At 69.1% G+C, this 44,545-nt stretch carries 38 protein-coding genes and 1 pseudogene; 13 read left to right on the forward strand and 26 right to left on the reverse strand.

Annotated features, from left to right (window positions below; translation table 11 throughout):
- From D7X32_RS19020 to D7X32_RS19040, 5 genes are all read right to left on the reverse strand, one after another.
- Positions 1-1,235: hypothetical protein (locus D7X32_RS19020; RefSeq protein WP_120603982.1), on the reverse strand; the 1,235-nt coding region annotated here is incomplete at its 3' end.
- A 4-nt stretch (positions 1,236-1,239) separates the two neighbouring features.
- The gene (locus tag D7X32_RS19025; RefSeq protein ID WP_120603983.1) at positions 1,240-2,043 is read right to left on the reverse strand and encodes a protein phosphatase 2C domain-containing protein; all 804 of its coding nucleotides are present in this window, start codon (positions 2,041-2,043) and stop codon (positions 1,240-1,242) included.
- A gap of 181 nt (positions 2,044-2,224) precedes the next feature.
- The gene (locus D7X32_RS19030; RefSeq protein ID WP_120603984.1) at positions 2,225-2,914 is read right to left on the reverse strand and encodes an NUDIX hydrolase; all 690 of its coding nucleotides are present in this window, start codon (positions 2,912-2,914) and stop codon (positions 2,225-2,227) included.
- Positions 2,915-2,972: 58 nt separating this feature from the next.
- A complete protein-coding gene (locus tag D7X32_RS19035; protein WP_120603985.1) occupies positions 2,973-3,623 on the reverse strand; it encodes an NADPH-dependent F420 reductase in 651 nt (216 codons plus the stop codon).
- 20 nt (positions 3,624-3,643) lie between these two features.
- Entirely contained in the window at positions 3,644-4,387 is a 744-nt protein-coding gene (locus D7X32_RS19040; protein WP_120603986.1) for a type 1 glutamine amidotransferase domain-containing protein, read from the reverse strand.
- Positions 4,388-4,507: 120 nt separating this feature from the next.
- Here D7X32_RS19040 and D7X32_RS19045 point away from each other — a divergent pair, with 120 nt between their 5' ends.
- Positions 4,508-5,416 carry a LysR family transcriptional regulator gene (locus D7X32_RS19045; protein WP_158625712.1) on the forward strand — a complete coding sequence of 303 codons (909 nt, stop codon included), beginning with the start codon at positions 4,508-4,510 and terminating at the stop codon, positions 5,414-5,416.
- Between the two features lie 37 nt (positions 5,417-5,453).
- Here D7X32_RS19045 and D7X32_RS19050 read toward each other — a convergent pair whose 3' ends face one another.
- Both D7X32_RS19050 and D7X32_RS19055 read right to left on the reverse strand, forming a co-directional pair.
- A complete protein-coding gene (locus tag D7X32_RS19050; protein ID WP_120603988.1) occupies positions 5,454-6,455 on the reverse strand; it encodes a diacylglycerol/lipid kinase family protein in 1,002 nt (333 codons plus the stop codon).
- Positions 6,456-6,541: 86 nt separating this feature from the next.
- Positions 6,542-7,546 carry an SDR family NAD(P)-dependent oxidoreductase gene (locus D7X32_RS19055; RefSeq protein ID WP_120603989.1) on the reverse strand — a complete coding sequence of 335 codons (1,005 nt, stop codon included), beginning with the start codon at positions 7,544-7,546 and terminating at the stop codon, positions 6,542-6,544.
- A gap of 312 nt (positions 7,547-7,858) precedes the next feature.
- Between D7X32_RS19055 and D7X32_RS19060 the strand changes: the two genes are divergently transcribed.
- From D7X32_RS19060 to D7X32_RS19075, 4 genes are all read left to right on the forward strand, one after another.
- Positions 7,859-9,400, forward strand: a complete 1,542-nt coding sequence (locus D7X32_RS19060) for a PEGA domain-containing protein (RefSeq protein WP_120604014.1) — start codon at positions 7,859-7,861, stop codon at positions 9,398-9,400.
- A 61-nt stretch (positions 9,401-9,461) separates the two neighbouring features.
- The gene (locus tag D7X32_RS19065) at positions 9,462-10,883 is read left to right on the forward strand and encodes an IgA Peptidase M64 (protein WP_120603990.1); all 1,422 of its coding nucleotides are present in this window, start codon (positions 9,462-9,464) and stop codon (positions 10,881-10,883) included.
- A gap of 140 nt (positions 10,884-11,023) precedes the next feature.
- Positions 11,024-13,021: a lamin tail domain-containing protein gene (locus tag D7X32_RS19070; protein ID WP_244239073.1), complete on the forward strand. Its 1,998-nt coding sequence runs from the start codon at positions 11,024-11,026 to the stop codon at positions 13,019-13,021.
- A 100-nt stretch (positions 13,022-13,121) separates the two neighbouring features.
- Positions 13,122-15,440, forward strand: coding sequence for a lamin tail domain-containing protein (locus D7X32_RS19075; protein ID WP_244239074.1), 2,319 nt, complete (start codon positions 13,122-13,124; stop codon positions 15,438-15,440).
- Here the strand turns inward: D7X32_RS19075 and D7X32_RS19080 are convergent, their stop codons facing one another.
- Positions 15,441-15,974 carry a hypothetical protein gene (locus D7X32_RS19080; RefSeq protein WP_147450189.1) on the reverse strand — a complete coding sequence of 178 codons (534 nt, stop codon included), beginning with the start codon at positions 15,972-15,974 and terminating at the stop codon, positions 15,441-15,443.
- A gap of 222 nt (positions 15,975-16,196) precedes the next feature.
- The gene (locus tag D7X32_RS19085) at positions 16,197-17,102 is read right to left on the reverse strand and encodes a LysR family transcriptional regulator (protein ID WP_120603993.1); all 906 of its coding nucleotides are present in this window, start codon (positions 17,100-17,102) and stop codon (positions 16,197-16,199) included.
- Positions 17,103-17,202: 100 nt separating this feature from the next.
- On the opposite strand from D7X32_RS19085, the gene D7X32_RS19090 reads away from it, so the two are divergent.
- On the forward strand, positions 17,203-17,916 hold the full coding sequence (locus D7X32_RS19090; RefSeq protein ID WP_120603994.1) for a type 1 glutamine amidotransferase domain-containing protein: 714 nt from the start codon (positions 17,203-17,205) through the stop codon (positions 17,914-17,916).
- A gap of 12 nt (positions 17,917-17,928) precedes the next feature.
- Here D7X32_RS19090 and D7X32_RS19095 read toward each other — a convergent pair whose 3' ends face one another.
- A complete protein-coding gene (locus D7X32_RS19095) occupies positions 17,929-18,666 on the reverse strand; it encodes a DODA-type extradiol aromatic ring-opening family dioxygenase (RefSeq protein WP_244239075.1) in 738 nt (245 codons plus the stop codon).
- Positions 18,667-18,894: 228 nt separating this feature from the next.
- Between D7X32_RS19095 and D7X32_RS19100 the strand changes: the two genes are divergently transcribed.
- On the forward strand, positions 18,895-19,350 hold the full coding sequence (locus tag D7X32_RS19100) for a hypothetical protein (protein ID WP_120603996.1): 456 nt from the start codon (positions 18,895-18,897) through the stop codon (positions 19,348-19,350).
- Between the two features lie 16 nt (positions 19,351-19,366).
- Here D7X32_RS19100 and D7X32_RS19105 read toward each other — a convergent pair whose 3' ends face one another.
- Positions 19,367-19,795 (reverse strand): FixH family protein, encoded by a 429-nt coding sequence (locus tag D7X32_RS19105; protein WP_120603997.1) that lies wholly within the window; start codon positions 19,793-19,795, stop codon positions 19,367-19,369.
- A 154-nt stretch (positions 19,796-19,949) separates the two neighbouring features.
- On the opposite strand from D7X32_RS19105, the gene D7X32_RS19110 reads away from it, so the two are divergent.
- The 4 genes from D7X32_RS19110 to D7X32_RS19125 all read left to right on the forward strand — a co-directional run bounded on the left by D7X32_RS19110 (position 19,950) and on the right by D7X32_RS19125 (position 23,970).
- Positions 19,950-20,447: a hypothetical protein gene (locus D7X32_RS19110; protein WP_147450190.1), complete on the forward strand. Its 498-nt coding sequence runs from the start codon at positions 19,950-19,952 to the stop codon at positions 20,445-20,447.
- Between the two features lie 41 nt (positions 20,448-20,488).
- Entirely contained in the window at positions 20,489-21,127 is a 639-nt protein-coding gene (locus tag D7X32_RS19115) for an SCO family protein (protein WP_244239076.1), read from the forward strand.
- A gap of 202 nt (positions 21,128-21,329) precedes the next feature.
- A complete protein-coding gene (locus tag D7X32_RS19120; protein WP_147450191.1) occupies positions 21,330-23,198 on the forward strand; it encodes a hybrid sensor histidine kinase/response regulator in 1,869 nt (622 codons plus the stop codon).
- Positions 23,199-23,358: 160 nt separating this feature from the next.
- Positions 23,359-23,970 carry a cysteine hydrolase family protein gene (locus D7X32_RS19125; RefSeq protein WP_120604001.1) on the forward strand — a complete coding sequence of 204 codons (612 nt, stop codon included), beginning with the start codon at positions 23,359-23,361 and terminating at the stop codon, positions 23,968-23,970.
- Positions 23,971-24,377: 407 nt separating this feature from the next.
- On the opposite strand, the gene D7X32_RS45990 is transcribed toward D7X32_RS19125, so the two are convergent.
- From D7X32_RS45990 to D7X32_RS19160, 6 genes are all read right to left on the reverse strand, one after another.
- Entirely contained in the window at positions 24,378-25,136 is a 759-nt protein-coding gene (locus D7X32_RS45990) for an immunity 52 family protein (RefSeq protein WP_167506490.1), read from the reverse strand.
- 12 nt (positions 25,137-25,148) lie between these two features.
- Complete coding sequence (locus D7X32_RS47555; protein ID WP_120604002.1) at positions 25,149-26,762, reverse strand: Tox-REase-5 domain-containing protein; 1,614 nt, start codon at positions 26,760-26,762, stop codon at positions 25,149-25,151.
- 537 nt (positions 26,763-27,299) lie between these two features.
- A complete protein-coding gene (locus tag D7X32_RS19145) occupies positions 27,300-27,767 on the reverse strand; it encodes an NUDIX hydrolase (protein WP_120604003.1) in 468 nt (155 codons plus the stop codon).
- A gap of 54 nt (positions 27,768-27,821) precedes the next feature.
- Positions 27,822-28,292, reverse strand: a complete 471-nt coding sequence (locus D7X32_RS19150) for an NUDIX hydrolase (RefSeq protein WP_120604004.1) — start codon at positions 28,290-28,292, stop codon at positions 27,822-27,824.
- Positions 28,289-29,809 (reverse strand): DUF2380 domain-containing protein, encoded by a 1,521-nt coding sequence (locus D7X32_RS19155; RefSeq protein ID WP_120604005.1) that lies wholly within the window; start codon positions 29,807-29,809, stop codon positions 28,289-28,291. Before D7X32_RS19155 ends, D7X32_RS19150 begins: the two co-directional genes overlap by 4 nt.
- On the reverse strand, positions 29,799-31,139 hold the full coding sequence (locus D7X32_RS19160; RefSeq protein WP_120604006.1) for a hypothetical protein: 1,341 nt from the start codon (positions 31,137-31,139) through the stop codon (positions 29,799-29,801). Before D7X32_RS19160 ends, D7X32_RS19155 begins: the two co-directional genes overlap by 11 nt.
- A gap of 262 nt (positions 31,140-31,401) precedes the next feature.
- Here D7X32_RS19160 and D7X32_RS19165 point away from each other — a divergent pair.
- Positions 31,402-32,292 (forward strand): annotated as a pseudogene (locus tag D7X32_RS19165) (tyrosine-type recombinase/integrase); the annotation flags it as partial.
- Positions 32,293-32,987: 695 nt separating this feature from the next.
- On the opposite strand, the gene D7X32_RS19170 reads toward D7X32_RS19165, so the two are convergent.
- The 7 genes from D7X32_RS19170 to D7X32_RS19200 form a co-directional block, all read right to left on the reverse strand.
- Positions 32,988-33,341, reverse strand: coding sequence for a DUF2019 domain-containing protein (locus D7X32_RS19170; RefSeq protein WP_120604008.1), 354 nt, complete (start codon positions 33,339-33,341; stop codon positions 32,988-32,990).
- Positions 33,342-33,351: 10 nt separating this feature from the next.
- Positions 33,352-34,110: an immunity 52 family protein gene (locus D7X32_RS19175; RefSeq protein ID WP_120604017.1), complete on the reverse strand. Its 759-nt coding sequence runs from the start codon at positions 34,108-34,110 to the stop codon at positions 33,352-33,354.
- A gap of 12 nt (positions 34,111-34,122) precedes the next feature.
- Positions 34,123-35,736, reverse strand: a complete 1,614-nt coding sequence (locus tag D7X32_RS19180) for a restriction endonuclease fold toxin 5 domain-containing protein (RefSeq protein ID WP_120604009.1) — start codon at positions 35,734-35,736, stop codon at positions 34,123-34,125.
- The gene (locus D7X32_RS19185) at positions 35,726-37,066 is read right to left on the reverse strand and encodes a hypothetical protein (RefSeq protein WP_120604010.1); all 1,341 of its coding nucleotides are present in this window, start codon (positions 37,064-37,066) and stop codon (positions 35,726-35,728) included. The genes D7X32_RS19180 and D7X32_RS19185 overlap by 11 nt, the downstream gene beginning before the upstream one ends.
- Before the next feature lie 126 nt (positions 37,067-37,192).
- Positions 37,193-38,449, reverse strand: a complete 1,257-nt coding sequence (locus tag D7X32_RS19190; RefSeq protein ID WP_120604011.1) for a serine/threonine protein kinase — start codon at positions 38,447-38,449, stop codon at positions 37,193-37,195.
- A 173-nt stretch (positions 38,450-38,622) separates the two neighbouring features.
- The gene (locus D7X32_RS19195) at positions 38,623-40,449 is read right to left on the reverse strand and encodes a serine/threonine protein kinase (protein ID WP_244239077.1); all 1,827 of its coding nucleotides are present in this window, start codon (positions 40,447-40,449) and stop codon (positions 38,623-38,625) included.
- Between the two features lie 9 nt (positions 40,450-40,458).
- Complete coding sequence (locus tag D7X32_RS19200; RefSeq protein ID WP_244239078.1) at positions 40,459-41,379, reverse strand: DUF2381 family protein; 921 nt, start codon at positions 41,377-41,379, stop codon at positions 40,459-40,461.
- Between the two features lie 239 nt (positions 41,380-41,618).
- Between D7X32_RS19200 and D7X32_RS19205 the strand changes: the two genes are divergently transcribed.
- Entirely contained in the window at positions 41,619-42,791 is a 1,173-nt protein-coding gene (locus D7X32_RS19205) for a tyrosine-type recombinase/integrase (protein ID WP_244239079.1), read from the forward strand.
- A 96-nt stretch (positions 42,792-42,887) separates the two neighbouring features.
- On the opposite strand, the gene D7X32_RS19210 is transcribed toward D7X32_RS19205, so the two are convergent.
- Together D7X32_RS19210 and D7X32_RS19215 are read right to left on the reverse strand one after the other, a co-directional pair.
- Entirely contained in the window at positions 42,888-43,640 is a 753-nt protein-coding gene (locus D7X32_RS19210; RefSeq protein ID WP_120604012.1) for an SIMPL domain-containing protein, read from the reverse strand.
- Between the two features lie 124 nt (positions 43,641-43,764).
- Complete coding sequence (locus tag D7X32_RS19215) at positions 43,765-44,397, reverse strand: hemerythrin domain-containing protein (protein WP_244239080.1); 633 nt, start codon at positions 44,395-44,397, stop codon at positions 43,765-43,767.
- Positions 44,398-44,545: the final 148 nt, after the last annotated feature.

The following is a 44,545-nucleotide window of genomic DNA, read 5'->3' on the forward strand; positions in this document are numbered from 1 at the left end:
CCCAGGAACTCCGGCCCCCGTCCCGGCGTGAACACCGCCACGCGCCCACCCTGCCCCAGCAGCGTCACGTCCCCCTGCACCGCCCAGCGCAGCGACGGATCCAACGCGCCTTGCATCACCGTGCGCCCGTCCTCGCGCCGGTACGCACCGTCCGCGTGGTAGACGAAACGCACCGTCCCGTCCTCCGCGCTCGCGTGCACCAGCACGCCACGGGTCGTGAACTTCCGCTTCGCCGTCACCTGCCCACGCACCGCCGACACCGGCGTGGCCGCCACCGTCGCGTGCGGCTGACACGTGGGACATGCGGCTCGCGCATGTTCCAGGCCGCACGACGCGCACACCGTGAAGCGAAGTCCCTCCAGCACCGGCAGCGGGAACGCGCCGCGCTGGTCCTCCACGAACACCTGGTGGAACAGGTGCAGCAGCTCATCCGGCAGCGTGGCCCGCGACAGCGCGGGCTTCGGGTACTGCACGTCCGGGTGGAACACGGTGACGCGCTGGAGCATCCGGCCCACCGCGTTCAGCCGCGCCGCCTGCGCCTTCGGCTTGTGGATGCCCCCCTGCGGCCCCACGCACAGCAGCGACTGCATCACGGTGACGGCGAAGGCATACCAATCACTCTCCACCGTCGCCGGCCGCACGGGCGTCAGCGCCTGCGCGCCCTTGTCCAGCCGCAGCGGGTCCAGGAACTTCTCCGTGAACACCGGGCAGACGTAGGGACCGAACTGGAAGCTGTCCGCGTCGATGAAGTACGCGTCCGTGCCCATCGTCAGCACGTTCAGGTCGTTGAAGTCCCCCACCACCACGCCGCCCGCGTGCACCGCCCCCAGCACGCGGTGCAGCCCCGCCAGCACCGTCACCGCGTCCGCGGCCTTGCCTCCCGCGCGACGGAACGCCGGTTCACTCCACCGGCGCAGCGGCTCCACGCCGTCCAGCTTGCGCATCGCATAGCCCAGCACCTCCACGCCCTTCTTGTCCGTGGCCAGGGCCTGCGGCGTCACCACGCGCGCCGGAAGGCCCGTGGGGAACGCGCGCAGCTTGCGCTGATGCTCCGCGAGCCGCGCCTTCGCCGCGGCCTGCTCGGGCACGAGGCCCAGGTAGTCGGGGTGCTCGGGCCGCTTGAAGACCTTGAGCGCGCGCCCATCGCCCAGGTCATACACATCCGCCTCGCCGCCCTTGCCCAGCGCGCGCTGCGGATCCAACCGGACCTTCTTTCCCTCCAGCCAGACGTCCATGGCCTCACGCCCTCCCCATCCGGCGGCGCAGCACCACCAGCGTGGTGTCGTCCGTCAGCAGCCCTGGCGTGCGCAGCAGCCGCCGCTCCGCGAAGTCCGCGCGCACCGACTCGCGGTTGAGCTGCGCCAGCCGCCGTCGCACCGCGTCCGGGTTGGTGAAGTACCGGTCGTCCGTCCAGAACCGGGACAGCGGCCCCACCGGCTCGTCGCGCTCCGGCAGCCGGGCCTGCGCGAGGCCCAGCAGGTCCCCCACCCCATCCGTCCCCACCAGCAGCGCGTGCACGTCGTCCGTGGGTAGCAGCGCCCGGCGCTCCAGCGGCACGTCCTCTCCGCGCAGCAGCGCATAGGCGAGGTACGGCGGCGCGTTGCCGGGAAACGGCCCCAGCGCGTGCACCTCGCCGTTGAGCATCCACACCCCGTCCCCCGACGAGAAGACGAGCGTGTGCGCCGGCGTCATCACCGCCCCCACCAGCGTGAAGAGCAGGTCCCCCAGCACGTCGCGCCCCAGCGCGGACGCGAGGCCGTCCATCAACCCCAGCAGGTCCTCGCGCAGCCCGGGCAGGAAGTCCGGGCCGTCCACCGCCTCGCCCCGCGCCAGCCTCGCGTGCGCCGCCTGCGCCAGCCGCCGCGCTCCCAGCTGCGCTCCCAGCTCACTGCACGGCTGGCTTCCACACCCGTCCGCCACCACCACCACCAGCCCGTGCTCGCTCTCCCGGACGCAGGCGGCGTCCTGGTTGTTGCGTCCCGAACGCGCGTGCTCCCGGCCCTGCACCGAACCCACCGCGACATCGAAGGGCAGCGTGGACATGGCTCTCCCGTGGCCCTCGAAGGGCACGCACGACACGGAAACCTGCTGGCGAGTGGACGGCCCCGCGCCGCCCGACTTCGTGTATCTACGACACCAACATAGTGTCCATATGACACGAAGTCAAGGCGACGTGGGACAACCAGTCAGCGGGGGGCTCGGGAGATGGCGGGAGGTCTGGGGCCTACAGCTCGAAGTTGAAGCCGGCCTTTTCGAGCTGTTTGTACTTCTTGTGGTCGAACCGGTAGAGGCGCGCGGCGCGGTGGGAGACGTCCTGCTCCACCTCGTCCAGCTCCTCCAGCAGGTCCATGGCGAGGATCTTCTTGCGGAAGTTGCGCTTGTCGAGCTCGCGCTCCAGCACCGTCTCGTACAGCCGCTGGAGCTGCGACAGCGTGAACTTGGGCGGCAGCAGCTCGAACCCGATGGGCTGGTAGCGCACCTTGCCCTTGAGCCGTTGCAGCGCGGTGGCCAGCACGTCCGCGTGGTCGAACGCGAGCTTCGGCGTGTCCCAGACGGAGAACCACGCCGCTTCGCGCGCGTCGGTGGACGCCTGGAGGTGGTGCGCGGACAGCTTCACCAGCGCGAAGTACGCCACGGTGATGACGCGGCCCCGGGGGTCGCGGTCCGGAGAACCGAACGTGTAGAGCTGCTCCAGGTGGCTGGTGCGCAGGCCGGCCTCCTCCTCCAGCTCGCGGCGCGCGGCGTCCTCCAGCGACTCCTCCATGCGCACGAAGCCGCCGGGCAGCGCCCACCGGCCTTGATACGGCTCCACCCCGCGCTGGATGAGCAGCACCTTGAGGTCCTCCTCGTCCAACCCGAAGACGACGCAGTCCACCGTCACCGCCGGGCGCGGGTACTCATAGGTGTGGCTCATGGGGAAACCCTCCGGCCGGCATCGTGTCCAGAGGACACGGTGCCGGCAAGGGGTGTGTTCAGGACGCCGCGCGCGGCAGCAGCTTGAAGGCCACCTGCCGCCCCTGGCCGCCCTTCACGGCCAGGTGGATCCACAGCACGGCCAGGTGCTCCAGCAGGCTCGCGTTGCGCAGCGGGCCGCAGTCCACGGGCTGGAAGCCCGCCTGCTTCGCGATGGCCGCCACGGTGTCCTTCGCCGCCGCGTCGTCACCGGCCAGTTGCACGTCCACCGCCATGCCCGACAGCGACGGGTCGCCGTGGAACTCCGCGCCAAAGGTGTTGAACGCCTTCACCCAGCGCGCGCCCGGGGCCGCCTTGGCCAGCGCCGCGGTGAGGGAGCCCTCGGGGACGGGGAGCACGGTGGGGCCGCTCGCGTCGAAGGCCACCGGGTTGTTGCAGTCCACGCCCACCTTGCCCGTCAGGTCCCCCGCCTCCCGCGCGACGGCGACGGCGGCGTTGGCGGGCACCGCCAAGAACACCACGTCCGCCCAGGCCGACACCTCCCGCACGCTGCCCGCCTGGGCCTGGCCGCCGCACCGCTCCAGCAGGGCCTTCACGTCCGCGCCGGGCCGGACCCCGAAGCGCACCGGGAACCCGCTCCGCGCCAGCAGCACGCCCAGGTTGCCGCCCACGTTGCCCACGCCAATGATTGCAATCTTCACGTCCGCCATGGCTTGCCTCCGCGTATCCGTCAGTGTCCCAGGCCCTGGATGACGAGCCGCGCCGTCTCCCGCCCCGAATTCTGCTGCTGCCCGGTGATGAGCTGGCCGTCGCGCACGGCGAACGGCTTCCAGGCCCCCGCGCGCACGAAGTTGGCGCCCCGCTCGCGAGCGACCTCCTCGATGCGGAAGGGCATCACCTTGCGCCCCACCATCTGGTCGGCCGCATCCTCCTCCACGTTGGCGAAGCCCGTCACCGTCCGGCCCTCCAGCAGCGGCCGTCCGTCCGACAGCGTCACGTCCAGCAGCGCCGCCGTGCCATGGCAGAGCGCGGCGGTGACCTTGCCGGCCTCCAGGAAGCCGCGCAGCAGCCCTTGCAGCGCGCGGTCCTCGCGGAAGGTGAACATGGGGGACTGGCCGCCGCAGACGAGGATGGCGTCGTAGTCCTCCACCCGCACGTCGGACAGCTTGCGCGTCGTCTCCAGCAGGGCCGCGTGCCGGGGGCTGTGAAGAAAGCCCAGGCTGAGGATGTCGTGCGCGGAGTAGCCGCTGGGGTCGCGCGGGTCGCTCAGCGCGTCGGGCGTCACCCGGCCGCCCTGGGGGCTGGCCAGTTCCACCGCGTAGCCGGCCTCCGTCATCTCCACGTAGGGGTGCACCAGCTCCGACGCCCAGAAGCCCACCGGCCCTCCCAGCGTGGTGGAGACGGCGGGGTTGGCCACGACCATCAACACCCGCTTCTGGGAGGACACCTTCGCCTGGGAACCCTGCTCTTGCATTGTCGTCCGCTCCTGTCGTCCGGGCCGGGACCGCCACGCCCCGGCCTTTCGTGGACGTCAAGATGCGGCGGGGCACGGGTTTCATGCCAGTGAATCCCCTGCAAGGTTATGTTTCACCGCATGAAACTGTCGTCGGTGGACCTGAACCTGCTGGTGGCCCTGGAGGCCCTCCTGCGCGAAGGCAGCGTGACGAAGGCGGGGCTCAGCATGGGGCTGAGCACCCCGGCCATGAGCCACGCCCTGGCGCGGCTGCGCACGCAGCTGGACGACCCGCTGCTGGTGCGCGCGGGCCGGGGCATGGTGCTGACGCCGCGCGCGGTGGCGCTGCGGCCCCGGTTGCAGGCGCTGCTGTCGGAGGTGGGGGCGGTGCTGTCGCCCGCGCGCACGTTCGAGCCCGCGCGGCTGGAGCGCACCTTCCGCATCCATGCCACGGACCACGTGCTGACGGTGCTGGGCACGGCGCTGGACCGGCTGGTGCGGCGCGAGGCCCCCGCGGTGACGCTCCAGTTCCTGCCCAACTCACCGGATGACGGCGCGCTGCTGCGCGAGGGGAGCATCGACCTGGCGGTGGGCGTCTACGTGGACCTGCCGCCGGAGCTGCGCACGCGCAAGCTGTTCACCGACCGCTTCGTGTGCGTGGTGCGAAGGGACCACCCCACGGTGGGGCGCACGCTGACGCTGGAGCAGTTCCTCGCGCTCGAGCACCTGCAGGTGGCCCCGCGCGGCAGACCCGGCGGCTACGTGGACACGGTGCTGGCGGTGCGCAACCAACGCCGGCGCGTCGCGCGCGCGGTGCCGTACTTCCTGGCGGGGCTGCAACTGGTGGAGGGGGCCGACTACGTGCTCACCATCTCCGAGCGGGTGGCGAAGGCAGTGGCGCCCCGCCTGAAGCTCAAGCTGCTGCCGCCGCCCCTGCCCCTGGAGCCCTACACCCTCACGCTGCTGTGGCATCCGCGCGAGGACGCCGACCCCGCGCACCGCTGGCTGCGCGACGCGTTCGTCCGGGCCGCGCGCGCCGCCGCGCCGTGAGGGGCCGTCCCAGCTTCAACCCACGGGCCCTTCCGCGTCAGACCGCGACGAGCCGGCCCAGGCGGCGCCAGTCGACCAGCTGGACGTTCTCCTCCGCCAGGTCGAACTCCAGCGAGCGGCGCATGCCCAGCACGTCGCCGCCCATCTGGAAGGGCACCTCGCGGTCGAAGTCCATCCGCAGGCGCTCCACGAAGAAGTCGTGCATGCGCGGCATGGGGTGCTCGCCGCGCCACAGGCGGAACATGTTGCGCGTGGCCTCCATCACGCCCGCGCCGTACACGCGCACCGACAGCCGGTGCGGCACCGCCTGCGCGAACGGGAACGCCTTGAAGCCGAAGCCCCACTCCGGCGTCGTCGCCGCGCCCGCCACGCCCGCGGGGCCCTGGTACAGCAGCTGCCCCGCGCCGCCATTGGGCACCGGCCGCACCGCGCCCGTCGCGTCGATGGTCAGCGCGGACGCGCCCAGGTTGTAGACGGAGACATTCGGGTTGCCCTCGCCAAACAGGTGGCGCGGCACCGTGCGCGTGAACATGGCGCCCAGGTAGCCGCGCAGGCCGGCCTGCGACTTCTTGAGCGGCCCGGCCGCTGCGAGCTGGTTCTTGAAGTCCTGGATCATCTCCGCGTCCCAGCCCGTGCCCGCGAAGGGCGCCACCCGGCCCTCCACCCGCACCAGCGAGAAGGGACGCAGGGGCGGCAGGCGCTCGCCGTACGCGGCGATCTGCTTCAGGGCCACGTGGGGACGCGGCGCCCCCGTGACGCGGGCCCAGGCGTTGCCCGTCCCCAGGGGCAGCACGCCAATGGCCGGCAGGGCCACGCCCTGGGAGCGCAGCTCGTTGAGGAGGCCGGTGATGGTGCCGTCGCCTCCGCCCGCCAGCAGCAGGCTGGGCGGGTCGTGGCGGAGCTGGTCCACCCACTCCCGGGCTTCCTCCAGGGAACGGGTGAGGGCCACCCGGGCCCGGGGGAGCAGGTCTCTGACGAGCCCGCCCATCCCTTCGGTCCCTTTACGCGCACGCAGATTGACGAGGACGGCAATGTTCATGGCGGGCGCGACTCTTCCCCAGTTCATGTCATGGCCCCGTCACGAAAAGAGCCCCGGCATGGGGACTCCCGCCGGAAACATGGGCATCACCCCCCCAGGGCGTGGACCAGCCGGGCCTCCAGGTGCCGCTCGGCCGCACGCCGGCGCAGCGTCACCGCCGCGGCAGCCAGTCCTCCAGCCACCAGTAAACGCCGCAGCCATGTTTTTCCGGTGCCGTGGTAACCGCCCGACGCCGTGTCTCCCTCCGCCATGGGCTGGAAGATGTTGCCCGGGGTGGGGCCCTGCCGCTCGTCCTTGAAGTGCAGCACGTCCGTGCCGGCCTTCATGGTGCGCTCGTACGTGCGGGGGAACAGGCCGTGCATCGCCGCGAAGCTCTTCCCTGCGGGGCCGACAATCACCTCGTCCTGGGGGTGGCGCAGCACGCGGAGGAGGGTGCGGGCCACGCGCTCCGGCGTGTAGACGGGCTCCACCGGGCGGATGCGCCAGCCGGTGTAGTTGGCGGTGTGGCGCCACAGGGGCGTGTCGATGGCGGCGGGCATCACCGTGCACACGTCGATGCCCGTGTTCAGCAGCTCCTGGCGCAGCGACGCGGAGAAGCCGCGCACCGCGAACTTGGAGGCCACGTAGGCGCTCAGGTACGGCGCGGGCACGGTGCCAAACGTGGAGGACACGTTGACGAGCGTCCCGTAGCCCTGGCGCCGGAACTGCGCCAGCGCCGCGCGCGCGCCGCTCACCGTGCCGAAGAAGTTGGTCTCCATGAGCTGGCGGAAGGCCTCGTCCGGCGTCTCCTCCAAGCTGCCCAGCATGTAGACGCCCGCGTTGTTCACCCAGCCGTCGAAGTGACCGAAGGCGCCCACCGCCGCCTCCGCCAGCTTCCGCACGGCCCCGGCGTCCGCCACGTCCGTGGGCACCACCAGGGCCTGGACGCCGTGGGACTCGCACTCGGCCGCCAGTTCCTCCAGCGGGTCCTCCCGGCGCGCGGCGAGGACCACGTGGGCGCCCTTCTTCGCCAGCAGCAGCGCGGTGGCCCGGCCAATGCCGCTGGAGGCGCCCGTGATGACGATGACCTTCTTCTTCCAGATGCGATCCATGGAGTGGGGTCCTTGTGGCTGGCTCGACGGCCCCTGTCGGGGGCCCCGAGCGTTCGAAAGGGTCGGTGGGCGCCTCGTCCATGACGCCGCACGTCGGAGAATGTGGGGATGCCCGGGGCGTCCTACCCGGGCCACCGGCGACTCACCTGGAGGGCAGCCAGCGAGGCAGGGGGCCCGGAATCTGGATGGGCGTCCAGGTCCGGGACCGGGGGGTGAGCGCCGGGGGTCGCTGGCCTGGAGGGTGGACAGTCCGGTAGAGGACGGAACGCGGCCTGCAACGCCGGTCCGGCCATCCCTTCCACCCACGTGACCATGCCCTTCCGTCCGAAGCCGTCCGCGTTCGCGCTGCTGTTGTGCCTGCTGTGCGCCACCGCCTCGCGGGCCGCACCCCACCGGCTGGTGATCTCCAGCGGCGACTGCCGGGACGCGGAGCTGAGCGGCCAGTCCAAGGCGTTCTATGACGCCCTGCGCGCCCGCCCTGAACAGCACGTGCTGGGCGCCCCTGAGTTCGCCGAGCGCCTCTTCCCCGACTCCTCGCGCTCCTTCGAGGACCTCCAGCGCCAGTTGGAGGCCGCGCAGGACCAGTTCTACGAGGGCCGCAACGCCCGCGCGACCCAGCTCCTGGACGACGCCCTGCGCGACATCCGCCGCCTGCCGCCGGGCGAGCCGCGCTGGAAGCTCTTCGCCCACGCGCAGCTGCTGCATGGCCTCAACCACCGGGCGATGGGGAAGACGAAGGACAGCGACGCGGCCTTCCTCCAGGTGCTGCGCCTCCAGCCGAAGTACCAGCTGGACCCGGACCAGTACGCCCCCTCCATCCGTCAGGCCTTCGAGAAGCTGCGCCGCGACCTGGCCCGGACGCCCAAGGTGAAGCTGTCGCTGAAGTCCACGCTGCCCGCGGCGGACGTGTACCTGGAGGGCTTGAGCGTGGGGCAGACGCCGCTCACGCTGGAGCTGCCCGCCGGCGCGTACGAGCTGGCCATGGTGAAGGGGGACGCGGTGAGCTTCCCCCGGCAGGTGCAGGCGCAGGGGGCGGACACGCCGCTGCTGGTGGACCTGGCCTACGAGGGGTCCGTGACGGCCGCGCCCTTCCCGTGCCTCAGCGCCACGGACGGCAACGAGGAGCGCACCTGGAGCCACGCGGTGCGCCTGGGCGGCACGCTGGGCGTGGAGGAGGTCATCGTCGTGCGGCTGGAGCGCCCCAGCAGCGGGCCCAAGTGGTTCGCCGCCACGGTGCTCAACGTGGACGGCGGCCAGAAGCTGCGCGAGGGCGGCTTCAAGACGCAGGGCCTGGACGCGCCGGGTGAGGCGCTCTCCGCGCTGGTGGACTTCGTCACCACCGGACGCTCGCCCTCCAACCTCGTGGTGATGAACAACGCCAACGGCAAGGCGCCCTGGGACGCGAGCGGCGCGCGGGGCTCGGCGGCCTCCTCCGGCACGGGGGCGGACCTCACCGCGCCCAACCTGTTGTCGGAGGAAGTCTCCAGCGGCGCGGACGCCCCCCGGACGGGCCTGCGCACGGCGTCGTACGTGGCGGTGGGCGCGGGCGTCGCGGCGCTGGGCGGCGCGGGCGTGGTGCGGCTGCTGGCCCAGAAGGATTTGAACGGCCTGGAGGACCGCCGCGCGGCCAACGGCGGCCAGTTGGTGAACACGGATGCGCGGGCCGTCGCGCTGCGCGACTCGCTGGTGGGCAAGAGCCACCTGATGACGGGGCTGCTCGTGGGTGGAGGCGCGGCGGTCGTCACCGGGGCGGTGCTCTTCCTCATGTCCTCTCCCGCGAAGCCAGCGCCCGTGACGTTGGGGGTGACGGCGGACGAAACGGGCGCCGCGGCGAGCGTGTCCGGATCGTTCTGACCGGACGGTCCCCGCCGGAGGTTCCTGGCCGGGAAGCACCGGGCGCGTAGAGTCGCGCCCCATGCGCGCTTCCCTCCTGCTGTTGCTGTTCACGGCGAGCACCGCCCTCGCCGCGCCCCGGACGTTCCGCGTCGACTACTTCCACACCGGCAACGCGACCGAGGAGCGCTTCAGCCTGGAGCGGCTGGTGGTGGAACCCCTGCCCTGGCCGGGCCACCCCGCGCGCGCCATCGACGAGTCGAACCTGGGCAAGTACCTCTTCGAGGTGCGGGACCGGCAGACGAACCGGCTCCTGTACTCGCGCGGCTTCGCGTCCATCTTCGGCGAGTGGGAGCTGACGGACGAGGCGAAGCAGGCCCACCGCACCTTCAGTGAATCGCTGCGCTTCCCCACGCCGGACCGCCCCGTCCAGGTCGTCCTGAAGAAGCGCGACGCGCAGAACGCCTTCCGCGAAATCTGGTCGCTGGTGGTGGATCCGAAGGACCCCTTCGTGGATCCGTCCTCGCCACCCGCGCCGGGTCCGCTGCTCAAGCTGCTGGAGAACGGGCCGTCCCAGGACAAGGTGGACTTCCTCATCCTGGGGGATGGCTACACGGAGGCGGAGCGCCCCAAGTTCGAGAAGGACGCGCGCAAGCTGGTGGACATCCTCTTCAGCTATTCCCCCTTCAAGGAGCGCAAGGCGGACTTCAACGTCTGGGGGCTGATGCCCAAGGCGGCCGAGTCCGGCATCTCGCGGCCCTCCACCGGCGTCCACCGCCGCTCGCCCCTGGGCTCCACCTACGACGCCTTCGGCGCCGAGCGTTACATCCTCACCTTCGACAACGATGCGCTGCGCGACACCGCTGCCTTCGCGCCCTACGAGTTCGTGGAGATCCTCTCCAACGGCAACACCTACGGCGGCGGAGGCATCTTCAACCTCTTCAGCACCGTGGCCGCCGACAGCCTCTGGGCGCCCTACGTCTTCGTCCACGAGTTCGGCCACCACTTCGCGGGGCTGGCGGACGAGTACTACACGTCCGCCCCCATCTACGGCGCCGCGCCCGCGGAGCGGGTGGAGCCCTGGGAGAAGAACGTCACCGTCCTCCACGACCCCGCCCAGCTCAAGTGGAAGGACCTGGTGGCCCCCGGCACCCCGCTGCCCACGCCGTGGAACCAGCCCGCCTATGACGCGCATGCCCTGCAGGTGCAGCAGCGGCGGCAGAAGATTCGCTCGGAGCGCAAGCCCGAGGCGGAGATGGACGCGCTCTTCGTGGCGCAGCGGGACTGGGAGGAGAAATTCCTGGGCACGCAGAAGTTCTCCGGGAAGGTGGGCGCCTTCGAAGGAGCCAACTACGAGGCGAAGGGCTATTTCCGGCCCCAGATGGACTGCGTGATGTTCACTCGCGACCGGGGGCCCTTCTGCGCGGTGTGCCAGCGCGGAATCAGCGAGGTCATCGACTTGTACGCAGGTCCACCGTCCGCTCCCGCACGGAAGACTCCCTGACTTCCTTCGATTCCCAGGCCCCTGAGCGTCCTTTCGGGTGACAGCGACGTGGCAGGTGGTTGGGCAAATGGACGCCCCTCTGTTTTCGGGTGTAAGGGGGACCGCATCTGCAAGCAGGACACCCCATGGGAGGCATTCACATGCTGAAGCGGAGCCTGAAGCGAAGCTGGCTGCCGGCGCTCGTGACCACCGTGTTCGTCACGGTCGGTACGGGTTGCGGCGACGAGTGTGTCGATCAGTTCGACTGCCGTGACAAGGGCGCGCCTCCCGCGGGTCAGGTGTATGCCTGCGTGGAGAACAAGTGCGAGCTGCGCACGCTGAACATTCCTCCGGAAGAGGACGCGGGCACGGAGACGGACGCCGGCACGGATGCGGGCACCACGACGGACGCCGGCACGGATGCGGGCACCACGACGGACGCCGGCACGGACGCGGGCACCACGACGGACGCCGGCACGGGTCCCCAGTCGTGCAACCCGGCCTGCGCGCTGACGGACTCCTGCAACATCGAGACGAACACCTGCACGCCCTCCAGCGTCACCACGACGCCCGCGGAGACGAGCGCGCAGATCACCGACTTCGTCGCTGCCGCGGCGGGCGTGCTGCCCGCGCCGCTGCCCGTCAGCGGCGCGTTCGTGACCTTCATCAAGCCTGATGTGGCCGGCAGCGCGACCACGGAGGCCTCCGGCTTCTTCCTGCAGGCCCAGCCGAACGGGCCGGCGATGTTCGTGCGGGGCTCCGCGTCCGCCACGCCGGTCGCCGTGGGTGACCGCGTGACGCTGAACGTCACGGAGAAGGAGATCATCAGCGGGCTGAACGTGGCGAAGGCCGTCACGGACCTGACCGTGGTGAGCAAGAACCACGGCGTGTGGAACCTGGACACCGCGACGCCCCCGGGCCTGAAGGTGGACGTGAACGCCGTCAGCACCTTCGAGGACGCCGGCACGACCGGCATCTACGAGAGCCGCATCGTCACCGTGTCCGGCAAGCTGGGGACGGGCGCTGGCAGCGGCGCGGCCTTCACCGCCTTCCCGCTGGCCACCACGGGTGAGCCGACGTCCAGCCCCCTGCTCCTGCGCGTGCCCACCACCCTGTCCACGGACCTGGACCTGGCTTCGGGCTGCGACGTGGCCGTGCCCACCGGTGTCGTCTGGCGCTTCACCGCCCAGCCCCAGGTGTCCGTGTTCGCGCCGGAGCAGCTCACCATCGCCTCGTGCCCCGCGCCGAAGCTCACCGTGGCGCGTGCGCAGAGCGCCACGGAAGTGCGGCTGACGTTCGACCGGAAGATCAGCGCGGCCAGCGTGCAGGCGGAGGACTTCGGCATCACGCCGTCCGTGGCCGTCTCCGCGGCGGCGGCGACGGGCAACCAGGTGTCGCTGACCACGGCGGAGCTGACCGGTGGCACGCAGTACACGGTGACCGTGAACGGCGAGGTGACGGACCTGGCCGGCAAGGCCCTGGACGCGGCCACCAAGACCGCGACGTTCACCGGACTGACGCCTCCTCCGACGGGCCCGTCGCTGGTCATCAATGAGATCGACTACGACAACGTGGGCACCGACAACGCGGAGTTCCTGGAGATCTTCAACCGCGGCACCGCGGCGGCGGACCTGACCAACGTCAAGCTGGTGTTCGTCAACGGCGACTCCACCGCCAACCCGCGCATCGAGTACCTCAGCTTCAACCTGGCCGACACCAAGGACGCGCAGGGCAACGCGGTCACGTCGCTGGCAGCGGGTGGCTACATCGTCGCGGCGCCCGAGCCGTACTTCACCACGGCGACCCTGCCGGCGGGCACGCTGCGGCTGATCATCAAGACGTCCTCCGGCGCGAGCACCGACATCATCCAGAACGGCTTCGGTGACGGCGTGGGCCTGCTCGACAACGCGGCGGGCACGCTCCTCGACAGCGTCTTCTACGAGACGCCTGCCAGCAATCCCCAGAACAGCACGTTCACCATCACCACGGCGGTGGGTCCCAAGTCCCTGAACTTCGAGGAGGGCACGCGCACCGTCGCCGCGGACTCGAACTCCGCCGCGGGCTCGCTGCAGCGCAGCCCGAACGGGAACGACTCGAACAACAACAACGCGGACTTCGCGTTCGTGGGCACTGTGACCCCTGGTGCGCCTACGCCGTAGTCGTACGGGACGGAAGTCCTGAAGTGACCGGGCCGCGTTCACCTACCGGGTGAGCGCGGCCCTCCTTTTTGGGCGACAGGGGGATGTGCCACGCTGGGGCATGGGCATTTCCCTTCCTCGCGTCGTCGCACCCCTGCTCGCCCTGCTGCTCGCCGCGTGTCCCGGTTCCACGCCTCCGACGCCGGTCGTGCCTCCCGACAGCGGTGTGTCTTCCGATAGCGGCGTACCGGACGATGGCGGTGTGCCCGTCGATGGAGGTTCCTCCAGCGACAGCGGTGTTTCCGACGATGGGGGCGCTTCGAGCGATGGAGGTGCTTCCAGCGACAGCGGCGTTCCCGACGATGGGGGCGTGTCGAGCGATGGAGGTGCCTCCAACGACAGCGGCGTCCCCGACGATGGAGGCGTGTCGAGCGATGCGGGTGACTCCAACGACAGCGGCGTCCCCGACGATGGGGGCGTGCCTTTCGACGGCGGACTGCCTTCCGACGGAGGCGTGCAGAGCGATGGCGGCGTGCCGGATGGCGGTGGCATTCCCGTGCTGGAGGTGCCGTCCCAGGGACTCGGAGATGGACGCGTGGGGCAACCCTATGCCGGGAAGCTCGTCGCTTCCGGCGGACGGGCGCCGTACACCTGGAGCTTCACAGGCACGCTGGCCGCGGGCCTCAGCCTCTCCGCGGACGGCGACCTGTCCGGCACGCCCACCGCCGCGGGCTCGACGCTCTTCACCGCCACCGTGCGCGACGCGGACGGCAGGACCGCGTCCGCGCGGGTGATCGTCATGGTGCAGCCGCCCCTGACGCTGTTCACCGTGGGCCACTGGAACCTGGAGTGGTTCGGCGCGCCCAACCAGGGCCCGGCCCGCTCCACCTCCGATGGCGGCGTGCTCGACGACCTCCAGGTCGCGGGGGCCAAGGACGTCATCGGCGGCGCGGGCGCCCACCTCTGGGGCCTGGTGGAGATGGTGGACACCGCGGACTTCAACACGCTCAAGGCGGGGCTGCCCGGCAACTACAGCGGCTTCCTCGCCAACAACACCTCCTACGTCCTCAGCGGCGCGTCGCTGTACTCCGCCGGCGAGCAGAAGCCCGGCGTCCTCTACGACAGCACGCTCACCTACCGCAGCGCCCAGGTCATCCTCACCGCGCAGGCCGCGGACTTCGGCGGACGCCCGCCGCTGCGCGTGGACTTCACCACCCGGATCCACGGCGAGGACGCGCCGCTGGTCGTCATCGTCGTGCACCTGAAGGCCTTCGAGGACATGACCTCCTATGGCCAGCGCCAGCGCTCCGCGACCGCCCTCAAGCAGTACCTGGATCAGTGGCTGCCGGAAGCGCGCGTGCTCGTCATCGGCGACTGGAACGATGACCTGGACCACTCCATCTCCACGGAGAACGGCGTCGCGCTGCCCACGCCCTACGCCAACTTCCTGGACGACCCCACGCACTACACCTTCCTCACGCAGGTGCTGACCCTCTCCAACACCCGCACCACCACGGAGTACAACGACGTCATCGACCACACGCTCGTCACCGACGAGGTGGCCGTGGACGCCGTGCCCGGCGGAGTCCAGGTGCTCCGCCCCGACGCGACGATTCCGGACTACGCCCAGACCGTCAGCGACCACTACCCCGTGCTCACCCGCTACGACCTGAGCGGCATCCCCGGTCCGCGCGTGCGCCTCACCGCGCCCCTGGGCGGCACGTTCGTCGCGGGCACTTCGCTGACGTTCACGTGGCGCTCGGTGGGCGTGGACACCGTGCGCATCGAGGCCACCTACGACGGCGGTGATACCTGGAGTGTCGTGGCCCCTTCGGTGCGCGCGGACGTGGGCACCTTCACGTGGACCGTGCCCGACATGGAGAGCGACCTGGTGCGCCTGCGCGTGGTGGACACGGCCAACGCGTCGCGCTTCGACATGAGCCCCGGCCGCATCTGGTTCACGCGCACGGAGCCCCGCGTGTTCATCAACGAGCTGCTCGCCAACGAGCCCGCGCTCCCCGGCGGCACCGCGCACGAATTCGTGGAGCTCTACAACATGGGGACCGCCCCGGTGGACCTGTCCGGCTGGAGCCTGTGGGACGCCACGGCCTCGCGCCACGTCTTCGCCCCGGGCACGGTGCTTCCTCCGGGCCGGCCCGTGGTCGTCTTCGGCGGGGCGGCGGGCTTCACGCCCGGCACGCCCGACACCGTCGCGTCCTCCAGCGGGACGCTGAGCCTCAACAACACGTCGGACACCGTGCAGCTCAAGGGCACCGACGGCGGCGTCGTGGACACCATCTCCTACTTCAGCACCGTGGACGCCGTGTCCATCAACCGCTCCCCGGACCTGGCGCCGGACGCGGGCTTCGTGCTGCACACCACGCTGACGCCCGGGCTGCAGTCCTCGCCGGGCCGGCGCGCGGACGGTGGCGCGTTCTGATCAACGCAGGGGCGGGGACTCGGGATTGGGCGCGGGCGTCCTGGGCACGGGCACCGCATCCACGTCCCGGGCGATCCACTCCTGGCCATGGTCCTCGTAGGTGACGCGGATCTCATCGCCCTCGGACAGGTCGCGCAGCTGCGCGTTCTCGTCGTCACGCCGCAGCCGCGTGGCCTCGTCCACGAGGACCTCCTGCTCCTGGCCCTGGCCGTCCACGAAGAGCAGCTCGTCGTCGCCCACCCAGGACACCCGGCCCGCGGCCCAGCCCATGGGCCGCGGCTGCTGACCGGAGCCGCCCGTTCCCTCCGGAGCCGGAGCCGGCGCGCCCTTCGCCTCCGCGCCCGCGTTCTTCAGGGCCTTCGGATCCACGGTCTCCTTGGAGGCCATCAGCCCGCGCAATACATCCGAGCGCCCTTCGCGGTGCTTCGCGGAAGGACCGTCCGTCCCCGGCTCGCCGCCGTTGCACGCCGACAGCCCCCCGAGTCCCACCAGGCCCAACACCAGCAGGCCCGCTGTCCCGCGCATTCTCCGCATTGGCCACGTCCTCCCGCGTCGTGCGAAGGAGCCCGCGCCGCCACGGAGCTCGTCTCCATGGCGACAGGGACCCGCTCTCCCCACGGTAAAAGATGAGGACACCCTGCCCCTTCGGGAACCACGACCGCCCGGGCCTGGGCACGGCTGCCCGGAGCGTTCTCCTCCCTGGCCGGAAGGCAGGCGAGCGCGACCGGCCCGGGTGCACGCCTTCCGATGCAGTGCCTATCCGGCCAGGAGCCAGTCACGCACCGCGACGAAGCGGGCCGTGGGCGCCGCGGCCTTGCGCCACGCGACCCAGAGGGTGCCCCGGGGACGCCTCGCGGAGCGCCGGCCCGGCTCTGGCGTGAGCGTCACGACGCGCTTCTCCCGCACGGCGGGCGCCACCAGGTAGTCGGGCAACACCGCCAGCCCCACGCCCGCCTCCACCAGGGCCAGCATCTCGTCCAGGTTGGCGATGCGGCACACCACCCGCGGCGGCAGCGGCTCCTTCGGTCCGAACGTGGCACGCCACCACGGCGCCAGCATCGCCAGGTCCGCGTCGAAGGCGATGAACCGGTGCGCACCGTAGTCGCGGGCCCCGCGCGGCGTTCCCCACCGCTTCAGGTACGAGGGCGCGGCCACGGCGACGAACTCCTCCTGCGCCACTGGCCGGACCTCCAGGCCGGGGGCGTCCGGCAACAGCCCGAGGATGCCCAGGTCCAACGCGCCCTCCAGCACCAACCGTGACACGCGGCTGGGCACGTCGAAGCGCACGTCCAGCCGCAGCTCCGGGTGCAGCGACAGCAGTCCTGGCAGGCGGGGCCGGAGCCAGTACCGGAAGAAGGGCCACGGGCCGCCCAGGGACACCTCGCCGCGCACCGCGCGCTGGGCTTCGGAGGCCGCTTCCAGCGCCGCGTCCAGCGCGGGCAGGTGTTCCCCCAGCCGCGCGACGAGCGAGGCCCCCGCCGGGGTGAGCCGGGCCCGGCGCCCCACCCGCTCGAACAACGCCACGCCCGCGTGCCGCTCCAGCGCCTTGAGCTGCTGGCCCACGGCGGAGGCGGTGATGCCCAGGCGCGCGGCGGCGGCCGCATGCGTGCCCGCCCGGCTCACCTCCCACAGCGTCCAGAGCGCTTCGTGATTGCCAAGCATGGCTTCAGTTTATGTGAAGAAGCCCTCGGTTTTCTTGGGCACGGCCGGGACGTATTCCTCACCCATCGCCCCATGGACAGGGGCTCGAGGGAGACACCCCATGGAAGCGCTGACCGCCGTGAAGGTCCTGCTCATCGTCACCAGCCACTCGCAGTTCGGGAGCACCGGGGAGAAGACGGGCTTCTGGTTGGAGGAGCTCGCCGCGCCATACGAGCAGTTCACCAAGGCCGGAGCCCAGGTGGACATCGCCTCGCCGCTGGGCGGCAAGGCGCCCGTGGATCCGCGCAGCGAGAAGGAGGCGACGGAGGACACGCGCGCCTTCCTCGCCGACGCCGAGGCGACGAAGAAGCTGGCGAACACGAAGGTGCTCGCGCAGGTGAAGGACACCTACGACGCCTACTTCGTGGTGGGCGGGCACGGCGTGATGTGGGACCTGTCGCAGCACGCGCCGGCGCATCAGCTGCTCTCCGCGGGCTACGCGCGGGGCGCGGTGGTGGCGGCGGTCTGCCATGGCCCGGCGGCGCTGGTGGGCGTGAAGGGCCCGGACGGCAAGCCGCTGGTGGCGGGCAAGCGCGTGGCGGCCTTCAGCAACGCGGAGGAGCAGGCGGCGAAGTTCGACGCCATCGTCCCCTTCGCGCTGGAGACGCGGATGCGCGAGCTGGGTGCCCGCTACGAGTCCGGCCCGTTGTGGAAGAGCTTCACGGTGCGCGACGGGCGGCTCGTCACCGGGCAGAACCCGGCGTCCTCCGCCGCCACCGCGCAGGAGGTCCTCAACGTCCTGCGCGAGAAGAAGACCCCGGCCCCCAAGGGCTGAGGCCCGCCGCCGTCAGCCGAACTGGAAGCCGGAGATGCGCGTCCCCATCATGGAGCCGGCCCAGGAGGTGGTGCCCCGGTCCTCACCGGCGGCACCGGCGACGACCATCAAGGGGAGCAGGTGCTCCTCGCGCGGATGGGCGAGCCGCGCGTAGGGCGCCTGCGTCCACTGCGTGAGCTTCTGGTCACGCACGTCCGCGGGGGAGGTGGCGGCGTCCTGGACCCACGCGTCGAACTTCGCGGAGACCTCGTGCGCGCGCGGATCCCCGAAGGCGCGCAGGTTGTGGAACGACAGCCCGCTGCCGATGATGAAGATGCCCTCGTCGCGAAGCGGCGCGAGCGCCCGTCCCATCCGCAGGTGCTCCGCCGGATCCAACCCCTGTTTCAGCGACAGTTGGACGCACGGGATGTCCGCCTCCGGCCAGGTGACCTTCAGCGGAATGAAGGTGCCGTGGTCGTAGCCACGCTCGCGGTCCTCCGACGTGGCGAAGCCCGCCGTGGAGAGCAGCTCGCGCACGCGCGCGGCGAGCCGTGGGCTGCCCGGCGCCGGCCAGGTGATGCGGTACGCCTCCGGCGGGAACCCGTAATAGTCATACAGGATCGGTGGCGCGTCGGAGGTCATCACCGTGGCCACGGGCTCCTCCCAGTGGGCGGAGATGACGAGCAACGCCTTGGGGGGCGTCGCGAACTGCTGGCCCACCTGACGCAGGTAGGTCGCGAGCGACTGGACCTCCGCTTTCGGAAGGCCCATTTCCACGAACGGCCACGGACCGCCGCCGTGCGGGATGAAGACAACGGGGAGGCGCGAGGAGTGGGAAGGGTCTGTCGGCATGGGGGCTCTCGACGCCATTCAACTCCACGGGCGGACCGGAGCACCACCGCACTCCGAGTGGTTCACTCCATCTGCTTGAGACACGACGTCTTCTGCGATGAAATCGCGCGGGAGACGGAGGGGCCGTCCCGCCGCGAAGGGGGTTGCATGAAGAGCATCATCGGCTGGGCGCTGGCCTGCTTCGGAGTCATTGGCTTTGGCTCGGAGATCGACAACCTGCGCAAGGGCACGGCGGACCACACGGTCACGGGGTTCATCCTCGCCGCCCTCTTCGTCCTTGGAGGCCTGGCGCTCGTCCGCTCCGCGCGGCGCGCGAAGCTGCCGCCCGAGCTGAGGGATGCCCCCTCCGTGTCGCGGCCCGCCCTGGACGCTCGCGGCATCGAGCGGGCCGTGCTCGCCTGCGCGAAGCAGAACGGCGGCCGCGTCACCATCGCGGAGGTGGCGGCGGACGGTCAGCTCTCGTTCACCGAAGCCAAGGAGGTGCTCGAGGAGCTTTCCCGCGCGGGCGCCTGCACCGTCGATGTCACGGAGAACGGTGCGTTCATCTACGAGTTCAGCGGGTTGATGCCGCGTGAGACGGCTCGCGCGGCGCTCGAACCCTGAACCGCACGCCGCATTCCTAACGCCCCAGCTTGAGGGTGACGGTCGCCGTGTCCTCCACCGTTCCCTTCAGCGTGAAGCGCAGCTCCCAGACGCCGGGCATGAACAGGTCCGCGTCGGACACCTCGAAGGTTCCCGGCTCGCGCGCGGTGACGCGTGGGACTTCGGAGATGCCGTGGCCCATGGCGGGCATCCAGGGCTGGACGGACAGCACGACACCGGACACCGGCTTCCCCGATGCGGCGTCGGTGATTCGCACCTGGAACACCTGCACGCCCCTGCGAAGCGGCACGGCCGCGGAGAGAACCTCCACGCGGAGCCGGCCCGATGCGCTGGTCGCCGTTCCCACCGTCGCCGCCGCGCTCACGATTCCCGCGTCGCTCCCGGCGTCTGGAACGGCGGAGGGCGTCGCGCCCAGCAACAGCATCCCCATCATCAGTGCCTTCATCACGTCTCCTCGCGGCCTCTGCTGTAGCGGAAGTGGGCTGGACCGGATCTGCGACAAGGTGCCGCATCGCGCATGAGGTCCGGATGCGACAGGGTGCTCCGTCATGGTTGCCCCTCCGTCATCCTCCGAGCGGTCCCGTCCATGGGTGCTCGGGGTGTTGGGAGTTGTAGGGCTCACCGTGTCCGCGCTGGCGTGCGCGGCGCTCGTGCTGGTGCTGGACTTCGCCTGGTCGGAGGCGGCCCCGAAAGACACCTCGTGGGAGCTGGCCGTGCCACCGCCCGTGTATGGCCCGCTGCCCGCGTTCACGCTTCGCGATGACCGGGGCCAGCCCCTGGAGACGGGGCAGCTTCATGGACAACTCACCCTGATCCAATGCGCGTTGGAGGCGGATGCGCATCCGCGCCCACTTCTGCGACAGGTCCGGGAGCAACTGAAGGCCGACGGTGTCCCGGTCCAGGTCGTCATCGCGACGTCGCGCGACTCCACGGTGCTCCACCCGGATTGGCAGCCACTGCGGGACAGCGGACGCCTCCTGTTGCTGGTGGACCAACGCCTCCAGGTCCGGGGCGTCTACGACTCGAGCCAGGCGCCAGCCACCTCCGAACGCGTCATCGAAGACGCGCGCTGTCTGCGCTCCTGCCCTCCTCCATGAAGCCTACGTCCCCCTCATCACGCAGGAACCTCCCTTGGCTCGTGCTCGCGGGGGCGCTGGTCATCGCGCTGCTGTTCGCCGCGGGGCCCCGCATCCAACGGGAACGTGCGCGCATCGCCGCGGCGAACCTCCCCCTGTACGGACCGCTCCCGCGCTTCGAGCTGACCGCCCAGACGGGTCGTCCCTTCTCCGACGCCGACATGCGGGGCCACCTCTACGTGGCGGACTTCTTCTTCACCCGCTGTCCCACTGTCTGCCCATTGCTCACGGAGAAGATGCTGCGGGTGCAGCGACAGGCCCGGGAGCAGGGACTGGACCTGCGCTTCGCTTCGTTCAGCGTCGACCCCCGCCACGACACGCCGGAGCGGCTGACCGCCTATGCGCGAGACCACCGCATCGACACGTCCAACTGGACGCTGCTGACGGGTCCGTTGGACCAGGTGGAGACGACCGTCCTGGAGGGCTTCCGGGTGATGATGGGCCGCGACGCCGACGCGGGCGAGGACGACTTCTTCAGTGTCTTCCACGGAGAGCACTTCGTCCTCGTGGACGCCCGGGGACAGCTTCGCGGCTACTACAAGGTCACGGAGGGAGAGGGAGGACTGGAGGCCCTGCTCCGGGACGCGCGCTTGCTGGCGCTGGCACCGGAAGATCCGCCCGAGGCTCCTGCGTTGAGATAGAGGCGCGGAATCCACTGAGCGTCCAGGACGCGGGCCCTCGCACCCAGGCTCGCGCACGGTTTCCTGGTAGGCGAGCCGCCAGACGTCCATTGTCTCCGGCGGTCCCCGCCTGGAAGCCCCCTTGAGCACCGCCGCACCTTTCCTCTTGAGCACGACAGCAGTCTCCCGCCCAGACCCGAAGGCTGCCGCACCTGCACCGCGCGTGTGGCTGGTTGATGACAGCCCCACGCAACTGGCGCGGGCCCGCGAACTGCTTTCGAAGCACCACACGGTCGAGACCTTCAGCGACGCCGAGCAGATGCTGGAGCGGCTGTCCCTGGGGCAACCTCCTGACGTGCTCCTGCTGGACTGGCAGTTGCCGGGCATCTCCGGGTTGGAAACGTGCACCTACGTGCGCGAGCACCACGACAACGTCGCCCTGCCGATCCTGATGCTGTCCTCCCGGGGAACCCACGATGACTTCACGGAAGGGTTGCAGGCGGGAGCCAACGACTACGTCGCCAAGCCCTTCCACGACGCGGAGCTGCTCGCCCGGGTGGACAGCCTCCTGCGCGTCCGTGCCCAGGGCGAGCGGCTGAGGGAACGCGAAGCGTACCTGGCCACGACGCTCTCCAGCATTGGCGACGCCGTCATCACCACGGACCGCGCCGGACGCGTCGTCTTCCTCAACCCCGTGGCCGAGCGCATCACCGGATGGAGCACGCTGGATGCCCAGCAGCGGCCCGTGGCGGAGGTCGTCCGCATCATCGACGCCGTCACGCGAGAGCCCGTCTCGAGCCCCGTGGAGCGGGCGCTCGCGGTGGGGACGGTCCAGGGGCTCGCGAGGCCGACGCTGCTCATCCGCAGGGACGGGACCGAAGTCCCCATCGAGGACAGCGCCGCGCCGATTCGCACGGGGCCGCAGGTCATCTCCGGCGCCGTGCTCATCTTCCGCGACGTCACCGAGCAGACCCAGGTGCGTCTGCGCAACGAAGCCCTGACGGAGCAGCTGCGCACCAGTGAGGCGGAGCAGGCCACGCTGCTCGACGCGATCCCGGCCCTCGTGTCGTTCGTCAGCGCGGACGAGCGTTACGGCCGCGTCAACAAGGCATACGAAGACTGGTTCGGGATTTCGCAGGACCTCCTCCGGGGCCAGCAGGTCCGGGACGTCATCGGGGAGGCCGCCTATTCCATGCTGGGCCCCTTCGTGAAGCGGGGGCTGGCGGGGGAGAGCTTCACCTTCGAGCAGCATGACGTGCCCTATCGTCTGGGGGGCAAGCGGGACGTGAAGGTGTCCTTCATCGCGCACCGGGAGCCGGGGCAGCCCGTGGCGGGCTATGTCGCGCTCCTCCAGGACATCACGGCGCGAAGGAAGCTGGAGCAGGAGCGTGAGCTGCACGCGCGAAGGCTCCAGCAGCAGGCGGAGTTCGAACAGCAGCTCATCGGCATCGTGAGCCACGACCTGCGCAACCCCCTGTCCGCCATCCTCCTGGGGACGGAACGGCTGAAGCGCCAGGAGGTCCTGGTGCCCAACGTCAGCAGGACCGTGGACCGCATCCACGCGTCGGCTTCGCGCGCGGTGCGGCTGGTGAAGGAGCTCCTCGACTTCACGCAGGCCCGCCTGGGCGGCGGCATCCGCATCGGGCGCGGCCCCATGGACCTCCATGCGCTCAGCCGCACCGCCGTGGAGGAAGTGGAAGAGGCCCACCCCGCCGCCCGCGTGGAGGTGGTGGCGAGCGGCGATGGGCAGGGCGCGTGGGACGCGGACCGGCTCTCCCAGGTGCTTCAGAACCTGGTGACGAACGCGGTGAAGTACGGCCAGCCCGGGTCACCCATCCAGGTGGCGACCCACGGCGACAGCACCCAGGTGACGCTGCGGGTCCACAACGAAGGCGCCCCCATCGCACCCGAGCGCCTTCCGGACCTCTTCCAACCCCTCCAGCGGGGCACCCACCCGGTGGACCTCGCGAGCCGCAGCGTGGGGCTGGGCCTCTTCATCGTGAAGTCGATCGTCGACGCGCACCAGGGACACATCGACGTGAGGTCCGCGGCCGGAGAAGGCACCACCTTCACCGTGACCCTGCCGCGATAGGCGGAACGGGTCGATGTCCATGTCTCCCGTGAAGCCGCGCTGCGGACCCAGGCCCCGGAGCAACAACACGGAATCCAGGACAACCGGAGCGCTTGGTGACTGGGGATGAGTAGACTCGCGCGGCCGTCCATCCTCGACCTGCCTTCGCCCGGAGAACAGAGTGTCGAACCCCACGATCCGCACAATCCTTGGCGCATCCGCCCCGGACTCGCTTGACCCCTTCAACACCGCACTGCTGGTGATCGACTTCCAGGAAGAATACTTCAGCGGGAAGCTGCCCATTCCGGATGGGATGCGCGCACTGAGCAACGCCAAGCGGCTCATCGCCTTCGCGGATCGGCACAAGCTGCCGGTCTTCCACGTGTGGCACGTGAGCCCGTCCGGCGCGCCTGTCTTCGCCCACGACAGCCCGACAACCTTCTGCCACCAGGACATCCAGCCGGCCGCTCACCACAAGGTCGTCAAGAAGAACCACATCAGCGTGTTCCAGGGCACGGAGCTCCATCACGAGCTGCAACTCTCCAGAATCAAGACGCTGATCATCTCCGGACTGATGACTCACGCCTGCGTGTCCGGCGCGGCACGGGATGCGGTCCCCCTCGGCTACAACGTCATCGTGGCGGACGACGCCTCGGCCACCCGGGACATCGATGCGCCCGGCGGCGGCACCATTCCCCATGATGTGCTGCACAAGTCCGCGCTGGTCACCATCGCCGACACCTTTGGCGCCGTCATGGGCACCAACGCCATCGTGAACTTGAGCGTCCGCTGACGTGAAAGATGAGCGTCACCTTCATCAGTGCGACAGGAAACCTCACGCAGGACGCGCGGTTACCCACCTGTCGCCCTGGTTTCGCTCTGAGCGCCATCCCGTGCTGTTCCGGGACGTTTCCTGGTGTGCCCCTTCAATCCACGCTGGAGGGGCACACTGGGGGCACATGGCGGCGCCAAATCAGCACCGCAGCCCATGCCAATCAAGCCACATCCTTGAGCGTCTACATGCCCATCGACGGGCTGTGAAACTTCTGTTCGATCCAGGGCCAGATCAGACGCCGACTCATCTCCACCCGGCATCGTCCGTGCCCTCGCAGCCTCATCAAGCAAGGTCGAGCGGTCTGTGCCGCGATGTTCTGGGAGAACTCCTCAACCAGACTTTCGAGGCCCATCACCAGACTCCTCTCAGGACGCCGCAGACCGTATGAGTCCCGCTAGGGCCAGCAGTTCGCGCACACGCCGCGCCAGAGCGATGTGCTCAGGATTGGTGACCGTGAATCGTTCAGGGGTCAAGATGATCAACGTGCCCTTGTCCCCCACCGGCTCGATGCGCACCGGAGCTGGAAGCGGCGGCACCGTGCCGATGCGGCGTGAGAGGTACGTGATCCAGCCCAAGGAAAAGGGGGCCGAGTCGGGCTCCCGGTACTGCATTCTGTAGGCGCTGGAGCCTGCTAACGCCCAATCCGCCTCCCAAGAAGACCCCATGCTGCGCACAACGTCCGTCAGCACTGACGTCGTGAGCAACCGGCCCGCATTCGGCCCTTTCGATGGCAGAGAGAGTACGCAGTGGTTGGAAACGGCTTCTGAATACATGCCGCCATTGATGCGCAGGCTCACGTAATCAGCACCGCTCCCACCGTTGTCGAAGGAGAAGCGAAAGCCCAGTTGCTCGATGGCCGGCCCCCCCTTCTCGCGGTTAACGCCTCGCCGGAACAGTTCGGTCAAGGTGGGCACATCAGGCGGCATGAGGGGCACATTGCGCGCGTCCTTGCGTGACTTGGCTGGCTTGTACCATTGGGCCAGAAGGGGGTCGCACGAAGCCAGGAGGTTGAGGAAGGTTGCCGTTCGCCGCGCACACTCCTCGGGTGACTCCTTACGCGAGCCCCAGTAGGCGCCAGCATTGTAGGTTTCAGGGTAGGTCTCAGGCTCGGACTTACCGGTCACGATGTTCTCTCCTCAGAGCGCCGGGGTGTGGATGACCTTGATTCCTTTGACTTCCGCGTCCTCAAGCAGCTTCCGGATGGCATTCGCGGCATGCTTCTCCGAGACGTGCCACTCGATGGGAATGCCCATACCCCGAACCTTGTCGCTCTGTCGCTGGGCCTGGTCAATGAGCCCCTGTGCTCCGGAGTTCCGGAACCACTCCTTGGGCTCCAGCCCCTCGAAGAACTTCGCGTAACCGGATCCCTTGGCCTCCAGCAGCACGCCGTCCTTGAAGCCGTCGAACTTCACGCCGCCGGCCTGCGTGCTCATGCCGCCGACCCAGTAGGCATCATCGGCGGAGTGTCCCGTGATCTGCTCCTGATAGCGCCGAGCGGGCGGCTTCATGGACTCCTTCGCTGGTCCCCACTGTCCAGGCCCCTGGGAAGGCGCTGCGCCCTTCGGGGCCGTGTTCGCCCTCTGGAGGATGATGGCCGCCCCAGGGCCACCGCTGAGTGCCGCCGCCGCGCGCCCTGCTGGCGCCGCGACGCGCTCCAACGCCAGCGCGCCCTCCGCCGACAGCGAGAGCACCGGCACCGAGACCTCCGCGCCCAGCGACATCCCTTTCAGCGTCCGTGTCGTGGCCGACGCCGCGCCCCCAGTGATGAGCAGGCCCGTCGTCAGCCGCGACACCTCGCGGATCTGCTCGCCACGGGTCATGGACTGGAAGCGCTCCCAGTACATGGGCGAGGACGCGATGAGCGCCGCCACGCCCGCTGGCAGGTGGCTCAGTCCCGCGAGGCTGTCCACGGGACGCGTCAGCAACTGGCCCAGCGCGTGGTACAGCTCCACGAACGCATCTTCCGCTCCATCCAGGGTGCGGCTGATGACGTCCGCGTCGTCGTACACCTCGGCCATGGGCCGCCAATCCAAGGCCTGGAGCCGCGCGTCCACGGCGCGGAAGACGCCGCCCTTGCCGCTGTAGAAGCGGCCCAGCTCGAAGCCATGCGCTCGGAAGGCGCCGTCCTTCCACTCGACGGGTGCCACCTTCTGCTGCGTGCGCCCGGTGAGGGCCCACGCCAGATAGCCGTCGGGTCGCAGCACCACCACCTGCTCCCGGGCGAAGCGCTCCACCCGCCGCGACAGCTCCTGCCGTGTGACTTCGCCTCCGTCCATCACCTCGCGCAGGATGAAGCCCACAGCCATGCGAGGCGGGAAGGCGCTCAACGTGACGGGCTTGCCCACCAGCACATCCAGCAGACGCGCGGCTTGTGCGGGCGTCAGCCCCCCTCCCAGAGGGCGCTCGTCCCGCGCCTCCAGCCCGGCGTTCGTCAACAACTGCTCCCAGGCGTCCGATTGCGCGTCGTCGGAGCGAGTGTCGCTCGCCATGGCCGCCACACGGATGGGGCTCGCCCCCGTCACCACTTCACGCACGGCCTTGCGGCGGTACAACGGCTGCGCTCCCTCAAGTCGCGTGTCACCCGGCACCGAGGCGGATGCACGCGACTCCTCATCGTTCGACGCTCGCACTCCAGGGGAGTCCGTGGCCGCGCGGGGCGTGTAGCTCAGCGTCCTTCCGGGCCCGGGCGGCACCGAGGCGCAGCCAGCGAAGAGGAGGGCCACGCACCCGAGCAGGATGTCAGCGCGCATTGTCCGCACCCAGGCCCACCGAGGCGAAAGAGCGAGCCGGCGTCCTGGGGCTGGGGGCCGGGGCTTCAGAGTCGAGCGAAGCCGTGGCCGCTCCTCGCATGGAAAGGAGCCCTGGCCACCAGCGGCTGCCCATCGCTCGCGCCTCCTGGTTGCACTCCGGTGCGGCGTGCAGGACCCGGTCATAGCCGCCGGGTCCGACAACTCAGCGTGACCGGGAGGGTGCATGCCATTGAGGGCATGTCATGCACGGAGGCGAGAATCAGGGTTCATCCAGGAGCGGCAAGCCGCTGCGAGCGAGAGCAGCGGCGCCGTGACGCCCACGCCTACTGGATGGCGAAGATGAGCGTCACCTTCGCCAGTGCGACAGGAAACCTCACGCAGGACGCGCGGTTACCCACCTGTCGCCCTGGTTTCGCTCGGGACGTCATCCCGTGCTGTCCCGGGGAGTTCCCCGGTGTGCCCCTTCAATCCACGCTGGAGGGGCACACTGGGGGCACATGGCAAATCCAATCCTGACTTGGGAGCTACCAGCTCCGTTCAGGCTTCGTCATCGGGAAGGAGCGTCCGGAGAACCTCGTCATCGGGACCGAGCGGGCGCCAGCCAGCGGGGGGAGGGTTGGCGAGAAGCGCATCCCCTGCCCGATCAACCCGCGCCCTGTGGGTTACTGGGGTGTAGGCGAACCACGACCCGAGCCCCATCGCGACCTCTCCACGGGTTGCATCGTCCAGCACGTCCGGCCAGCCATTCGGGAACCTCTCCGCCAACTCGCGCACGAGCACATCGCGAACGAAGCGCGTGACCCGCTTGCGCTGCTCCGCTTCGTACAGCAAGCCGCTCAACACCTGTACCGCAGCAACGTCGTTGCCCAACTCGTCGGCCAGGGCGTACAGCGGCACGGCAGGGCGCGCATCGGCAAAGACAGTCAGTGAGTCGTAGCCTCGCTCACGGACCCGTTCGTACAGGCGCGCCTTGATGTTGCCCTGCCAAGCCTCTCCACTACTCATCGGCGACACCCCAGGTAAACGGCACTTGTTGGATCGGCCGGTCGCCGCTTCCGCTCAGGCTTCTTCGTCCGGCAAGAGCGTGCGGAGAAGTTCGTCGTCAGGTCCAAGCGGACGCCAGCCAGCGGGCGGCGGATTGGCGAAAAGCGCATCACCGGCTTGTTCGACGCGCTCCTTATGCGTTTCGGGAGTGTCGGCGTACCAGCAGCCAAGGGCCGCTGCGACCGCGAATCTCGACTCACGATCCATTTTGACCGGCCAACCGTCAGGGATGCTCTCAGCCAACTGACGCACGAGCACATCGCGAACAAAGCGAGTGACCTGCCTGCGCCGCTCTGCTTCAGCAAGCAGCCCGCTCATCACTTGAATCCCCACGATGTCGTCCTTGCCAAGCTCCTCGGCCAACTGATCCAGCGGAACGGCAGGGCGTGACTCAGCGAAGGCGGTCAACGAATCGAAACCCCGCTCGCGAACCCGCGCATAGAGGCGAGCCTTCCAGTTTCCTTGCCAGGAACGACCAGCAGTCATCGGCCGCTCCCTGAAGTGAAGTTCATCTGGATACCGTAGCGCCTCATGCGTCCTGCAACGATCTTGAGGATCTCGTTTCGCGTCAACATCTCACCAGTCCTGCGTTCGGCTTGTTGCAGGGCTTCCATGATCATCCGGTTCCACTCGCCGGGCCAAGTGCGCCCCAGTCGCCAGTCCCCTCCGCCGTGAATCGCCTCGTGGTGGGCCTGCTCCATCCGGACGCAGAACTGATCGATGTCCATGTCACCCTTGAAGCCGCGCCGCTCGAACCATTCGCGGTGCTCTTGCGGCAGCACATGGTGCTTGGGCGCCTCTGACATGCCCGCCCCCGCCCTGCCTGTCACCTGCATGCCGCGCACCTCCGGGCTGTCCCCCAGCGCTTCGCGCACGCCCTTGGGCAAGTCCTGGTGCGCCTGGGCCATCGTGACCTGTCCGCCCTGAATGAGGACGGCCGCGCCGACGGCAGGCACGGAGATGACGCCCGCCTGCACGAGCCTTCGCATCATCTCCACCCACTCGGCGGAGACCACCAGCCGCGAGCCCACCATGACGCCGCCTGAACTCATTGCCAGTCCCACGCCGAGCGCCGCAGGGGCCGAGGGCGGCACGCGTGGCAGGGCCATCTTCATCGTGGAGATCATCGTGACCATCTCCACCGCCTGCATCGCCGCGATGACCTGCCCGCCAAGCTTCAGGGTCTCGCGGGTCTCCCGTTGAAGCGTGTCGAATTCACGCGTCAACTTTCCCATCAGTTCCGGCATCGCGGTCGTCGCGGCCTCCACCCGTTCCGGGTCCAGTGAGGCGAGGTCCGCCAGCGTGGGCTCCATCAACCCCTGCACGCGATGAAGGTCCACGAAGAGTTTCTCGGCGCTGCACATGGGGCAGTGACGGAGCACGGCGTCCGCGAGGTGCAGGAAGTCCACCCAGGTGGCCAAGAGGAGCGTCCCGAACTGAGCTGCCTGGAGCTTCGGCCCTGTCATGCGTAGCAGGCCCAGCTCCATGTCCGTGTCGCCAACTTCCGAGGCCGCTTCCGTCAACGCGGTGACGCTCCCAAGCGCACCATGAAGCCACATCACCTGCTTGGAGCCCTGGTCGAGGTAGCGCGTGAAGACGCCGGTCAGGCTCCAGCCCCAGAGGTCCGAAGGACGGGCCGCCAGCTTGCTGAACGCGGCCTCGACACGGGTCAGGGAGCCCTTCACGTCTTTCGTCGCGTCGAGGACTGCCTGCCGCGTCAATGCATTGCTCCGGCCCCCGCCCCCGATAGTGCTGTCTCCCACGGCGGTTACGTCGTCACGCGGCTGCTGGCGGCGCAGGAGCCGTTGCTCGGGTCCAGCAAGAGCGCGCGGGGGGAAGTTCTGGGCGTGCGGGGACTCATCGCTCGGGGGTTCCACCCAGGTGGCCGAGGAGGCTTCGCGCGGTGCGTAGCTCAAGCTTCGGCCCCGCCCAGGCGCTTGCGGCACAGAGGCGCATCCCGTGGCCAGCAGCACCATGGCCAGTACCAGGGCATCAGCGCGCATTGTCCACCCCCAGGCCCACCGAGGCGAAAGCCCCCGGCCGCAGCGTCCCCTCCGGCGTGAGGAAGAGCAGCGTGCCGCCCGTCCCCATCGCGTAGAGCTTCCCGCCCAGCAATCGCCAACGCGCTTCCGCCGCGCCCAGGTAACGCGCTCCAGGCTGTCCCATGCCCACTCCGAGCCCCTTCAACGCCACTTCGAGGCTGCGCGCGAAGAACTGCACCGCCACGCGACCGTCCACGTCGAAGCGGCCCCAGCTGAAGGCCTCCACCCCCAGCGACAGCTTCAGATGCTTGGAGAGGCCGCCGTAGCGGACCGCGTCCCAGCCCACCTCCGCCTCGCCATAGGTCGAGTACCCGTCCGGGAAGGGCGCCTCCGCCAGCGCCACGCCTTCTGGCCCCGCCGCTTTGAAGCGCGCCAGCTCATAGTCCGGGCCGAAGTATCCCTGTCGGAAGCCACCATGCTGCCTGCGCACCTCCAGCCGCAGCCGCATGTCCAGAGTGGGTGTCACCGCATCCACGCCCGCTCCTACCACCGCCCCCCATGCGCCGCCCGCACCGGGCCGTCCTCCCCAACCGGCAAGCAGATGGGCCTCGAAGCCCGGCCGCACCACCACCACGGCGGTTGCGTCCAGGTGCGCCAGCGTCACCGGAGACGCGTGACCTCCGGCCTCCCCCCAGTCATGCACCGCCGACAGTGCCAGCGTGTAGCGGCCCTGCGCGCGGGGCTTGCCGAAGAGGACGTGCTCCAGGTCCAGCGCAACTTCCGCCCCCATGAGGCGCGCGCCCAGCACGTCCGAGGCGAACGCCTGCGTATAGAGAGGCCCTAGCGTGCCCGTGAGGAAGCCTCCCGCCGGGTGGTAGTCGGGATTGCTTCGGTTGGAGTAGCGCCGCACGAGGTGCGCGGACAGCAGGCTGTAGGACTCCAGCGCGCCAAACCAGACGCCCACGGGCGCGTCGTTCGAGCCCAGCTTGAGGCCGCGCACCACCTGCCCGAAGTCCGAGAGGCTGTCCCAGTCCTCCCTCCGCACGAAGCCCGCGGCCCCGCCACCTCCCCACAGGCGCAGCCGCCGGGGCGTGCCCAGGTTGAGGCCAAACTCCGCGCCTCCGTCAAGAATGAGGGTCGGCTCCACCTGGAGGAAGCCCTCGTCCGCGCCGAAGCCCGCGTGCGGCAGGAAGGCCAGCGTCGTCGCCTCCACGCGCAGCAGGATGCGCCAGGCCTCGTCCAGTGGGCGCCGTTCCTCCTCCACGGGCGGCGCCTCCGGGACGTCCTCGGCCCACGCGGCGACCGGCAACGGCAGCCACAGCCAGACGGCCCCTCTTCGCATCGTCCGCATCCACGCCCCCAGGAAGTGACTCCTCCGAGGAGAGCAAAGGACACACGTCTGACATTCAGTCCGGCACCCGCACGCCCGGCGCTGCTACACAGGGGAGAAGGTGGGCTGCGTCGAGCCGGCGACTGTTCATGCCGTGACAGGCGCAAAGCGCCCGGTCCCGGCTCTGTCGTCGTCTCGTCCGCGCTGCGCAGAGGCCAGGGCTCCGTGCGGATGGCGTCCTGACTCAGCGACGGAAAGGCCGGGACGATGCCCCCTCGTCCTCCAGCAGATTCTGGCGGATCACCTCCTGCCGTTCTTCGGAGGCATGGCGCTGGATGCCATCGGCCTCGCGGAGGTCGAGGACTTCAAGGCCGCCATGCGTAAGAAGCACTCCGGCGCACGTGCACGGAAGGAAGCCCCCTCGCGGGCAGCCCTGCGCTTGCGCAAGGGCTCCGGGCCACCACCCATGAGCGCCCGGTACATCAACAACACCCTCACGGTGCTGCACAAGCTGCTCATGCTCGCGCAGGAACAAGGCATCATCGCCCATGTCCCTCGCGTGAAGCTCCTCAAGACGCGGAAGCCCGCATTCGACTTCCTCACCTTCGAAGAGGCCGAGCGGCTTGTCTCCCACGCCGAACCCGAATGGAGGACGCTGCTCCTCGTCGCCATCAAGACGGGCCTCCGCGAGGGCGAGCTGATGGGGCTCCAGTGGAGCGACCTGGACCTGCCGCGCGGCAAACTCCAGGTCCGGCGCACCCGCACGAACGGACAGGAGGGCTTGCCCAAGGGTGGCCGCGAGCGAGGGGTGGACCTGCCCGCGTCCGTGGTCGATGCCCTCAAGGAACACCGGCACCTGCGCGGGGCCTACGTGTTCTGTCAGGAGGACGGTCAGCCGCTCACCGACGGCCTGATGCGGCGACCGCTGGAGCGCAGCCTGATTCGGGCGAGCATCACCCGTGAACAGGGCCGTATCGGCTGGCACGACCTGCGCCACACCTACGGCAGCCACCTCGCCATGCGCGGTGTCCCGCTCAAGGTCATCCAGGAGCTGATGGGCCACGCCACCATCGAAATGACGATGCGCTACGCCCACCTCTCCCCGGAAACGAAGGAACGCGCCGTCCAACAACTCGACGCGCCCGCTTCTCAGAATCGCGCCGCTCTGGGCTGACCGCGCCAGAGGGGCACATTGGGGGCACATGACAGTGGAGGTTGCTGGCCTTGTGACAGCCGTAGCTACTGGATCGCAAAGATGAGCGTCACCTTCGCCAGTGCGACAGGAAACCTCACGCAGGACGCGCGGTTACCCACCTGTCGCATTGGTTTCGCTCGGGACGCCATCCCGTGCTGTTCCGGGGAGTTCCCTGGTGTGCCCCTTCAATCCACGCTGGAGGGGCACACTGGGGGCACATGCGATCAACCAATCAACTCGCACAGCCCACTGCGACCAACGCAAACGCATCACTGCCCTGTGGCTGTTAACTGCTCGGGAACCGCTGATCAATCCACGCCCAGAGTTTATCCTTTGGCGCTATCTCCTTCGCGCAATTACCACACACGACAGCGCTGACATCATAGGACGTTGTCCCAACACTCCATTGGGCCGTAACGCGTCGGAACTCAGTTGGAGACATCTTCTTTCCACAGCGGTCACAAGGAGCTTCAGCAGGTGTCGTCATAGCGCGAATCGTATGAATGCCTGGGTTGGCGGCAAGACGGCGCCAAAGCACCGGCCAGCAGGATGACTCTGCTGGCCGCCCTGGAAGCAACCAGCCGTTCCGTTCTATGCGCCCACGGCAATCAGACCAGCGACCTCAGACGTCGGCTCATCTCCACCCGGCATCATTCGCGCTCGCCGCAGCCTCATCAGGCAAGGTCGAGAGCCCACGAACCATTCTGCCAATTCCGCAAGGCTTGCTGAGCCCCCAGGGCCGCCAGACCCTGGCCCCTTGCTGCGTCCTCCAGAATCGCTGTGGCTTCGACGGTCTTATGCCGAAGCAGGAACGCAGCAGCAGTGACCCTAACATCCATACGGGCGTGCGAAAAAAGTGCCGCCAACGCGTTGCGGCCCACATCGCCCCGCTCTCGCAACGACATATACGCAGCAAGTGCCTTTTCGGCGTGCTTGTTACCCGCTCTTGCGTCCCCCTGGAGGATGCAGTCCGTCTGCGCTGCGGTGTTCTGGGCAAACTTCTCAACCAGACTTTCGAGGCCCGTCACCTGACTCCTCTCAGGACGTCGCAGACCGCATAAGCCCTGCCCGGGCCAGCAGTTCGCGCACCCGCCGCGCCAGCGCGATGTGCTCGGGGTTGGCCACGGTGAATCGCTCTGGAGTCAGGATGATCAACGAGCCCCTGTCCTCCACGGGCTCGATACGCACAGGGGCGGGCAATGGCGGCACCTTGCCCAGGTGACTGGAAAGGTACGTCACCCAGCCAAGCCACACCTCGGCCTTGCCGTCCTTGTCGTCCAGGTCTCGATGCGTGCGGGACATGGCCGCAGCCCAGTCGGGTTCCCAGGCAAGTGCCATGCTGCGCGTCACGTCCATCAGCACGGAGGCCGTGAAAATACGCTCCGCGTTCGATCCCTGACTGGGGAGCGACAAGAAACAGGAGTTAGAAACTGCTTCCGCATATCCGCCGCAGTGGATGCGCAGGGCCACGCAATCACGACTGGCTCCGCCGTTGTCGAACCAGAAGCTAAAGCCCAGGTCCTCAAAGACGGGCCCCCCTTTCTCCCGGTTGACGCCTCGCCGGAACATCTCAGCGAGCATAGGCATGTCGGGCGGCATGAGTGGATGCTTGCGAGCATCCTTGCGCGACTTGGCGGGCTTGTACCAGTGGGCCAGGAACGGGTCGCACTCCGCCAAGAAGTTGAGGAAGCCCGCTGTGCGACGGGCGCACTCCTCGGGAGACTCTTTGCGCGGCCCCCAGTAGGCACCTGCAAAGTAGGTATCGGGATAGGTCTCTGAGTCGAGATTCACAAGCATGAGGTTATCCACTCAGAAAGCTGGGGTGTGGACGATTTCGACCCCCACAACACGCGCGTTCTTGAAGAGTTCGCGGAAGGCATCGGCAGCCGCCTTCTCCGCGACGTGCCACCGGACGGGAATACCCATGCCACGAACTTTTCTGCTCTGGCGCTCTGCTTGCTCAACGAGCATCCGTGCTCCGGAGTTCCGGAACCACTCCTTGGGCTCAAGGCCATCAAAGAACTTCGCGTAGCCGGGTCCCTTGGCCTCCAGCAGCACGCCGTCCTTGAAGCCGTCGAACTTCACGCCACCCGCCTTCGTGCTCGTGCCGCCGACCCAGTAGGCATCATCGGCGGAGTGTCCCGTGATCTGCTCCTGATAGCGCCGAGAGCGCGGCTTCATGGACTCCTTCGCCGGTCCCCACTGTCCAGGCCCCTGGGAAGGCGCTCCGCCCTTCGAGGCCGCGTTCGCCCGCTGGAGGATGATGGCCGCCCCAGGGCCGCCGCTGAGTGCCGCCGCCGCGCGCCCTGCTGGCACCGCGACATGCTCCAACGCCAGCGCGCCCTCCGCCGACAGCGAGAGCACCGGCACCGAAACCTCCGCTCCCAGCGATATCCCTTTCAGCGTCCGTGTCGTGGCCGAAGCCGCGCCCCCGGTAATGAGCAGGCCCGTCGTCAGCCGCGACACCTCGCGGATCTGCTCGCCACGGGTCATGGACTGGAAGCGGTCCCAGTACATGGGTGAAGCCACGATGAGCGCCGCCAAGCCCGCTGGCAGGTTGCTTAGCCCCGCGATGCTGTCCACGGGGCGCGTCAGCAACTGGCCCAGCGCGTGGTACAGCTCCACGAACGCGTCTTCCGCTCCATCCAGGGTGCGGCTGATGACGTCCGCGTCGTCGTAGACCTCGGCCATGGGCCGCCAATCCGAGGCTTGGAGCTTCGCGTCCATGGCGCGGAAGACACCGCCCTTGCCGCTGTAGAAGCGGCCCAGCTCGAAGCCATGCGCTCGGAAGGCGCCGTCCTGCCATTCGACCGTCGCCACCTTCTGCTGCGTGCGCCCAGTGAGGGCCCACGCCAGATAGCCGTCCGGTCGCAACACCGCGACCTGCTCCCGAGAGAAGCGCTCGACCCGCCGCAACAGCTCCTGTCGCGTGACTTCGCCTCCCTCCATCACTTCGCGCAGGATGAAGCCCGCTGCCATGCGAGGCGGGAAGGCGTTCAACGTGACGGGTTTGCCCACCAGCACATCCAGCAGACGTGCGGCTTGTGCGGGCGTCAGCCCCCCTCCCAGAGGGCGCTCATCCCTCGCCTCCAGGCCCGCGTTCGTCAGCAACCGCTCCCAGACATCCGACTCCAAATCGTCAGGTCTGGTGACGTCCGCCATGGCCACCGTGCGAACGGGGCTTGCCCCCGTCATCACTTCGCGCACGGCCTTGCGGCGGTACAGCGGCGGCGCTTCCTCTCGGTGCGTGCTACTCGGCGCCGGAGCGGATGCACGCGGCGCCCCGTCGTTTGATTCCCACGTCCCAGGGGAATCCGTGGCCGTGTGGGCCGTGTAGCTCAGCGTCCTTCCGGGCGTGTGCGGCACTGACACGCATCCGGTGAAGAGGAGGGCCACGCACGTGAGCAGGACGTCAGCGCGCATTGTCCACCCCCAGGCCCACCGACGCGAAAGCCCCCGGCCGCAGCGTCCCGTCACCTTCTGGGAACAGCAGCGTGCCGCCCGTGGCCACCGCGTAGAGCTTCCCCGCCATGACTCGCCAGCGTGCTTCCGCCGCGCCCAGGTAGCGCGCCCCAGGTTGGCCCAAGCCCACGCCCAGCCCCTTCACCGCCACTTCCAGGCTGCGCTCCAGGAGCTGCATCGCCACGCGCCCGTCCACATCCAGGCGGCCCCAGGAGAAGGCCTCCGCGCTCAGCGACAGCATCAGGTGCCGTTGCTGGCCTCGATAGCCCACGGCATCCCAGCCGACGCGAGCCTCGGCCTGAAGCGAGTACCCGTCCGGAAGGGGAGCGGACGCCAGCGGCACGCCCTCCGGGCCCACTGCCTGGAATCGCGCCAGCTCGTAGTCCGGGCCGAAGAAGCCTTGCCGGAAGCCGCCGTGCTGCCTGCGTGCCTCCAGGCGCAACGACACATCCCACGCGGAGGCCACCGCATCCACCCCCATGCCCAGCACCGCGCCCCAGGCACCTCCAACGCCCGGGCGTCCTCCCCAGCCCGCCAGCAGGTGCGCTTCCAGGCCCGGACGCCTCAGCACCACCGCCGTTCCGTCCAGGTGCGCCAGCGTCACGGACGGCGCGCGGCCTCCGGCCCCTCCCCAGTCGTGCACGGCGGACACAGCGAGCGAGTAACGCCCCGGCGATTGAGCTGCGCCAAAGAGAACGCGCCCCATGTCCAGCACGACCTCCGCCCCCATCAACCGCGCGCCCAACACATCCGAGGCGAAGGCTTCCGTGTAGAGCGGCCCCACGGTGCCCGTAAGGAAGCCTCCCGCCGGGTGGTAGTCCGGGTTCGTCCGGTTGGAGTAGCGGCGCACCAGATGCGCCGACAGCAGGCTGTAATCCTCCAGGGCGCCGAGCCACACGCCGACGGGCGCCGCATCCGAGCCCAGCTTGAGGCCGCGCACGAGTTGGCCCCAATCAGAGAGGCTGTCCCAGTCTTCCCTCCGCACGAAGCCCGCGGCCCCGCCACCTCCCCAGAGGCGCAACCGCACGGGCGTGCCCAGGTTGAGGCCGAAGTCCTCGCCTCCGTCGAGAATGAGGGTCGGCTCCACCTGAAGGAAGCCCTCGTCCGCGCCCCTCCCCGCGCGCGGAAGGAAGGACCACGTCGTCGCCTCCACGCGCAGCAGGTTGCGCCAGGCCTCGTCCAGTGGGCGCCGTTCCTCCTCCACGGGCGGCACCTCCGGGGCGTCCTCGGCCCACGCGGCCAGCGGCAAAAGCAGCCACAGCCAGACAGCCCCACTTCGCGTCATTCGCATCCTCGCCCCCTGGGAGTGACATCTCCCAAGGAGAGCAAAGGACACACGTCTGACATTCAGCCCGGCTCCCGCAGGCTCCGCGCTGCTACCCGGGGGTGAAGGTCGGCTGCGTCGAGCCGGCGACTGTTAATGCCGTGACAGACGCAAGGCGCCCGGTCCCGGTTCTGTCGTCGTCTCGTCCGCGCTGCGCAGCGGGTGTGGCCCCGTGCGGATGGCGTCCTGACTCCGCGACGGAAAGGCCGGGACGATGCCACCCTCGTCCTCCAGCAGATTCAGCTCCTCCATGGCCTCGCCGCCTTCAAAGAGGGCTGTCTCCACTTCCTTCACCGCATACGCCGCGCTGTACGGCTCCAGCCGCGCGAGCTGCCCGCGCAACTCCAGCTCCAGCGCTGCCGCTGTCGGGTAGCGAGACGAGGGCTCCCGGCACAGCAACCGAAGGAAGACGGAGCGCAGCGAGGTGGACAGCCCGAACGCGGCCTCCTTCACGTCCTTCCCGCTGAACACCATGGCGCGCTGGACGGCATCCTCCACGAAGGGCGGCAAGTGCATGTCCATCGTCGTGGTCAGGGCCGCGAGCACACGTTGGTTCTGCTCCCGCGAGAGCCGAGGAGACTCGTCCTCCACCTTGAGATTCCCCGGGTAGTAGAGGTGTCGCCCCGTAGCGAACTCCAGCAGCACCAGCCCCAGGGAGAAGAGGTCGCTTCTCGCATCCGTCACCGCCCCCACCAGCGCCTCCGGTGAGGCGTAGATGACTTCCCCTGGTGGGCGCGGCAGCGTTGTGGCGAGGCGCCCTTGCAGCCTGGAGCAAGCGACGCCGAAGTCCGTCAGAACCACGCCCCCGCTGGGGCGCAGGCCGATGCAGCCGGGGTTGATGTCACGGTTGACGATGCCCAGCGAGTTGCCCGCGTCGTCCGTGCGGGTGTGTGCATGCGCAAGGGCCGCCGCCACCTCCGCGCCGACGTAGAGGACGAAGGCCTCGGAGAAGTAGCGCCCACGCAGCTGGGCGATGGTGAGGAGGGTGTCCAGGCTGAAGCCTTCCACGCACTCCATGACGGCGCCCAGGCCTCGTGCCTCTCCAAACTTCATCTCGAAGAGGCCATGGACGCGGGCGATGTTGGGGTGTTGGAGGAATTGCGCAAGCCGCACCTCCTCTTCCAGCCGCGCACGCGCCCGCTGGAACTTCTCCGGCACGGCCCCTTCAGGCAGGGGCACGCACTTCACGAGGACCTTCCCCCTGTAGCCGGAGGGCGTCCGGGGCCGGGCGAAGAGGACGCGCTCGCCATTGCGGCCAATGCCCAGCTCCTGGAAGAACTCGTAGGCGGTCCCCGCGTGGGAAAAGAGGACCGTGCCCCCGGCGAGCCGGGAGTCAGCACCACTGGACATGAAGGGGGCTCCTGAAAGCCTGCGCGAGGGAGCCGCGCAAAGGCAGACGGGAAACTACCTCCGGCTGCCTCCACGCGTGAACGACGCCACGGGTCATCTATTTCGAATTTCCCTGCTATCCCTGGACTGGGCCCCGCAGCGACGGAAACGCAACGAGTCTTTACGTTCCAGACTCAGGGCCAGCGGTCCACAGCATAAGCCACGTCGACGCGAGAGTAGCGAACTGCCCCCGGCTTGGAATTCTTGTAAGGCTCCACGGGGCCGTCCAAACCAATGGCAAAGCACACCGGAATCGTGCGTCCGTCCGGGAGGTGCGCTTCGGTGTAGCGGGCCAGCAGGAACGTCCCGTCTCCCGTCCACAACCGGCCGGAGAACACCGTTCCCGTGGGGAGGTACTTCCTGCCATTGAAGACAACCCCTGTCACGGGGCCATCCCTGAACACCCCTGCATCACCAGGAAGGCCCGGCTGGCTCCTGTCGATGGTGACCTGCACAGAAGATTGGCCCGGCAACATAATGAGCCCTCCGTCGTCTACGTCCTTTTCGAACATGACGTTGCGCGCTTCCTCGGGGCACGCCCCTGATTCAGGGCGCACCTGGGAGCTGCTGGGGCAGCCGAGTTGCAAGGCGACGGCGGCGCTCGCCGCGGCACACTTCGCGAGGAACTCCGCCCTGGAGCTGGAGGTGGAGTCCTTCTTGGACGGGCTTGCGACGATGGGAGCACGCTTCACGGCGGAGCTTTCCTTCCGGACAGAATCGAGTGGGGGCAAAGCTACCCCAGGGGACGACGCGGCCAGCACGTCGCCCGCGTCACGTGAGGGGCCCGCATCCTGGAGGGACATGGGCGCTGGAACGAGGGATGCGACTGCCCCATCCCCATGCGAAATGGGCGCGGTCGGACGCTCAACGTCCTCACTGGAAACAGGATGCGACGCGGGACGCAGCCACATGAAGGCACCGGCCACGGCCGCCACGACGAGGAGGGCCACTCCGGCGTCCACCACCCGGGCCCGCCGCACGCGGCGCGCGGGGGGCGTCTCCTCATCCGTGTTGGAGGCGGGAGCGGTCGGGGGCTTCAACGAGGGGACGTGGACGGGCACGGTCCATTCCGGCCCCGCCTCTCCCACCAGTGCCGCCAGCTCGCGCCGCATCACCTCCGCCGTGGGGGGCCGCTCCTCCGGCTTCCGCGCGATGAAGCGCATTGCCACGTCACTGAGTCCCGCTGGCACCCGCGCGTTCAACTCCCGGGCGGATTTGGGCACCCAGCGTCCCTCCACGGTCGCCTTCGGGGAACCGCTCGCGGGCTCCGGTGTCGTCAGCACGTCATAGAGGCAGACGCCCAGCGCGTAGACGTCATCCGTTACCTTGAACTCGTACCTCGCGCCCCGCTCGTCTCCATGCTCCTTCAGGAAGCGTGATGCCTCGGGCGAGCGATAGCGCCGGGTGCCGGGCGGCAGGGGCGCATCCGTCAAGTCCTCGGCGTGCGTGTAGTCGCCTGCGCTGAAGTCGAGGATGGCAGGCTCGCCGTCCTTGGCGCGCACCATGATGTTGGCGAGCTTCAAGTCGCGATGGAAGACGCCGCGCTCGTGCATGTAGTCCATGGCGCCCGCGAGCTTCTCGAAGACTTGGACCACTTCCTGGGCCGTGGGGTGCATACGCTCCACCCACTCGGCCAAGGTGTGCCCATCTACGAAGTCCAAGACGACGTAGAGCCACCCGGTGCGGAAGTCGGGGAAGCGGCCATGTCCGTGCACCCCAACGATGTTCGGGTGGGTCAGGTGAACGAGGCAGCCCAGCTCACGCTTCAACCGCGCGTCCGCCTGCTCCGCGTCGCCGCTCCCCAGCCGGTGCATCGCGATCTTCATCGCGAAGTGGTGGCCGTTCATCTCCACGCGGTACACAGCGCCGTAGGTGCCCGCGCCCAGTAGCTTCACGACGCGCCAGCCATGAATCATGTACCCAGGCGGGAGCTGCGCGGGATGGTGGATGACCGTCAACATGGCCGACCTCTACAGCGCAACAGGTGGAACGAGAAGAGGACGTGCACCCGTGGCATCCACCAATTCCAAGCGGAACAACGTCCCCCGCTTCCAGGCAGCTCCCTCAGTCTCCACCACAACAGTGCCAACCTCTCCGGGCCCAATCTGGGGTTGCTTCATGCGCACGCTCAGCACCGGCACTTGGGCGCCGCCCGTTGAATGGGTGAGGCGTGCTTCCGTGGGCGTCCAGGGCGTCTTCCCAGCGTTCATTACGTTCACGGACACCACTGCCCATGCGGTGGCGCGAAAGCTGAAACCGTCCATGACACGCAGTGAGGACTGCATCTCCTTCTCGGGCTGCTGAGCAACCCTCCTGGCCGATACCCCGTCCGCGTCGAGAAGCCCCGCCAGAGCGAGAGCCGCAGGGCTGCTCGCATCGCCGCGTGCGCGGAGTGCGGCAAGCTCGGCTTCCTTCGCCGCAAGCTGGGCGCGCACCTCGGACAACTCCGCCTGAAGCGCCTCGGGGGCCAGTGGATGACGGGATACTTCCACGCGGGTGTCCACCACGGCTGGGTGAGACACGAGAGCGAAGACCGCATGCTCGGGGAAGGCTCCATCCGCGAAGCGCACGCGAAGCATCAGATGCTCACCCGCGCCCAGCTCCATCACCGGCTCCAGGTTGATGGCGCGCTCGCCCACATCCACGAGCTTGAAGCGAGTGCGGCCTTCCAGCTCCACGGAGTTCCGGTCCAGCGCCGAATCGAGAACGAGGGTCGTCAGGATGCCCGCCGCGACTGGAACCTCCAGGACGGGCTCACCAGGACGTGGGAGCACAACCCGCCTGTCCCTGCGCTCGCGGACCGCTGATGCCGACTGAGCCTGGGCCGCCGTGAAGAGAAGCAGTCCCCCGAGCACCAGGGGCAGGTTCAACGCGGAGAAGGAGAAGGGCAAGCGGGACGGCCTCCGCCCGCGAAACTACCAAACCGGTAGGAACCACAGGCCTGGAAACTCCGCTTCCGCTCTGCGCGCGCGGGGGACGGATCCACGGGCACAAGGGTGGGGTGACGGTGCCTCCAATCCCTCTGTCGGTATGGGGTTCGCCCGGTTCTGCCGAAAAAACCCGCGCTACGCCGCGCATATCCGCGACGTGGCGTGAAGGGCTGCGTTTTTCCTGAGAATTTTTCGAGCGTGTGGGACCGCCGAGCAAGGTCCCGAAGGTGCAGGAGGCGTGGTGGGTGGACGTGAAGTACCAGCACCCGAGCGGGAAGGTGGAGCGAGTCTGCAAGGCATCGCCCATCAACACCCGCCGGGGCGCGGAGGAGTACGAGCGTCAGGTCCGCCACGCCCTGCTGACCGGGACCTTCGGAAAGGAGAAGCCCACGGAGAAGCGCATCGTCACGCTGGCGGAGTTCGAGCCGCGCGTCATCACGTACAGTGAGAACAACAACAAGGGTTCCACCCTGCTCAGCAAGCGGCAGATTCTGGCGGATCACCTCCTGCCGTTCTTCGGAGCCATGGCGCTGGATGCCATCGGCCTCGCGGAGATCGAGGACTTCAAAGCCGCCATGCGCAAGAAGCACTCGGGCGCACGAGCGCGGAAGGAAGCCCCCTCGCAGGCAGCCCTCCGCTTGCGCAAGGGCTCCGGGCCACCGCCCATGAGCCACAGGTACATCAACAACACCCTCACGGTGCTGCACAAGCTGCTCACGCTCGCGCAGGAACAGGGCGTCATCGCCCATGTCCCTCGCGTGAAGCTCCTCAAGACGCGTAAGCCCGCTTTCGACTTCCTCACCTTCGATGAGGCCGAGCGGCTTGTCGCCCACGCCGAACCCGCATGGAGGGCTCTGCTCCTCGTCGCCATCAAGACGGGCCTCCGCGAGGGCGAGCTGATGGGCCTCCAGTGGAGTGACCTGGACCTGCCGCGCGGCAAGCTCCAGGTCCGGCGCACCCGCACGAACGGACAGGAGGGCTTGCCCAAGGGTGGCCGCGAGCGAGGGGTGGATCTACCCGCGTCCGTGGTCGATGCCCTCAAGGAGCACCGGCACCTGCGCGGGGCCTACGTGTTCTGTCAGGAGGATGGTCAGCCGCTCACCGACGGCCTGATGCGGCGACCGCTGGAGCGCAGCCTGATTCGGGCGAGCATCACCCGCGAACAGGGCCGCATCGGTTGGCACGACCTGCGCCACACCTACGGCAGTCACCTCGCCATGCGCGGTGTCCCGCTCAAGGTCATCCAGGAGCTGATGGGCCACGCCACCATCGAAATGACGATGCGCTACGCCCACCTCTCCCCGGAGACGAAGGAGCGCGCCGTCCAACAGCTCGACGCGCCCGCTTCGCAGAATCGCGCCGCTCTGGCCTGACCGCGCCAGAGGGGCACATTGGGGGCACATGACGGCCCCCCGACAACGCAGCACCCCGGCAAGCCGTTGAGATTGCTGGCCTTGAGATGACAGTAGCTACTGGATGGCGAAGATGAGCGTCACCTTCGCCTGCACCGTCTGCTCCTCCGGCTGGATGGGCGTGGTGGGCGCGGCTCGCGATTCCGCCATGTCCATGGCGAAGGTGGCCGGGTACAGGCGCGGGGCCTCCGTCACCGTGCTCGCGTCCAGCACCGCGCCCAGCTTCACGTTGAGCGACGCGGCCAGCACGTCCGCGGACCTCCTCGCTCGCGCCACCGCCTGCCGCAGCGCTTCGCCCTGCACGGCGTCCTCGCGGCTCAGGCCGAAGCGCACGGAGTCCACCCGGTTCGCTCCCGCCGCCAGGGCCTTGTCCAACAGGGCCCCCACCTTGGACAGGTCCGTCACGTGGACGCTGACCAGGTTGCTCACGCGGTAGCCCTTGAGCTTCGGCTCCCCGCCCTGCGGCGGCGACGGCGTGTACTCCGGATAGACGTTGTAGTTGCGCGTCTGCAGGTCCCTCTTCGCGATGCCCGCGCCCGTCAGCGCCGCGAGCACCTTCTCCATCCGCTTCGCGTTCTCCTCGCCCGCGGCCTTCGCGTTCGGAGCGGACGTCTCCACCGCCACGTCGATGAAGGCTTCGTCCGGCTGCGCCTTCACCTCGCCCGTGCCCTCCACGCGCAGCGTGCGCACCTGTGGATCCACGGGCGGCCTCGGCTGCGGTGAACCGGACGGCGGAACCTGCGTCTGCGCGGCGGCGGTGAAGCCCGCGAGCATCACCAGCGTCGTCAACATCCTGCGAACAGCGGACATGGCGCCTCCTTCCCAAGGCGGGGTGAACCTTCGCGCGTCTAGCGCGAAAGCCCCTCACGCCCCAAGGACGCCCCGGCCCCGGTGGACATTCACCGGCCTGGGGCGTCCAGCGCCGGACGCTCGCCTAATGGAGCGATTCGCCCGTCTGGTCCAGCGACATCATGGACTCCAGCGGCTTCTTCAGCGGACGCGGCGTGGCCCTGTGCACCTGCGTCACCGCCTTGCGGCGCGCGACGCGCAGCGCGTCCCGGCCCATGTCCATCATCGCCGCCACCGCGCCCGTCAGCAGGTTGCCCGGCGGCGTGTCCGGCGAGGCCGGGTGCGGGTGCGTGGGCGCCGCCTTCTTCGCCAGCTCCAGCGCCTCGCCCACCTGCTTCAACTCCTGCGGCTTGAAGACCTTCTTCACCTCCGGGAAGAGGTACTGCTCCTCCTCCGTCACGTGGGCGCGCACGTTCTCCATCAGCACGTGCACCTTCGCGTCGAAGCGCTCGGACTCCGGCGGGAGCGTGTCCAGCTCCGACAGCACCCACTTCACCACGTGGTGCTCCTCCAGCGCGCGCAGCACGTCCGGGGACAGGTCCTCCGAACGCGCACGCACGGCCGGGTAGAAGACCTGCTCCTCGATGGCGGCGTGGATGGACAGCTCGCGCACCATGTCGTCCACCAGCTTGCGCTTGTGCGCCAGCGCGTGGTCGCCCGCCTTCTCGAACTTGCGGAACAGCTGCTCCACCGTCTTGTGGTCCGCCTTCAGCAACATGATGGCATCCATCGGCCGTCTCCCTTCCATCGAAGCGGGGGGCCGCGCTTCCCCCATCGCGAAGACGCTCGGACCCGAAGGGCCCTGGCGCAGCGCGGCACGGAGTGAAGGGTGGGGATGGATTCCCGGCCGTGCCCACCCTTCACTC

This window comes from Corallococcus carmarthensis (assembly GCF_003611695.1).
GTDB classification, from domain to species: Bacteria; Myxococcota; Myxococcia; order Myxococcales; family Myxococcaceae; genus Corallococcus; species Corallococcus carmarthensis.

Bases quoted from the DNA above. Each gene is read 5' to 3' on its own strand.
- D7X32_RS19045 (WP_158625712.1), top strand. From the start codon at position 4,508: ATGAAACTGTCGTCGGTGGACCTGAACCTGCTGGTGGCCCTGGAGGCC.
- D7X32_RS19050 (WP_120603988.1), bottom strand. From the start codon at position 6,455: ATGAACATTGCCGTCCTCGTCAATCTGCGTGCGCGTAAAGGGACCGAA.
- D7X32_RS19210 (WP_120604012.1), bottom strand. From the start codon at position 43,640: ATGTCCGCTGTTCGCAGGATGTTGACGACGCTGGTGATGCTCGCGGGC.
- D7X32_RS19105 (WP_120603997.1), bottom strand. From the start codon at position 19,795: ATGAAGGCACTGATGATGGGGATGCTGTTGCTGGGCGCGACGCCCTCC.
- D7X32_RS19180 (WP_120604009.1), bottom strand. From the start codon at position 35,736: ATGCGCGCTGACGTCCTGCTCACGTGCGTGGCCCTCCTCTTCACCGGA.
- D7X32_RS19150 (WP_120604004.1), bottom strand. From the start codon at position 28,292: ATGACTGCTGGTCGTTCCTGGCAAGGAAACTGGAAGGCTCGCCTCTAT.
- D7X32_RS19155 (WP_120604005.1), bottom strand. From the start codon at position 29,809: ATGCGCGCTGATGCCCTGGTACTGGCCATGGTGCTGCTGGCCACGGGA.
- D7X32_RS19190 (WP_120604011.1), bottom strand. From the start codon at position 38,449: ATGTCCAGTGGTGCTGACTCCCGGCTCGCCGGGGGCACGGTCCTCTTT.
- D7X32_RS19195 (WP_244239077.1), bottom strand. From the start codon at position 40,449: ATGTTGACGGTCATCCACCATCCCGCGCAGCTCCCGCCTGGGTACATG.
- D7X32_RS19095 (WP_244239075.1), bottom strand. From the start codon at position 18,666: ATGGGCCTTCCGAAAGCGGAGGTCCAGTCGCTCGCGACCTACCTGCGT.
- D7X32_RS19055 (WP_120603989.1), bottom strand. From the start codon at position 7,546: ATGGATCGCATCTGGAAGAAGAAGGTCATCGTCATCACGGGCGCCTCC.
- D7X32_RS47555 (WP_120604002.1), bottom strand. From the start codon at position 26,762: ATGCGCGCTGACATCCTGCTCGGGTGCGTGGCCCTCCTCTTCGCTGGC.
- D7X32_RS19100 (WP_120603996.1), top strand. From the start codon at position 18,895: ATGAAGAGCATCATCGGCTGGGCGCTGGCCTGCTTCGGAGTCATTGGC.
- D7X32_RS19145 (WP_120604003.1), bottom strand. From the start codon at position 27,767: ATGAGTAGTGGAGAGGCTTGGCAGGGCAACATCAAGGCGCGCCTGTAC.
- D7X32_RS19060 (WP_120604014.1), top strand. From the start codon at position 7,859: ATGCCCTTCCGTCCGAAGCCGTCCGCGTTCGCGCTGCTGTTGTGCCTG.
- D7X32_RS19025 (WP_120603983.1), bottom strand. From the start codon at position 2,043: ATGTCCACGCTGCCCTTCGATGTCGCGGTGGGTTCGGTGCAGGGCCGG.
- D7X32_RS19035 (WP_120603985.1), bottom strand. From the start codon at position 3,623: ATGGCGGACGTGAAGATTGCAATCATTGGCGTGGGCAACGTGGGCGGC.
- D7X32_RS19085 (WP_120603993.1), bottom strand. From the start codon at position 17,102: ATGCTTGGCAATCACGAAGCGCTCTGGACGCTGTGGGAGGTGAGCCGG.
- D7X32_RS19065 (WP_120603990.1), top strand. From the start codon at position 9,462: ATGCGCGCTTCCCTCCTGCTGTTGCTGTTCACGGCGAGCACCGCCCTC.
- D7X32_RS19160 (WP_120604006.1), bottom strand. From the start codon at position 31,139: ATGCGGACGATGCGAAGAGGGGCCGTCTGGCTGTGGCTGCCGTTGCCG.
- D7X32_RS19080 (WP_147450189.1), bottom strand. From the start codon at position 15,974: ATGCGGAGAATGCGCGGGACAGCGGGCCTGCTGGTGTTGGGCCTGGTG.
- D7X32_RS19185 (WP_120604010.1), bottom strand. From the start codon at position 37,066: ATGCGAATGACGCGAAGTGGGGCTGTCTGGCTGTGGCTGCTTTTGCCG.
- D7X32_RS19090 (WP_120603994.1), top strand. From the start codon at position 17,203: ATGGAAGCGCTGACCGCCGTGAAGGTCCTGCTCATCGTCACCAGCCAC.
- D7X32_RS19075 (WP_244239074.1), top strand. From the start codon at position 13,122: ATGGGCATTTCCCTTCCTCGCGTCGTCGCACCCCTGCTCGCCCTGCTG.
- D7X32_RS19215 (WP_244239080.1), bottom strand. From the start codon at position 44,397: ATGTTGCTGAAGGCGGACCACAAGACGGTGGAGCAGCTGTTCCGCAAG.
- D7X32_RS19175 (WP_120604017.1), bottom strand. From the start codon at position 34,110: ATGCTTGTGAATCTCGACTCAGAGACCTATCCCGATACCTACTTTGCA.
- D7X32_RS19040 (WP_120603986.1), bottom strand. From the start codon at position 4,387: ATGCAAGAGCAGGGTTCCCAGGCGAAGGTGTCCTCCCAGAAGCGGGTG.
- D7X32_RS19070 (WP_244239073.1), top strand. From the start codon at position 11,024: ATGCTGAAGCGGAGCCTGAAGCGAAGCTGGCTGCCGGCGCTCGTGACC.
- D7X32_RS19030 (WP_120603984.1), bottom strand. From the start codon at position 2,914: ATGAGCCACACCTATGAGTACCCGCGCCCGGCGGTGACGGTGGACTGC.